The following is a 57,671-nucleotide window of genomic DNA, read 5'->3' as shown; positions in this document are numbered from 1 at the left end:
ACTGTCTCAACCGCCTCGAACTGAGAATTTGCGACCTCGAAGTCAATCCTCTGGCTTTGTTAGCCATCACTGCCTTACTAGAAGCTCGCATCTGGCAGATGATGGAAGACCCCAGCTTAGACCCCTTAGAACTCAGCACCTTGCCGGCGGCCACCCGCAACCAAGACTTAGTTGCTCTCACAGACGCCAACGAAATTGCTGCATCCCGGCAAAGTTTGGATGCCGAACTTACCCACTGGCAAGACGGCAGAACTATTCTGGCACGAGATTGGATTGAGGAAATTTACCGCGAAGTGTGGCCTATAGCCAAAAAACGTGGTTTTAGTTGCTTTCTCTCGCCACTCAAAAAGATTCTCCGGGAAGGCAACACGGCCCAGCAGTGGTTGAAGCTACACGAGGGCGGTTCGGACACCCGCAGTATTATTCTGCAAGGGATTCAGGGGATGGCTCACCAAGAATGGGAGCTAGAAGACAACTTGTGCGCCCAGTTAGTTGCCTGAAGTCCCCGCCGTTATTATAGGGGGGGCTTTCACTAGCCCCCTGGCTATGCGTACTCAGCAAATACAAATAGCCCGAACCTCCTGAGAAAAAGTTGCAGAGCGACTATCAAAAACAAATCAGAATATTTAATCAATGGAGCTCGACAAAGGTTATAAATAAAAGCTATAAGGTATATCTACCTTTGGGTAGTTTTATAAATTTCCCAATACCTGTATTTTTCGCTTTTAATTAGCTTCATGCCCCAACTTGTCTTGATTCACCCGCAAATCCCCCCGAATACTGGCAATATCGCCCGCACTTGCGCTGCCACAGACACCGAACTGCATTTAGTGGGCCCGCTGGGGTTTGAAATTAGCGATCGCTACCTGAAACGGGCAGGCTTAGATTACTGGCCTTACGTCAACCTCCACTGCCACGAAGACTTAGCGGCTTTTGGGGCCTATCGGGAGCAGCGCGGGGGACGAACGATCGGATTCAGCACTGGCGGGCGATGCAATTACGCGCAATTCCAATTTCAGCCCAGCGACTGGCTGATGTTTGGCTCGGAAACTGTAGGCATTCCCCAATTCGTCTTAGATGCCTGCGACGCCACAGTTTTTATTCCTATGAGCCAGCCTGGAGTCAGGAGTTTGAACCTCTCCGTCAGCGCCGCTGTAGGTTTATTTGAGGCTAAACGACAGTTGGGCGAGCTGGGATAAATCATTATCAACACATAAATATATAGATATTTAATAGCTGCCGGAGGTTGCCAAATCTCATTTTTAATATAAGAAATTTGTATCAAAGGGGTGAAAATCTAGATAGCCGAAATTAATATATTTTATTCATTCAAAAACAGATTGTTATCCGCAACACCAAATTACTCGCAAGATGATTCAGCAACAAAAACAAAGGATTTTAGCGATTTAGGGCGTCAGCGAGCACCAGCTTGGGTCTGAACACTATATCTAGTAAATATACGGTTGTAGGCTGTCCGGAAATTAGCATAAAGTCAGATAATAGGTAAGAGTTCAGAGCCTTACCGGAACGAAGATTTTATATATTCGTTCCAGCTATTGCGGTGTAAGGCTTGTGGGATTAATTGGAGCAGGTTTGACCGAGAATTTTAAAATTTATGACGGTTTGAGCTTGTCTAAATTTAAAAAGCAAGGTAATCTGGCCTAAGCATGATAGCTTTCAACAATCAGAATATTTTTGCTTGTTGATTTAAATTCAGCGTCATGCGATCCCCTTGAGTGTTTCCAAGGACAGTTAGCGCTTCTCAGTAGGAGGTCGTTTTTTTGAAACGAACATATCCCCAAATCAAGCCTGTTCAGGCTAGTGAAATCGACAGAGACGGTTCTGCGGAACCGTCCAAACAGACAACGCTCAGCACAGGCAGAGTTCGCTCTCTCGCCACGATCGGGCTGGCAATATCGGTAGGTGCTTCTGGCATCCTGCTACCAAGAAATGGAGACAGCGCTCGCGCGTCTGAACTCGCACCGACATCTGAATCCACCGCTGAAGTACAGCCATTCTCGGCCAACGGGCCCGCTACCTCCGCACAAGTTGACGGTTCCACGGCCCAACAGCCCGGATCACCTTCTGACCCAGTGACGGTTAATGTGCAGCAGGGGCAAAGCCTGTGGGAGCTGTCTCGGGATTATGAAGTTGAACCGTTGGCACTAGCAACTGCCAACGACATCAAACCCGATACCCAACTCCAAGTTGGTCAAGAACTGACAATTCCTATGGCTCCGGGAGCCGCGCCACAACAGAACGCCGCCGATACCGCTGTGGCTTCGCGAGAGCGCGCAGCGGCGGTCAATCCCGAAGAAAAGTTAAATTTGGCTGGCTCCGAGCCGTTGGATAGTGCTGGCCTGACAGCGCAGCCATCAACTGCAGCGACCCCGCTGGTCACGACGGTACCGGAACAAAGTTCGATCGACATCCCGAACGCAGACGGGGCGATCGACAGTTTGAAAAAACAGGAAAACCGCACCACAGAAGCTGGTCGGGCCCTGTTAGGGTATGAAGGGGGAGCAAATTTATCTACACCTGCGGCATCTTTGCCGGAGTCAGCACCGACGCTGACATCCCCCGGCTCTGCAACTGGGACAACTATCCCAGACCTTGGTGCCACACCTGTAATTTCTAATGCCGGGGTCGGTCAAGCAGCCTCGCCCGATCGAGCATTCGAGTCAATTGAACAGTCTTTGGCAACACCCAGTTTGCCCCCGGCTGTGGTAGTCCCCCCTGCGGGAAGTACCGCCGCGCCGGCTGAGGTTCTCTACAGCGTGCGTCCGGGAGATACGGTAGATGCGATCGCCAAAGGTCACGGCGTATCGCCCAACGATCTGATCTCCGTCAACAAGCTCGGCAACCCCAACTTGCTGAATGTCAATCAACGGCTAAAAATTCCCCAAGTTGGGTTGAAAAATCCAGGGGTGCAGGCGGCAGCCTCTTATTCTGCCTCCAACTCTACATCTGTCTGGGCGGCGAGTTCGGTTCCCGCATCTTTGAACCCCAGCTCGTCTACCTCGGAAATAGCCGGTGCTGGCGTTGCAGCACCCGCGCCCACAGTGCCTGTTGTCTCTCCCCTGGAGAACGTGGAAGGTCTGAACAATATTTCAGCGCCCATGGTTCCCCAAATTAACAGCATTCCGCTGACTCAAGTTTCTCAAACCATTAGCGATCCACGGAAGCTGGATCTTCAAGGCGAATCAACATTTACAGGTGCAGTTGACACCAGTGCCCTGCCGGGGCCAGCCAGTGCAACTGCTACGGGAGCATACCCGCAGCAGATCAGCTTCGTGGCAAATACTAGCGCTCAGGGTTCAAATGCCGCTCCAACTAGCGCTTTACCTGAGTCGAATTCGGAGGCTCTCCCCACCCCAGAAGCTCTCAACCCTTATTCTGAACGCTTGAGGGCAGAAGTGGTCAGGCTGCGAGAGGAATATCGTGCCTCGCGCAATTCGATCGGGGCCAATGCGGTGTCCCTGACTCCAACTGACGGGCCCTCGGTCAACCCGTCTGAGGATAGGCCAAGTGTCAATCCATATCTCTACACCCCCGACTATACGGAGGCGGTGCAGAATGAAATCAGCAGACCGCCATCGAGAGCCTGGTCTGAGCAGGTTCAGAAGCAGCAGCAAGAGCGTTTAGACCCCGCTCGCGCGGCGGAACTACAACCGATCAACCTGACGCCGACCTCTGCTCAGCAGGGGCCTGTGGTAGCCACTGCTCCTTTGGGAGCCGACGGTTACGATCCCCTAAGCAACCCGTCTTTGGGACGCATGGTTTCTCCGGAACTGCCTCCGCTTTCTAACCCTGATACTTATCTGCCTAACGGCAAAAAACAGTCGGCTAACGGGTTTATTTGGCCGTCTAAGGGCGTTCTTACTTCTGGCTACGGCTGGCGGTGGGGACGGATGCACAAAGGAATTGATATAGCAGGGCCGATCGGCACGCCAGTTGTGGCAGCATCAGACGGGGTGGTTACCTATGCTGAGTGGAACGATGGTGGCTACGGCAATCTGGTGGAAATCACCCATGCAGACGGCACTGAGACTATCTATGCCCACAACAGCCGAATTTTGGTGCAAAAGGGTCAGAAAGTCGCTCAAGGCGAACAAATTTCCGAAATGGGCAGCACGGGCTTCAGTACCGGGCCGCACTTGCACTTTGAAATTCATCCCGCCGGACAGGGTGCTATCAATCCTATGGCTTTTCTGCCGCCAGACGATGCGTCCAGCGCTTCTCGGTAACAACTGGTCGGAAGTTATGGGTTTTGAATGATTACCAAAACTCATAACTTTTACTGGAAGTCATTAGAAAGAGTGTTGTTTAAAAACAAGACATAGCTAGCCCTACCGTGCTACGATAGTAAATCGTGAAGTAGATTTGGCTCAGTGGCGCAGTGGTTAGCGCAGGGGACTCATAAGCCCAAGGTCGCAGGTTCAAATCCCGCCTGAGCCATTATTTAATCAAAAAAGCTGCGCTCTCAAATTTGAGAGCGTCTTTTTTTGATTGGTCGAGAAGATACTTGTAGTCGTTATGAGTATGATATATTTGTAACAGTTCGTAAAAAAGGAAACAAAATTTATGACCAGTGAATGCCTCCGGGTTGGTCAAGCTGCACCCGATTTCGCAGCTACAGCCGTAGTGGATCAGGAATTCAAGACAGTTAAACTGTCAGACTATAAAGGCAAAAAGTATGTAGTCCTGTTCTTCTACCCCTTGGACTTCACCTTTGTGTGCCCGACTGAGATTACAGCATTTAGCGATCGCTTCGAGGACTTCAAGAAAATCGATACCGAAATCCTCGGCGTATCCGTTGACAGCGAATTCTCTCACCTCGCTTGGATACAAACAGACCGCAAATTAGGCGGTGTCGGCGACCTCAACTATCCTTTAGTTGCTGACCTCAAAAAAACAATTAGTTCAGACTACAACGTCCTCGACCCAGAAGCAGGCGTTGCCCTCAGAGGTCTGTTCATCATCGACAAAGAAGGCATCATCCAACACTCTACTATCAACAATCTTGCCTTCGGCCGCAACGTGGATGAAACTCTCCGTACTCTGCAAGCTATCCAACACGTCCAGTCTCACCCCGATGAAGTTTGTCCCGCTGGCTGGCAGCCCGGTGACAAAACCATGACTCCCGATCCTGTCAAGTCTAAGGTATTCTTTGCTGCGGTTTAAGCAGATTATATTTGTAGGGACACGGCAGTGTCGTGCCCCTACCCGCAGGGGCATTCATTGAACCCGATTTTTAATTAGCAATTAGCACTTACCCAATTAGGAAATATGCTGACTTCTACTAATTTTAGCGGCTTGTTAAATCAGCGGTTTTTCCAAAATTTATTGCCTGTTCCGGCGACTAATGTTCTGAACCTGGGGCTGATGACGCCAGATTTTGAATTGCCGGATATTAATAATGGCAAATTGGTGCGGCTGTCGAATTATCGCGGGGATAAGCCGGTAATTCTGGCTTTTACGCGGATTTTTACGGAAAAGCAATATTGCCCTTTCTGTTTTCCTCACATTAAAGCTTTGAATGAAAACTGGGAAAAATTTGCGGATCGCAATATAGAATTATTGATGGTTGCCAGTACCGACGATCGCCAAAGCCAAATTGTGGTTAGAGATTTAGGCTTGAAAATGCCTCTGCTTTCTGATCCAGGCTGTCAAGTTTTTCGGGCTTATCAAGTCGGTCAGGCTTTAGGTGCTCCTTTGCCGGCTCAGTTTGTTTTGGGTGCAGATGGAAAACTCCTCTTCAAACATTTGTTTTCTTTCATAGACCACAATGCTAGTGTAGACACTTTGCTGCAATATGTCGATCGGTAAGGAAACCGCTGCTGTGTCCTAATTGGGAGTTTTTCACCGCTGATGTACGCTGGTTTAGGCCCATCAGCGGGATTTTTTCCTCGGTTGACACTGGCTGCGACAGATCTTTAGTTATAAATACTTATTGTGCCAATTGCGATGGCGGAATGTTGCCATCTTCGATCAACATTAATCTAGGCTATAGCTTGAAGGTACTTAGTACAAGTTTAAGCCGATGTCGTCTCCCAAAGATCGATCGAGCAAAATTGAATTGAGCGTCCTAGCGTCGCATCCTGAGTTGTTGACAGGTTTAGATGCGTGGCTGCGGCTGGGTTTGCTTTCGCCTGCGGAGGTGGAGCAATTGTGCCGGCAGTATTTAGTCTGCCCGCTTCCCGATCGCGCTGTAGACCTTTCTGAAATTGACGGCCCGCGAACTCCTATTAACGAGCCAAAAATACCTGCCTTATCAACGCCTCAAGCCTTACCTAGCAGCAGAGAAAGCGTTGCTAGGCCCACAGAAACTACTCAAACCCCTAATTCTATCGCTCAAATTTTGCACTCATTAATGGCAGAAATTAGCGTGGTCTGGCTGTTGTTTTTAGGAGTGTTCATGGTAGTTGTCTCCTCTGGAGTCTTAGCGGCCAGTCAGTGGGAAAGATTTCCGGCCGCCGGACAATATGGAGTTTTGTTAGCTTATACTTTAACTTTTTGGGCGATTAGCAGTTGGGCAAACAGACAGCATAATTTGCACTTGACTGCTAAAACTTTGCAAGAAGTGACGCTGTTGCTAGTGCCGATCAATTTTTGGGCAATGGATACTTTTGGATTGTGGCGGTATCCTTGGGATTGGGCGGTAGCAATCGCAGCGGCACTTATTTTGACTTGGATAACTGCCCGGATTATAAAAGATCAATATCAAAGCTTTTCAGGAAAAAACATCACTCGCTCGATCGCCCTAAATCACTTGGGATTGAGTTTTTTGCACTGGGGGTGGGCATTGGCCGGCTTTTCCGTGGGTGCCGTTTATGTAGGTACAGTGGGAACTGCTGCTGCTAGAGTTTATCAAGTTCAGCAACAACGATTGCAATCTCTCCAACGTGGGGGAAATACTGAAACATTCCCCGCTGCTTTCAGTTTGAGCAGAGATTTTCTGACTTACAAAAAAGCCGCTTTAGTAGCTTATTCGTTAGGAATTTTACTGAGTCGGGCGATATTTGTCAAGGATGTAAATATCGCTGAAATGGGTTTAGCTTTGGGAATTTGTGGCGTGCTTTTAGCATGGCTGGATTGGCAGCAGCCCCTCGCATCTGGGACTATTACAAACAATATATCCAACCAGCCAAATCCCAGCTATTTTTTTAAATGGCAATTAGCGGGAATGGGTTTGTTGGGTTTGGGATACCTGGTTTGTTTTCGCGATATTCCGCTACAGGCGATCGCACTTAGCGGATTGGCTGTTTGGTTTTTTTATAACCGTTTAGTGCGGTTTTGGCAAAAGTTTGATTTGCTAATGCTTGAGGCGGTGGGACTTCAGAGTATTTGGCTGTTTGGGCGAGTGCTTCCTTTAGGGATTAAAACACAATTTGTTGCATTTTTAACTCAGCTTACAAACTCTCAGAACACTCCTTGGGCTTTTTGGGGTGTTCTGCTGTTGCCTTATTTAATTTTAATGGTAAGTGTGGCGCAGTGGCTCTACCGCAAGCGAAAGTTTCAACTTGCCCGTTTTGGCGAAAACCTTGCTCTCGGTTTGGGGATTGTTTTAACTGTTATTAGTTTAGTCAATCCGTTTTGGCGATCGCTCAATTTATTGGTATCTACTTTAATTTTAGGTTGGATCACTTGGAAATACGTAATTCCCGATAATTCCCGGCGAGTTTCGAGGCCGGCTTCTGCGGCTGAACAACAGGGAAATCCGGCAATTTTGGTTCCCATAACTCACATTATGGGTTTAGGCGCGATCGCTTCGGCAATAGACTTATTTTTTCCAAACCAGCCACCCAATATTTGGTCGGCCATATTATTGATTTTTATGGCGGCTGAGTGGGTATTTTTTGTCTGGATAAAAGCGGCTAATTTCCGCGAAAATTCTGCCTTTTTTCGCTGGCATCCTGCATGGTTCCAAAGTTCCTGGTATCTGGGCTTAGTATTAGCAGGATTCAGCTTTATATTGTTGCAAAATTATTTAATTGCGGGTACTGCCACTCATCGCCCTCAGTGGAGTTTGGTCTGGCTGGCGACTCCTTTGGCTTTGACTGCTGTTGCTAAATATACTGAGGTTCCTCACAAACGAGTTGCCAGTACCTTTAGTGCGCTATCCTTAATATTCGCACAATTTCTAATTTTTACTTTTCCGGGATATCGGTTAATTGGTTTTGGCTTGGCAGCCGGATTAATGTTGGTCAATACTTACTACTTAGTAGAGCTACCAGCGGCTGTGATTGGAGTGGGGTTTGGCTTGAGTTTGGTAGCGGCGGCGATCGAGCAATTAGGTTTTGTGTCGGGTTGGGATTGGGCAATTGCTGGGGCGATCGCTCTTTTGTCTCTGTGGTTGCTTCGCAGCATAATAGTTCGTTTTTCCAGGGGTTTACCTGAGCCTTCTCAATTAGGTGAAATTTACGAGCGAGCTTTAGATGGGTGGGCAATTTTACTGGCAAGCTTGCTGTTAACAACTATTACTTTTTATTCCTATGGACTCTACGCCGCCAGTAGCTTGAGTTTCCAGCCTTCTGCTGAAGCTTTGGCTGCGATTTTGGTGATAATGGCTGCGATTATTTTCCGAAGTTTACGCCAACTTTCCCCTCTGGCAATTTATGCCTGGGCTTGGAGTTTGGAGTTGTTGACAGCAGTGGGTTTGAGTTTTGTCGATCGCACTACGATTAATTTGGCAGTTGCTAATATCGCTCTCGGATTGTTTACTCAATTATTGGGTGATTTGTGGCGCCGGCGCCACCCCGATCCAACAATTTTACCTAGCATTCATTTTATACCTTTGGTTTACGGGGTATTGGGTTTAATTTTCCGATCGCACACTTTTGCGAATTGGACTGGTTTAACTGTGTTGGGTGCGTCTTTAATTGCGATCGGCATTGGTAGGCGGGAGCAAGAATTCAAACCTCTGGTTTATTTAGGATTAATTGGCGTGTCGGTTGCTGCTTACGAATCGCTACTCTATCAACTTTTTCAAACACCAGGAGGAGTTTTTGGCGACGGCTTAATTGTCCTAGCAACTCTCGGCACAACTTTAACCTATATCTATCGCATTTTATCTCCTTGGCTCAGCAATTATTTACATTTAACCAATGCTGAACTAAAGATATTTACTCACCTGCACTGGGTTTTGAGCAGTGGGCTGCTGATTTGGGCTTCTGCCCATGATATTAAATCCGGCTTAAGTTTAGGATTAGTGACTGGTGCTTTATTAGTTCAATATGCTTTCTTGCAAGGGCGAAATAATCTCGATCGCCAATGGGCAGAAATTTGGATTTACTTGGGTTGGCTAGAAGCCTTTGGCATCCGGCTTTACTGGATCAATACACCTTTAGTTAAGTATATTTCCGGGCCACTGGGGCCTTGGAAAGTTGCCCTCGCTTCTCTATTTGCTTATTTAATTTACATTTTGCCTTGGGACAACTGGGGTTGGTCAAAAAAACCTTGGCAGGTAATTGCTTCGCTGATTCCAATAGTTACTATTTTGGAAAGTCCGGCTAAGTTTTATCCGATTAGCTTGCTGATAGCTCCTACCTTCTATTTTTTCCTGGCTTGGGACAGGGAGGAAGTCCGTTTTAGCTATGTGAGTGTGGCGATAATTGACTGGATAATGCTGCGGTGGTTGTGGCAAATAGGATTGACTCAGCCAGAGTTTTATGTTACTCCTTTAGGACTTTCTTTACTTTACATTACTCAGTTCGATCGCACTCTGAAATTACCAGCAGAAAAACCGCTGCGCCACAATCTGCGGATGCTCGCAACGGCGCTGATTTGCGGGATACCTCTTTTTACTCAGCAAAGCCACGGTTTAGTTGCGGGAGCTTTTAGTTTAGTGGCTATTGCAGCGGGTTTGGCACTGCGAATTCGGGCATTTTTGTTTGTGGGAACGGCTGTATTTTTAATCAATGTTTTCTATCAGTTGGTGGTTCTTATCTTCGATTATCCGCTGATAAAATGGGCGATTGGTTTGGCTTTTGGGATTGTGTTTATCTGGATTGCTGCTACTTTTGAAACTCGGCGCGATCGCATTTCTGCTTTGGTACAGCATTGGGTTGTGCAATTGCAATCATGGGATTAGATTCATCGATAACTGGCTTTTTTTTACTGGTATTTTTAAATTAAAAACCCGGTTTCTCCGAGAAACCTGGTTTTTAATTAACAGTATTTATCCGTTTGTCGATCGCATTAATGGCTTAATGCGAATTCGGGCAATTTTGGCTCAGATGGACCATCGGGCAACACCTTAACCTGACCGTTTTCATCCACATCTACGATCGCCTTTTGGCCGTCTTTCAGCTTCCCGGAGAGCATTTCCTCAGCCAGTACATCTTCCAACAACCGCATGATTGCACGGCGCAAAGGTCGAGCACCGTAGCTGGGATTGTAGCCTTCTGTAACTAAAAGTTCCTTGAACCGTTCCGTCACCGACAAAGTAATACCCTGTTCGGTTAAGCGGCTGAAGACTTGCTGCAACATAATGTCCGCAATCTGCTTGACTTCTTCCCTGTTCAACTGGCGGAAGACGATAATCTCATCCAAGCGGTTGATAAATTCGGGACGGAAAAACTGTTTGAGTTCTTCGTTTACCAAGCTGCGAACGCGGTTGTACTGACCGTCTGCGGCACTTTCAGCAAACTCGAAACCGAGACCGCCACCACCTTTTTCAATCACTCGCGAACCGATGTTTGAGGTCATGATCAGCAGCGTATTCTTAAAGTCAACTGTCCGACCTTTAGCGTCAGTTAAGCGGCCATCTTCCAAGATTTGCAGCATCATGTTGAAGACATCCGGGTGAGCTTTTTCGATTTCGTCGAACAAAATCACCGTGTAAGGACGGCGCCGGACTGCTTCTGTTAGTTGACCGCCTTCATCGTAGCCCACGTAACCGGGAGGCGAACCGATGAGTTTGGAAACCGTGTGACGTTCCATGAATTCGGACATATCTAACCGAATCATGGCTTCTTCGGAACCGAAGAAATAAGTTGCCAGGGCTTTTGTAAGTTCGGTTTTGCCGACGCCTGTGGGGCCGGAAAAGATGAAACTGGCGATCGGGCGATTCGGATTTTTCAAGCCTACCCGCGCGCGGCGGATAGCCCGAGAAACTGCGGTGACAGCTTCTTCTTGACCGATCAAGCGCTGGTGCAAAGTATCTTCCATATGCAACAGCAATTCCGATTCGGATTCTGTCAGCTTGCTGACTGGTACTCCCGTCCAATTAGCCACGATGTGGGCGATGTCTTCTTCGGTGACGATGGGAGAAGTTTTGAGTTGGCTTTTGTTGATCGTAGCTTCGGCGATTTCGGCTTCAATTTCTAATTCGCGATCGCGCAATTTTCCAGCTTTGTCGAAGTCTTGCTCGCGCACTGCTGCATCTTTTTCTTTTGTTACTGCCGGCAGTTGCTTTTTGAGCTCTTTAACTTCGGGCGGGGTTTGTGAATTCATCACGCGGACGCGGGAACCTGCTTCGTCAATTAAGTCGATCGCCTTGTCTGGCAAAAACCGATCGTTAATGTATCTGTCTGACAGTGTGGCCGCTGCTTCTAAAGCTGCGTCGGAAATTGTCAGTCTGTGATGCTGTTCGTAAGCCGATCGCAACCCGTACAATATTTCTATTGTTTCAGCCACGCTCGGTTCACCGACTTTGATCGGTTGGAAGCGGCGTTCTAAGGCAGCGTCGCGCTCGATGTGCTTACGATATTCGTCCAAGGTAGTGGCGCCGACACACTGTAATTCGCCTCTAGCAAGGGCTGGTTTGAGCATATTGGATGCGTCCATGCTGCCTTGAATTGCGCCTGCACCGACTAAGGTGTGAATTTCATCAATTACCAGAATGATGTTGCCGGCAGCGCGAATTTCGGCCATGATTTTCGTGAGCCGTTCTTCAAATTCGCCTCGGAACTTTGTACCTGCAATCAGCGAACCCATATCGAGGCTGATTACTTGTTTGTCTTCTAAAATTTCCGGGACGTTTCTATTAACAATCCGCTGGGCTAGGCCTTCGGCGAGGGCTGTTTTGCCTACTCCCGGTTCGCCTACTAAAACAGGATTGTTCTTCGTGCGACGCCCGAGCACTTGGATCACGCGCTCGATTTCATTTTCGCGGCCCACTACGGGGTCGAGTTTGCCTGCTGCGGCTAACTTGGTCAGGTTTGTGCCGAATTCTTCTAAAGTCGGGGTTTTGCGATCGCCGCTATCTCCCCTGCCTCCGGGTACGGCCGCGACTTCTCCCACGGCACGAATTACCTGCGTGCGGACTCTCTGGCGATCGATCCCCAAGTTTTGCAGCACCTTCGCCGCCACCCCTTCATCATCCTGAATCAGCCCCAGCAAGATGTGCTCGGTGCCGATGTAATTGTGGCCTAACTGCCGCGCTTCGTTCAGCGCCGTCTCAAAAATGCGCTTGACGCGGGGCGTAAAAGGAATTTCCGGCGGGAGGAACCCGGAACCTCTACCGATGATATTTTCGATTTCATTGCGCGCCTCTTTCAAGTTGAGGCCCATATCCAGTAATACTTTTGCAGCGATGCCAGTGCCTTCGCCGACGAGCCCCAGAAGAATTTGCTCGGTGCCTACAAAATTGTGACCGAGGCGCCGCGCTTCCTCTTGGGCTAGCATGATTGCTTTAATGGCTTGTTCTGTAAAGCGTTCAAACATATTTTTTCTATCCTACTGTCTGGGCGAGGGCTGTATCGCTGCTGGTGAGGAGCGATTTGGAACACTACACAAATTATAGATGTAAATTTTTGTGTATTTCCTTCTCTAACAATGTATCTTGCTAAGGGAGGAGGGACAGTGGGGAGACCCGAATAGTAGGGGTGTGGTTGCCGTCCGCTGTCGATCGGATATTAATTGAGAATAATAGTAGCAAAATGGCTTGATTCCATGAATACTATCATTTTATCTCTAACTAGATTCTTCTACGAGTAAATAAAGCTGGATTTTTTTTGTACCTAAGTACGTGGTTTAATTAAGCATATAAAAGTTTTCCTGTCAAGACTTTTGACGGTTGAGGATGCTCGTGCTGTCAGCAAACAGCCAACACTCAACAGCGAACAGCGACTCGAATCAGATATATTTTCAACTCTGAGGAGAACTCCATGCAATTTCTATCGCAATACCAAATCCACTCCACTCTCCACGAAGGTATCGAAACGATTATTTATCGAGGAAAAATCCCCACCCACCAGGATACAACCATACTCAAAATCCTGAAAGCGGAATATCCCACCCTCGATGCAATTACCCGGATCAAGCACGAGTATCGCATTCGGAAACATTTAGACCATCCGGGCCTAGTTAAAGTCATTAGCCTAGAAACCTTTGACAACCGTCTCGGCTTGCTTTTAGAAGACTTTGAGGGCGAATCTCTCGATCGACTGATGTCGAGACAAAAGCTCGAAGTCATAACCTGTTTGAGGTTTGGCATCCAACTCATAAAAGCCTTAGAATATCTGCACGTTGAAAAAATAATTCACAAAGATATTAAGCCTAGCAATATCATCATCAACCGCGAAACAGGAATTATTAAACTGACAGATTTCGGGATTGCTTCACGATTGTCCAAAGAAAATCCCCAAATTAATAATATTAACTCGATAGTCGGTACTTTTGCTTATATGTCTCCGGAACAAACCGGGAGAATGAACCGCACCCTCGACTACCGCACCGACTTTTATTCTTTCGGGATTACCTTATATGAAATGCTGACAGGTCAGTTACCATTTATGAGTAACGACCCCTTAGAAATAGTTTACAGTCACATAGCCTCTCAAGCAGTTTTAGCCCATCAAATTAATTCATACATTCCACCAGCTATCTCACAAATTGTGAGGAAATTGATGGCAAAAAATGCCGAAGACAGATATCAAACAGCAGGCGGATTGTTAGCCGATTTAGAAATTTGTTTAGATCAGTTAGAAAATACAGGCAAGATAGCCGATTTTACGCCTGGAAATTTAGATATATTGAGTCAGTTGTTGATTCCTCAAAAATTGTACGGTCGCGAAACACAAGTCAGTGAACTACTGGCAGCATTTGAACGTGTAGCTAATCCTTGCGACGAAAATTCTTTCCCTTCCCAAATTGAACTGATCTTAGTGTCGGGTTATGCAGGTATAGGCAAATCGGCCGTAGTTAGCGAAATTCAAAAACCCATCACCAGACAGCGGGGCTATTTTATTTCTGGTAAATTTGATCAGTTCAAACGGAATATACCTTACGCATCTTTAATTCAAGCTTTTCAATCTTTGATCCAGCAGTTACTTGCAGAAAATAACGAAAAATTACAAAATTGGCAACATCAACTTTTAGCCGCCCTAGGCGATTCCGGGCAAGTAATTATTGACGTAATTCCAGAACTAGAATTGGTAATTGGCAAACAGCCTGCCGTTGCGGAACTTGCCCCCACAGAAGCACAAAACCGCTTTAACAGGCTATTTAAAGAATTTATCCACGTATTCGCGCAAAAAGATCATCCATTAGTCATATTTATCGATGACTTGCAGTGGTCAGATTCAGCGACCTTGAAATTAATGGAATTGCTGGCGACCGACCCAGATAGCAAATATTTACTATTAATTGGAGCCTATCGAGACCATGAAGTTAGCTCTACACATCCTTTAATGCAAACAGTAGATTACCTTCAAAAAAGGGGAATTATTCTCAACAAATTTGTGCTGGAACCTCTTTCTTTAGCCCAGGTAACAGAGTTAATTTCTGAGACATTGAATGACTCAGAAAGAATTCACCCCTTAGCGGAGTTAATTTGGAATAAAACTGGTGGTAATCCTTTTTTTGTGACGCAATTGCTCAACACTCTTTATCAAGAAAAACTTTTGAAATTTGACTTTACCCGGCTGCTCTCTACCGGAATAAAAGGGCAGTGGCAGTGGAATATTGAGGAGATTCAAGCTATTGGTATTACAGATAAGAGTGTAGTTGAACTGGTAGCCCGTCGGATTCAAAAACTGCCAGAGATTACACGAGAAATTTTGAAATTAGCCGCTTGTGTTGGGGACAAATTCACTTTAGATGTTCTCTCTACTGTCAACGCAAAATCTCCATCAGTCACTGCGAGTGAGCTCTGGGATGCTTTGCAAGCGGGGTTAATACTTCCCTTGAATGAGAGTTACCTCATTCCTTTATTTTTAGATGGAGAATCAGCCGTTAATTCAACTTTCGATTCTTCGCGAATCAGCTATAAATTTTTGCACGATCGCGTTCAGCAAGCTGCATATTCGCTGATTCCTGATGAGGAAAAGAAAGCTACTCATCTTAGCATCGGTAAATTGCTACTTGAAAATAAGCCAGCCGATAAAGTAGAAGAGAGAATTTTTGATATTATTAACCAGTTGAATGTAGGAATTGATTGTCTCACCCGGCAATCAGAAAAAGATGAATTAGCTGGATTAAATTTAATGGCTGGGCATAAGGCAAAAGCAGCTAACGCTTATGAACCCGCTGTTAAGTATTTGAATGTGGGAATTTCTTTATTAGCACCTGATAGCTGGGTTCGCAACTATAACATGACGCTGCGGCTGTATGTAGAGACACTGGAAGCGGAATATTTAAACACTAACTTTGAGCAAGCAGAAGTTTTGGCAGAAGTGGTTTTGCGATCGGCGAAACACCAGCTTGACATAGTGAAAGTATATCAGCTAAAGATCATATTTTATCAGGCTCAAGGCCTGATGCTAAAAGCTGTTGAAACAGGTCTAGAAGTGCTGCAAATGCTGGGAGTAAACCTATTAGATAACAAAACCATTGCAGTGCCAAAATTGCCGCGACTTGAGGAATTAGAAAACCTGCCAGTTATGACAGATCCTTATCAACTGGCAACTATGGAAATCCTGACAGCCCTCTATCCTCCTGCTTACATTGCCAAACCAGAAATTGTGTCCTCCCTCGTCTTGACTATGGTCAATCTTTGTATTGATCGCGGTCATTCAGCATTAGCTAGTTTTCCCTATACTCTTTATGGAATGATATTATGCGGCGTCGAAGGCGACACCGAAGCTGGCTACTACGCTGGGCTAATCGCTTTAAAGCTGCTACAACAATTTAATGCTAGCCAACAGAAAGCTAAGGTTTATGTAATGTTTAATGGTCATATAAGAATATGGAAAGAGTCTACTAAGAATACACTTGCTTCCTTTCTAGAAGGAAGAAATTTTGGTGTGGAAAGTGGTGACTTAGAATGGGCTATTTATAATTCTAAGCACTACATTACCAATTTATTTTTGGTGGGAGAACCGCTAGAATATGTCCAAGAAAAACAAAGCATTTATATGGAATTTTTGGTAAAAAATAAACACGAATTTGCCATAGGTTATGCTAAAATTTGGCAAGTAATTGCTTCAAGCTTAAGAAGCAAAACAGCAGAGCAAGTACGATTAGTTAGCGCCAGGTTGGATGAACCTGCTGTGATGTCGCGTTGGCAGAAAGAAAATAATCGAATGTCGCTGTTTGCAGCTTATGTTGCTAAATTGATGCTGCTTTATTTACTTAAAGATTATGCTCCGGCTGTTGCCAGCGGTAAATTAGCGGCAGAATACGCAGATGGGGCGATCGGCTTAATCACTGTTGGGGTACACAATTTCTATTATTCGCTGGCCCTCCTCGCTCACTATCCTGACAGTGACAATCAAGAAGCATACCTAGCTATTGTTAACTCTAATCAGCAAATTATGAAAAAATGGGCCTATCATGCACCCATGAATTATCAGCACAAGTACGACTTAGTTGAAGCTGAGAAAGCTCGACTTTCCAGCGAGAAACTTGCAGCAATGAATTATTATGACTTAGCTATTAAAGGAGCGGCTGCTAACGGTTACATCCAAGAAGAAGCATTAGCTTATGAATTAGCTGGAGAGTTTTATCAATCTTTGGATAAAGAGATAATTGCTCGAACTTATCTGACACAAGCTTATTATGCCTATATCGGCTGGGGAGCTATAGCAAAAGTTAAACACTTAGAATCCCGTTATCATTATTTAGTCGATCGCAATCAAGGAGCCATATCTAAAAATGTTGATCTCACCACTGCCACAACTACTATCAACAATAGTTTGGTGCTGGATTTGTCCACAGTTGTCAAAGCATCTCAAGCTGTTTCGAGCGAAATAATTCTGAGCCGCTTGCTAGAGAAACTCGTACAGCTTGTCAAGGAAAACGCAGGTGCTGAAAAAGTATTATTTCTGGCCAAGACAGGTAATCAATTATTCATAGAAGCGGCGATGACAGGTGACTGTAAGAATGTAACTGTGTTGCAATCTGTGCCAATTGCCGAATCCGATCTGCTGCCAATTTCCTTGATTAACTATGTAGAAAGAACCAAAAAATACTTGGTTTTAGATGATGCTACCCGAGCCGAGCAATTCCAATTTGACCCTTATATTGCGGTCAATCAACCCCTATCTATCCTGGTATTGCCAATTATCCATCAAGGCAACCTTACGGGAATTATTTATTTAGAAAATAATTTAACAAAAAGTGCTTTTACTAGCGACAGGGTAGAAATTTTGGGATTCCTGTCTGCACAAGCAGCTATTTCTCTAGAAAATGCCCGTTTTTATACTATTCTGGAAACGCGAGTAGCGCAAAGAACTGAAAAATTGCAAACTGCACTGGAAGAACTCCGGCACACTCAATTGCAGCTAATCCAAAGTGAAAAAATGTCTAGTTTAGGAGAAGTGGTAGGGGGAATTGCTCACGAAATTAATAACCCAATTAATTTTATTTATGGAAATTTACATTACACCAATGAATACGCTCAAAATTTATTAGATTTAATACGTTTATACCAAAATAAATACCCAAATTACGAGTCCGAAATAGTAAATAAAAGTGAGGAAATAGATTTAGATTTTTTGATGAATGATTTCACTAAAATGATTGATTCCATGAGAGTGGGTGCTGCGAGAGTTCGCGATATTGTGCTTTCTCTGCGAAACTTTGCTCGACTAGATGAATCTGATAGAAAATGGGTTAATATCCACGAAGGTATCGATAGCACTTTGATGATTTTGGATCACAAATTAATTGATATTCAAGTGATTAAGGAGTACGACAATTTGCCTTTAGTGAACTGCTATCCGGGAGAAATTAATCAGGTATTTATGAATGTACTGACTAATGCGATTGATGCTTTTTGTCGCGAAAGAGGGAGTGAAGTTGACTCGAAACAGACTCCGACAATTCAGATTTGCACTGAAGTCGCGGAAGGAAATCAAGTAGCGATTCGCATTGTTGATAATGGTGTGGGGATGAATTCGGAGGTGCTGGGTAAAATATTCGATCCGTTTTTTACTACTAAACCCGTAGGTAAGGGGACTGGTTTGGGATTGTCTATCAGTTATCAAATTGTGGTAGAACAGCATGGAGGAAAGTTAATTTGCAAGTCGGAACCTGGAGAGGGAAGCGAGTTTACTCTACTGCTGCCGTCTTGATGAATTAAAGCCATCGTGAAAGCAACTGTTCCATTACTTTCACAAAGCCGATCGCAATTTGGATCAACGGCCAACCCACAAAACAAATTAACACTGCCCAGCGAGTTTGAATATCCAAACCTTGGCGAACGGCCACAATTACAGCTAGCAAACTCCACACAGCTAATATCCGCTCTATTCCTTGTCCCAGCAAAGGAATTAACGTTAAAAAATTCAGCACTTGTGGGGCGTAGGCAAAGCCGATCGGAACCAGCAACTCCCTATAAGTTACGTGCCCCGGCTTCAGCCACTCCCCGATTTTAAAGATAGTGAAAGTCCAAAAATAATAACCCCCTGCGACTGCCAAACCCTCTATCCAAAGTGCTAAAAATAACACTGATAGCTCAGTTCGATTGATTAACAAAATGACGGCGCTGCCCAACACGCGGGACAGCGCTGCTAAAATTACAATTGTTAAAGCTATTCGCTTAGTTCTGCCAGTGTAGGGAGTTTTTTCGTAAAAATTGCCGTTCAAAGAAAGTGCGTTCCAAAGCGTTGCCCCCAAACCTGCAATTGAATCTTCTCCCTTCACGTTGAACTCCTGCTCCTCAAGATAGTTGACAACTTTTACAAAATAAGCTCTAATACAGCAGAATCACCGAAATATTTCTAGGTAATTAGGTAATTAATTGGCATTCTACCAGATTTTATTAAATGCTAAGATTGATTTTACGGATACTTGCATGGCTGCGCGGGGGAAGTTTAAATTTGTTGCTCATCGCAGGTGTAATCCTGATAATTTGGGGCATTCTTTCGCCGGTGGGTACTGTTATATGGTGGCTGAATCAAAGTGCCGAAACTTTGGGTTTCAAGAAAAATCCGCCGGAGATATTGCCCTCTAACAAGGGCAACCTAGAAGCGCGCAAGTCTTCGCAGCTCAATTGTTATATCATCTTTTTACCGGGAGTTGGCGATTTTTCGGGGGATGAATTAACCCCTGGCGAAGAGTTTTTTCTCAAGCGTTTAGTTAAAAGTCACCCGCAGTGCGTAGCAGTGGGCGATGTTTTTCCTTATTCAGCGTCTAACAAAAGTTTAGGAGGAGAGCGGTGGCTAGCTCCTTTTTGGCGATTTGCAGAACAGGCCAAAAGCGGGCCGATTGCGGGGGATATATTCATCAAAATTCGCAATCTCTGGAGGTTTGCAATTTCTCTAGATTATCGCTACGGCTTTGCATACAATCAGGGAATTGCTAATGCAATTATCGATCGCATGAATGCTCAATCTCCCATTTCAGTTAATCCTCAAAAACCTTTGAAAGTTATTTTAATTGGCACTAGCGGCGGCGCACAAGTTGCTTTGGGTGCTACTCGTTATCTTAAAGAATGGCTGAAGGGAGAAATTACGGTTGTTTCGGTTGGGGGCGTGTTTTCCGGAGAAAAGGGTTTTGCAGAGGCCGATCGCATTTTCCACTTTCGCGGCACTCGCGATTCAATTGAGGATATTGGCGGCATAGTTTTTCCGAGTCGCTGGTACTGGTACGCGACTTCTCCTTTCAATCAAGCTCGTTTGCAAGGCCGCTATGCAGAAGCTTTGAGCGGCCCTCACAAGCACGACGGCGATGATGGATATTTTGGGGAAAATCGGGCGGCGGACGGTAAAAAGTATGTAGATATAACCCTGGACAAGATTAATCAATTGCCTGTTTGGTCTAAGGGCGCGCGGGATTGATGAGTTCTTGCATATTCGATGCTTGTACAATTCTAATTTAGTTAGAAGGAAAAAATGAGTTTTAATTTATTCATAAAGAGAGGAGTGGCGTTCATCATTAAAAACTAACTTTATTAGAGTCAACAATAAAACTCTTCGGGGCAGTTGCTTAGACCAAGGTTAGGAATATACAATTTAAATACATAACCGCTTAGTCATTACTCATTAGTTATTAATTGTGTCATTGTTGGTTTTGCATCGCTTGAAGCTTGGCATTGTTGCCTTCCAGTCTCTACCTCCAATTCCCGATGCCCGATGCCCAATTCCCAATTCCCAATTCCCTATTATCAATGTCTAGACCAACATTATATATTGCCATCACGAATCACGGATTCGGCCACGCTGTCCGAGTCTCCTCCGTAGCGGCCAAAATTCAAGAATTAAATCCAGATATTTTACTAATTATCACAACAACAGCACCTCGCTGGCTGCTAGAATGTTACATTGGTGGCGACTTTATCCACCGTCCCCGCGCTTTTGATGTGGGTGTCGTGCAAGCTGACAGTTTGAATATGGATAAAGACGCGACGCTGGAAAAATTGCGGGAAATTCGGAAAAAGCAAAATTCCCTAATTGCCAGCGAAGTTAATTTTATCAAGCAAAATCGGGTGGGTTTGGTGCTGGCAGATATTCCTCCTTTGGCAACGCGAATGGCGACATCGGCTGGGGTTCCTTGCTGGATGATGAGCAATTTTGGGTGGGATTTTATCTATCGCGAGTGGGGCGGGGAATTTGTAGAAATGGCAGATTGGATTGGGGAATGTTTCGGAATGTGCGATCGCCTTTTTCGTCTTCCTTTACACGAACCGATGCCAGCTTTCCCAAATATTCAAGATGTTGGCTTAACTGGCGGCAACCCTCGCTACAGTAACGATAAAGTTCGGGAAGTATTCGGCATCGAAACACCGCTGGAAAAAACGGTATTGCTGACTTTTGGGGGATTGGGTTTAGACGAAATTCCTTATCAAAATTTAGAGCAATTTAGCGACTGGCAATTTATTACTTTTGATGCGGGAGCTCCCGATTTGCCGAATTTGATTTATGTCAAAAATCAGGAGTTTGCACAATCTTTCCCGATTTTACCGCGTCCGGTTGATATTATTCCTGTCTGCGGGCGCTTAGTTTCTAAACCGGGATACAGCACTTTTGCGGAAGCTTTGCGCTTGGAAATACCTATTGTTTCTATAATGAGAGAAGGTTTCGCGGAATCTGGGGTGTTGCTGGAAGGGATTCAAAATTATGCGGAACATCAAATCTTGACAGAAACGGAGTTTTTTGAGGGGGATTGGGAGTTTTTGCGAAAACCGCTGCATCCGCCCCGTTTGTCGGGTAAATTGGATAAAAATGGTACGGAGGCGATCGCCCAAGCTGTTGTAGACTACTTTTCATAAGTGCGATTAGAAATCGAGCTTACACAAACAAAGTCTACCTCCGGCGACAGAAGACTTTTGCATCAGTTTCATCCAAAATCTAAAATCTAAAATCGAATGAATCACTATCAACAGATACTCAAGATTCAAACTACAGGGAAATCTTTGGGCAAAATCACTCCTAAGATAGAAGAGGTGGTGGCGAATTCAGGTATAAAAACGGGACTTTGTAGTTTATTTTTGCGCCATACTTCTGCTAGTTTGGTGATTCAAGAAAATGCTGACCCGGATGTACTTAAGGATTTGGCTAACTTTTTAGCTAAACTGGTACCGGAGGGCGATCGCTACATTCACGATGCGGAAGGCCCAGACGATATGCCGGCACACATTCGCACTGCGCTGACTCATACTTCTGAACAAATCCCGATCGATCGAGGCAGGTTGCTGTTAGGAACTTGGCAGGGAATTTACCTGTGGGAACACCGCCAGCGGGGTCACATTCGCGAATTAGTTGTTCACGTCAGCGGCACTTGATCGGAATTTGTACCTCGCTGATTTTAGTTGCTTCCGGCGTCATCGGGGAGTTGTAAAAAAAGCGGCGCGGCGGGCCCACTATTTCGTATTCAGGATGTTCTTGAAGCCAATCTTTGAGTTTCTGGAGGTTATTTTCGTAGCTTTCCCAACTGTAGGCCCCACCCACGCCGATGCTGACAACCATCATCGGAGAAGTATCTGTGACTTCTACAGCGGAGTTAACGCTGCTGGGGGCGATATTTGGTTCGGGATAGAGGAACGAAACTTCTGCTTGGGGAACTCCATCGATTTCCCCGGAAGTTGCAGTGTAGCGCGCTTCTACTGGCGTTGTCATCGCAATTTGGTTGTTGCTGATGTGTTGAAATAAGGGATTGAACGCGATGCCAGTTGCTTGTCGCAAATCGCCAGCGTGGGTGTAGGTGACAGCGCGGTACTGAGGATATTGCTTAACTTCTATGACCCCAATCTGTGCGGGTTCAGGGAATCCAGTAGGTAATACCATTTGAGATTTAAAAGTTTAGATTTTACATTAAAGAATGGGGAAGACTGACTCCGCAAGGGTTTGGAACTTGCTTGCAGTTGCATGGTTTTTGGCAACTGGTATAAATAAGCTGAGATTGTTTGCAGACAATCGTTCAGGTGGCACAATTAGTTTAGCAGTTATTTAAGGCGGTGCTAACTGTCGATCGCCTAGAATGAGTTTAGAGATTATTAATTAACCTCGTAATAATACGGACGGCACTGAGTAAGCAGAGAAACATTAATGTAGTTGTGCTTGAAAAATTAGCGTTTTTCAGGCGTTTGCTATTTGTCTCGGAAAATATTCGGCTGTTGGGCCGATCGAGCTGTGCGTTCTCAGTTATTGCCGCGCTTCTAGCGTTCAGTAACGCCTGTCAATTATACTGCTTTCAGGGAATGATGTATGAAAAAGATTCTAGTGATTGAGGACGATCAAGTAATTCGGGAGAATATTCTCAAACTCCTCAAAGCTGAAGGTTTCGACGTGACGGGTGCAGAAAATGGAGCGCAAGGTTTAAATGCGGCGGTGTCAAATGTTCCCGACGTGATTATTTGCGACGTGATGATGCCAGAACTTGACGGGTATGGGGTGCTGATGGCCTTGCGATCGAATCCTGTTACTGCTACAGTACCTTTTGTTTTTCTGACCGGTAAAGCCGATCGCTCTGAAATGCGGCAAGGTATGGAATTGGGAGCCGATGATTACCTGACTAAACCTTTTAGTAAAGCTGAACTTGTGGGCGCGATATCGAGCCGCTTGAAAAAACAAGAAGCTGTCGCCGAACAGTACCATACTTTGCGCTCGCAAAGCAGCGAATTTATCCAAGATACGGCCCATAAATTACAGCAAATAAAAACAAATTTGTGCCACGCATTGGAACGAGAAGAATTCCAAGTTTACTATCAGCCGCAAGTCAATGTCCACACAGGTAAAATTATAAGTGCAGAAGCTTTAGTGCGCTGGCTGCATCCACAAAAAGGGCTGATTTCGCCCGCAGAATTTATTCCGGTGGCCGAAGAAACTGGCTTCATTGTACCGTTAGGCGAGTGGGTTTTGCAGACAGCTTGCAAGCAAATGCAAGTTTGGCAAAATGCTGGTTTTTCGCTCCGAATAGCTGTGAATCTGTCGCCACGCCAATTTCACCAACCGGATCTCAGCAGCAGAGTTGCCCAAATTTTAGCAGAAACTGGTTTGGAACCGAACAGTTTGGAATTAGAGCTGACAGAAAGTTTGATGGTGGAGGATGCCGAAAGTGCGATCGCAACTTTGCAACACTTGAAAAATTTGGGAGTTTGTATATCTCTTGACGATTTCGGCACTGGGTATTCTTCTTTAAGCTATCTAACGCAATACCCATTCGATACTTTAAAAATAGACCGCTGTTTTATCAGCAACATCACCGATGGTTGCACCAATGCAGCGATTGTGAAAGCTATTATTGAAATGGCGCACAGTCTCTGTCTTGAGGTAATTGCCGAAGGAGTTGAGACGGAAGCAGAAAAAGATTTTCTCTGGCGCTACGAGTGCGATACAATGCAAGGATATTTGTTCAGTCCTCCTTTGACAGCAGCGGATTTTGAACACTTGTTGATCGAAGGCAAATAGAAGATTTGTTAAGTCAATATTTGTCCTCTAATTAAGTTCGTTCGGGGTGGAACATGGTTTTAGAATCCAGCAGTAACGTTGACTCAATTAAATCAACCAATAAAAAAAATAAGGAATTTTACCTAGCTGTTCAACTAGCTATAGTGATAGTGTTTCTCGCTATTTTGTCCAAATTTTTTATCATAGTCAACGCTGGAGAACGGGGCGTCCTGATGCAATTTGGTAAAGTTCAAGAACAGGTACTCGGAGAAGGAATTCACGCAATATTCCCCACTGTTTATACTGTAAAAAAGTTGAGCGTCAGGGTACAAAAACAGGAAAGTTCCGCTGAAGCTTCCTCAAAAGATTTGCAAGATGTTTTTACAGATGTAGCGCTCAACTGGCATATTATCCCAGAACAAGCAAATGCTATTTTTCAACAAATAGGTGACGAAAAAGAAGTCGTTGCTCGCATTATAGATCCGGCGGTTGAAGAAGTATTAAAAGCAGTTATGGCAAAATACACGGCTGAAGAAATTATTACTAAACGGGGAGAAGTTAAAGCCGCAGTTGATGATTCTTTGACCTTGAGGCTGGTTACGTATCACATTGCCGTTGACGATATTTCTTTAGTACACGTTCACTTTTCGGAGCGGTTTAGCGAGGCAGTGGAGGCGAAACAAATTGCCGAACAGGAGGCAAAAAGAGGGGAGTTTTTAGCGCTGAAGGCAGTAAAACAGGCCGAGGCTAATGTGAATTTAGCCAAGGGAGAAGCCGAAGTGCAAAGGTTGCTGCGGGACAATTTGACTCCGGAACTTTTGGAAAGGCAGGCTATAGAAAAATGGGATGGGAAATTGCCGCTGATTGTTGGTGATGGGGGTAAAAATTTATTGGATTTGAGGAAATTGGTTGAGAGATAATTATAATCCAATACGGTTCAGATAAGACCGATCCCCCCTAGCCCCCCTTAAAAAGGGGGGGACAAGAAGTTGCTCAAAGTCCCCCTTGTTAAGGGGGATGCGAGGGGGATCTCCGGGGAATTAACAGTGTTAACTGAACCGTATTGAATTATAATCCGGGACGCACGGGTGGGCAGAAACCGGGTTTTTTAGGAAAATACACGGCGTTTAGCTTTTGATGTCGGTAAAAAACCCGGTTTCTTGAGTATTGGTGCGTAAGTCCTGAATTACCAATTACCCGCACCTTGACTTAATATCTCTTCAAAAGCTTTAGTAATTCTAGTTTGAAAACGCTGTCGGTGCTTCAGTTTCAAAACTGGTTTAATTATTTCAAGACATACATTAGAATTTAGTTGGCTATCTATAACTTTAATCGATCGCAGTGTAGATAGCTGCAACTCTTTTTTTACCATCAATTCAGGAATAGCCGCTGCACCTGTGCCGCTTTCCACCACTGCTTTTACCATTTCACTACTGTTCAAAACTAAAGTTACATTCAATTCATGGGGATTAATGCCCCAACTTTGCAAAGCTTGTTCCAACATTTGCTGAACTCCTGAACCAGCTTCTCGCATCACCCAATCAGTTTTCGCAATTTCCGTTAAACTCACCTCTGCACGTTCAAACCAAGGGTGAGATTTGCCAACTACAATCAGTAAGCGTTCGCTGCCTATAACTTCTTCCTCTAAAGTGTTCTTAAGTGAAGCTTTAATATCTCCCGTTACTAAACCCAAATCAAATGTTCCCGTCGCCGTACCCGCACAAATTTCTTCGGCATTTGCCAAAGTACAATTCACGGAAATACCAGGATATTGTTGTTTGAACTTGCTAATTTTATCAGGCAACCAATAATTGCCAATGGTCAGACTGCAACCCAATTTTAAATCGCCTCGCTGTAAGTCGTTCAACTCCCGCAAACCTCTCTCAGTCAAAGCAACTTGGTCGAGAATTTTCTGCGTTTCAACTTGCAGCAACTTCCCGGCTTCCGTGATTTCGATGTGGCGGCCAATGCGGTGAAATAGTTTTACTCCATATTGCGCCTCTAAGCTTTGGATTGCCGCACTAACAGCGGGTTGAGTAATGTAAAGTTCCTCGGCCGCGCGGCTGAAGTGCAGGTGTTCCGCGACAGCTAGAAAAACTCGCAGTTGGTCAAGTGTCATTCCGGCCATGCTGAATACCCTTTTACTAAATATAGTGATTTTTTGACATTAAAATCTCTGGTGGCTAAGCTTTGACCTGAACTTTTCGATCGAGTCTCTGGTACAGGTTGGAATTACCCAAAAAGCACGGTTGGCAGCCGCTATTTAAAGTTTCCTTTTAACGTCAAGGGTTTGAGCTGGTGGCGACAGATAGGTTTGGTACTCCAACAGTTCTTTTGTGGCGGCACTGCATCACTTGTATTTATTAATTCGATAAAAAACAACATTTGATTCTACCTCACAAGGGGATTACAGTTATATTCAAGCTTCAAAAGCAGGGCCCAATGCTGAAGCAGCACCGACAAGTTTAAGCCGATCGCCAAAAGTCGATCGACAAAAAGAGAGAAGATAAATGACCAAGAAAACGCCAAAAAATCAGAGTGCACACGGCTTAAAGCCGGACTGCCTCTCCTTCGGGGAGGTTTTAGCTCAATCCTTTGCCGTCATTGCACCTACAACTATACCCGCATCTAATATAGGGTTAATTGTCGCTCTTTCGGGTAACGGGGCTTGGCTGAGCTTTCTCATCGGCTTGATCGGCCTAGTATTTGTCAGTATCAATATCAACCAATTTGCGAGTCGATCGGCTTCTGCAGGTTCTCTTTATTCTTATATTGTTAAAGGACTTGGCCCGACTGCCGGCGTAATTTGCGGCTGGAGTTTGGTACTCGCTTATCTATTTACTGCGATGGCCGTTTTGTGTGGTTTTGCCAATTTTACGGGTATTTTCATCGGTCATTTAGGCATCCATCCGTCACCGATTACCCTGTTATCGATCGGGGCTGGCGTTGCTTGGTATGCAGGTTATAAAGATATCCAGCTTTCAGCTATGGCGATGCTGTGGTTGGAGGGAGCATCAGTGGCGGCGATCGCACTTTTAGGAATGATCGTCTGGGCGCACAAAGGTTTTGCCTTAGATATGTCCCAACTGACTTTGGAAGGCGTAACTCCGGGGAACATAGCGACGGGACTTGTCTTAGTAATGTTTGGTTTCTCTGGTTTTGAAAGTGCTACATCTCTGGGCGACGAAGCGAAAAAACCCTTAAAAAATATCCCCAGGGCTGTCATGGGTAGTGCTGTCATGGCAGGCTTATTCTTCATTTTGATGACCTATATTGAGGTTTTGGGTTTTAGCGGTACGGGAGTTTCTATTACTAATACTGAAGAACCTCTTAGTTTTCTGGCGCAACAAGTGGGCATGGGTTGGCTGGGAGAGTTAGTGGCTTGCGGCGCTTTATTTAGCTTTTTTGCTTGCGTGCTCGGCAGCATCAATCCAGCGGCGAGAGTGTTTTTTATGATGGCGCGCCACGGTTTGTTTCACTCTTCATTAGGTGTAGCGCATTCATCTAATAAAACTCCCCACGTTGCAGTAACGATGTGTACATTTCTGACATTCTTGGTGCCGGCTGTGATGTCTATGTTTAACATCAAACTGTTCGATTGTATGGGTTATTTGGGGGCAATTTGCAGCTACGGATTTTTAACCGTGTACGTCTTAATTTCGATCGCAGCCCCGGTTTACCTGCACAAAATTGGTAAGTTGCGTGTGCGAGATGTCGCGTTTTCGGCTGTGGCGATCGCATTTATGATGATTCCGATTGCGGGCAGCGTGGGCATTCCCGGCAGCACTATGTTCCCACCTCCCGAAGCTCCTTACGATGCCTTTCCTTACTTGTTCTTGATGTACTTGGTGGCTACTTGCGGATGGTTTTTCTGGCAACGGCTGCGTTCTCCTGGACTGGCGGGATCGATGCAGCAGGGTATTGACGCAATTCATGCCAAGTTCGAGGAAGAAAATGCAATTTATGGTGGTGTTCGATTGAAAGCAGTATCGATCGACAATCAAGGCTTTGATTAGTAGTTGTAGGGCCGGCCACACCCCGCCATTGGTGTCAACAAACAGGTTAAACGATAAGTATACCGTCTGACGATGAGCAACCTCGATCCCCCCTAGCCCCCCTTAAAAAGGGGGGAACCGGAAGCACTCTTAAAGTCCCCCTTTTTAAGGGGGATTTAGGGGGATCGAGACTCGGCTACCATCCAGAGTTAGACACGGTTTTAGTCTTAAGTAGACACTAATGCAATGATCACCAAAATATTTGTAACTAAGGAGACACAGAAATGAATGAATTACTAACAGCAATTTCTACGGCAATGACGGCTTTTACGGCTACGAATCTAGACGACATTCTGATTCTGCTGCTGTTTTTCTCGCAGGTGAATGCAGTATTTCGGCACAGGCATATCGTCTTCGGTCAGTATCTGGGTTTTACTGCACTGGTTTTTGTTAGCCTTCCCGGCTTTTTTGGCGGCTTGATCTTTCCGCCAGATTGGATTGGAATGCTGGGTTTTCTGCCAATTGCGATCGGGCTTAGCCGCTTGCTGAATCCAGAAACTGACGATTCGGAAGTTGAAGCAGAATTAGAGCAATCTGAGAAATGTTTTTTTAGCAGTTTTCTGTCTCCTCAAACTTACAGCGTAGCAGCGGTGACGGTGGCAAATGGGGGCGACAATATCGGGATATATGTGCCAATTTTTGCTAGCAATACTTTAGAAAGTTTGGCGGTGGTTCTCACTGTATTCTTCGGGATGGTGGGCGTTTGGTGCTACGCTGCTTATCGGTTAATTCAGATGCGGGCGATCGCGGATACTTTGACTCGCTACGGCAATCAGCTTGTGCCTTTTGTTTTGATCGGATTGGGAATGGCGATTCTGGCTAAAAGTGGCACTCTGGCAAGCCCAACTTTAAGTATAATATCTTTAGTTGGTTGCTGTTTCTGTTTGATAACTATGAGCAGAAGTAACGCCAGCGAAACAGAAGTTTAGAAACAATTGTAGGGACAGCACATGAATTGGATTGCAGCAGCGATTATTGCCGGGATTACATCTTTTGCCGCAACCAATATAGACGATATGGTGCTTTCGATGCTGTTCTTCGCCCAAGTCAATGATACTTTCCGCCCCCGGCATATCTTTGTCGGTAAGTACCTCGGATTTGCTGCACTCATCGCTGCTAGTTTGCCCGGTTTTTTTGGCGGTTTAATTGTGCCGCAAGCTTGGATTGGCTTGCTGGGTTTGGTTCCGATTGCGATCGGCATCAGTCACTTAGTCAAGAGAGATAATGAGGAAAATGACGTACAAGCCGTATCGGGCGAATTTAAGGGTCAATCTACCTCATCTCCTGTGTCAAAGTTAGCAAATCTTTTCAATCCCCAAACTTTGAATGTGGCTGCGGTAACAGTGGCCAACGGGGGTGACAATATAGGCATTTATTTGCCGCTGTTTGCTAGCAGCGATTTGCCGAGCTTGGTGGTGATTTTGGCGGTTTTCTCGGTGATGGTAGGTGTTTGGTCTTATGTCGCTTACCGATTAACTCGCCAAAGGGCGATCGCCCATATTTTGACTCGCTATACCAAGGCTGTTGTCCCTTTCGTTTTGATTGGCTTGGGAATATTCATCCTGATTGACAGCGGTAGTTATCGGCTGCTCCCGCCATTTCCCTCTAATTTAAAATTAGCCACACTTCTGCTACTTCCATCCCTCTATAGGTAGATAATTTGCCATTATTCATAAGTCCTAACTCATCACTTTTACCTTAACAATTGTTTTCTGAAAAAGTTGTCTAAAGCGCTTGCAAGATATCAACAAATATGTTAAGTTAATAATGAAGTAATTGACCAAGCTAAAAGCAGCTTCAAACTAATTTAGCCTCTAGTTTTTACGAACCTTAAAACCATTTTTTGAGCGAGCAAATTGCCCGACTTAGGCAACAATGTACCTGTGGTCTGAATAAATTATGTAGTGGTGAATCAAACGGAGCTAAAAATTTCAGGATTAATCCCTAAAATATCGCCCGAACACTTCCCCACTACCCCAGGCCGATCGACTTTGACAATAGGTCTAATCCTAAAAAACCATATTTTTCGATTCGGTCAAATTTGGTTTCTCATGCAAACCAGTTAAAGAGAGTTCGTTTTTGCCTAAGTCCTAAAATAGCAAGCAAACAGAAAGTTGGAAAAAACCGGACAATCTCGAAAAGGAGAAAAATTGTGAAAATCTTCAAATTTGTTTTAGTGCTCTTGGTAATGGCCGCCAATTTAGTATTCGTTCCGCCCTCCTGGGCCGACGCTCCAAAAACGCCGAAATATGCGAGCAATCCCGACTACATAGAGGTGACTCAAGCTCTGAACACTCTCAAGACAGCGAAAGACGCACCCGATGTCGCCCAGAATTATACCGCTGAGGAACTCCAGAAAAAAATCTCTCAATTGGAGTTTCAAAAATACACTCTAGAAACGGGAAAACCTTGGGGTCAGTGCCGCAACGAGACCGGAAAAACCCTGGCTGTCTACGGCCCGAAACGCAAAAAAGCAGCTTCCTCTTCTTACGAGAATGCCCTTTATTTTCTAGCTGACGGCCAAACAACTGAACATAAATGGGATTGCGATGGAATTTATCTACCCAGCGATATCAAAGCAACCGATTTAAGAACGACCGATCAACCTTCAGAAGAATTGACTGGCGGTCTAGCTGTTAAGATAGTTGACGGAACTCAAGTTATAGCCAGAGCTAATCCCGATACGGGGGCTGTAGAATTCAACGTTCCTAGTGCTAAAGTTTTCCAGCCGGGGGATGCTAATTGGTTTGTTCCTGACGTGACTCAGGCGTACATAGATACGCAAGTTCCCAACGCACCTACTGAGGAAAATGATTAGGTTTGGTGAGGTTGTAATGCGATCGGCTGTGTAAAGCCCGTTGCAACACAAGAACCCGCCGGGGATCGCTCCCCCGGCGGATAATCGTCCCAGCGAAAATATATCGGTTTCCCTTCTTAATTTGGCGTTAAAATTAAAAGGTTTATCTATGCTATTAAATTGGAAATCCCCGAAAGTAAATACAGAAAAGATTAAGCGACCAAATCCGTCGCGGGTGCGGGATCACTTGGCAAACGAGCGCACTTATTTAGCATGGATGCGGACCGCAATATCGCTGATGGGCTTTGGCGTAGTTATCGTGCGCCTTCGCGCCTTCCATCCCCCTCTGCTGCCAACTCCCGGCAATGGTTGGAAGTTGGGTTTGCTTTTTTCAATAGTGGGTTTGCTGACGGTGCTCTTATCAACTAAGCACTACTTCGGTGTTCGCCACGATATTGATTACGATACTTATGAACCTACGGATCGCTGGGTAATTCTTTTCAGCCTCGCGATCGCCATCCTAGGGGCTGGGGTAATTTATTATATGTTCACCATTCCTTCTAGCTTAGAAGGTTTGATGGCACCAGAATAATGGCGCTGGTTTTATATTAATCTTAAAGAGTTCGATCGCGTGCAATTATCGTTCCAACCGATGCAAGTAGATGATGAGAAACCAAAGCAGCAAAATCTGTCGCGGGCGATCGATCGATCGGCAAATGAGCGAACCTTCTTAGCATGGATGCGGGCTGCGATCGCCCTCATGGGTTTTGGCGTCGTCATCATCCGACTTCGCGTCGTGCAAATACCCGTACATTACCGCCAGGCGATGGGGTGGAAGTTGGGTTTAATCTTCTCTCTAATAGGTTGGGCGACAGTCTTAATCTCAACTGTGCATTACTTCACCGTTCGCCACCACATTGACTGCGATACCTACAATCCCCCAGACGCCATGGTTTTATTTTTCAGTTTCGCTGTGGTCTTATTGGGAATTGGAGTAATTTATTCGATTTTGGCAGCCGGCCTGGGCCCAAGTAGTTTTGTAATACCCGATTGATTGTCAACAGGAGTTAACCATGAACAGCGATACAGTTGCCACGATCGCTTCCATTATCATCTTAGCTGCTGCTATCTGGGCAGCATTCGTAGTGCTGGAGACTGTCGCGAAAATAGTCCCTAAATTGCTGGGCGTCACAGTCGCGATCGGGCTTTTACTCGTTTACCTGCAATTTTACTGGGGCATCGATACAGCATATCTTTGGCAAACTGTCAAGCATTTGCCGGAAGCTTTCAATTTCTCGCTCGCAGCCTAAAATACCACTAGCCAGCATTCTCCACAACCTCTCCCGGAGCCATAGTTTTGTACCACAAACACAGTATATTTAGCCGAGTCCATAAAATACGGTAACTAGATTGACTTACTAGACATAAGTGATTTGTGCTGTTAAACTACGGTAAGTCGATCGAGTAATGAGCTATTAACGTGGAAAACGCTAAAAAAGTCATTGAAGAGTACCAGCTTGCAGGACAACTGACCCAACAGTTGCCACAAGCTAAGGGCTTGAAGGAAGTCTGGTTTAAAAAGATCAGAGGCGGCTTGCTTCTGGCAATTGGATATTTGCTATCACCGCTGTGTTGGTGGAACGACATATTTTTCAATCTGCCAATTGCCTACGCCTTTGGGTATATCTTTAGTTGGCTTTCCCCAGATTTACTGTTTCCTTGCACAATTGTCGGCTACTGGCTTTCCAATATTGCGGGAATTCTGTTGATGCAGCTAGGAACTTTAGATGTTTTCACAGACAAACCCAAGGAAAAAAACCTCAAAAAAGAGTTATTGACGGGTTTAGTTTCCTCAACCGCCTTCACTGTGGTCATTGTGGTATTGATTCATTTTAATGTTCTCGATACTCCCGATTTCTTTGCCGGCAAGCAGTCGGTTAACCTCAGCTCTACTTTACCTATGACGCTCGTCACTTCAAGGTAGAAGGCCGAATATAAACCCCATAAATGAATCCAGGGTTTTTCATCAGTTACACAGGTACATATAAGAAAATCAGGGAGCTTTTACACTACAATTTTTGTAGTTTGGTTGATTTGCATTTACTTACTTTTACCAAGATTTTTGTAGCTTAAGACGCGGTAAATCTCAAGCGTTGAAAAGCAAAATTCCTGGCAACGCATATTGAAATGCAAGCGATATTTAGCCTGTGTAGCTGTGTTGTTGTAGTCGCCAAAGTTATCTATTTGTTGGTTGGCAGCGCTTAAATACACAGTTTTTGGGCATAACCGTGAACTACTTATTACTATCGTTTCTCAGCTTTTTCGTGGGCATTATCGTTGGTTTGACCGGAGTGGGCGGAGCGTCGCTCATCACCCCAATGTTAATTTTTGTTTTCCAGGTTCCGGCATCAATTGCTATTAGTTCGGATGTCGTAGCTGCCACACTGATGAAAGTTGTTGGTGGCTTCAAACACTGGCAGCAAAAGACCCTCGACTTGCAAATAGTTAAGTGGCTGGCTTTGGGCAGCGTGCCCGGTTCGCTGACTGGCGTGTGGATTTTACACTGCATCAAATCCAGCGGAAGTCACGACTTAGACAGCATATTGCTGCGCTGTCTTGGAGTAGGGATCGCACTAATTGTCGCTTTATCGCTGACCCAATTAGTGGCCAAAACATTTTTCCCGAGTTTTAAATTGCCTTCGCCCGCTAAATGGGACTTAAATACTAATTATGGCCGTATTTGTACTGTGAGTGCGGCAGCAATTTTAGGCTGCATAGTGGGAATCACTAGCGTGTCTTCCGGTTCGATGTTTGCACTGTTGCTGATTGCTTTTTTCCGCCTGGATACTTCTAAATTGGTGGGTACAGATATTTCGCAGGCGGCAATTTTGTTGATGTTTACATCTCTAGGACACCTCAGCCTCGGAACAGTAGACTGGAGTTTAGTTTTGCCAATTTGGTTGGGTTCGGTGCCGGGAGTTTTGGTAGGTGCTAAATTCTGCCAAATTATGCCTCAACGCCCGCTTAAGTTTGTGATTTACGGAATGTTGGCGATGGCTAGTTGGAAGTTGTATCAAGTCTGAAAGCTAGGGAGAGTACCCAGCCCATTGGTATCAACAATCCCATAAAAACCTTTGTATATCTTGTTTATAGCCAAGTCTAGATCCCCCTAAATCCCCCTTAAGAAGGGGGACTTTGAGAAGAATCTTGTCCCCCCCTTATTAAGGGGGACTTTGAGAAGAATCTTGTCCCCCCCTTATTAAGGGGGGTTAGGGGGGATCTAGACTTCGATATAACAAGAAAGACGGTCGGTTTGACGTTAAGTTGTCACCAATGCCCTACTACTTATTAATAATTGCTGACTAATGATTCGAGTTCGCGGATCGTCGGCAATTCTAAATCTTTGAACAAGGCTGTACTGAGGTAACGTTCGCCATAAGAAGGCTGGACAAAAACTATCAATTTTCCAGCATTTTCGGGACGCTTGCCGACTTGAATTGCAGCACACAAAGCGGCGCCGGCAGAAATTCCTGACAACAATCCTTCTTCTCTGGCAAGCCGACGGCTGTAGGCGATCGCATCTGCGTCGCTAACTGCGATAACCTCATCAATTAACTCTGGTTTCAACACTTCTGGGATGAATCCTGCGCCAATCCCTTGAATTTTGTGAGCACCAGATTTTCCTCCAGAAAGCACAGGGCTGGTGGCGGGTTCAACTGCAATTACCCTAAAACTCGACTTTCGCGGTTTAATTACTTCAGCAACTCCCGTAATCGTACCGCCGGTGCCAACTCCAGCCACTAAAAAATCTACTTTACCTTCTGTATCTTCCCAAATTTCCTCGGCCGTTGTTTCCCGGTGAATTTTTGGATTAGCGGGGTTGCGAAACTGTTGCAGCATGAAAGCATTGGGGGTTTCTTCTACAATTTCTTCCGCACGGGCGATCGCGCTTAACATCCCTTCATGTCCGGGCGTTAATTCCAACCGAGCTCCGTAAGCTTTCAGCATCGATCGGCGTTCCGTACTCATCGTATCCGGCATCGTTAAAATCAGACTGTACCCTTTCGCCGCCGCGATCATTGCCAAAGCAATTCCAGTATTTCCTGAAGTCGGTTCAACTAAAATAGTTTTCCCAGGTTGAATTAACCCCGCATCTTCTGCCGCCTGAATCATGCTCGCCCCGATTCGATCTTTCACCGAAGCAGCCGGATTCATCCCTTCCAATTTGGCCACAATTTGAGCAACTACTCCTTCCGATTGGGGAATTTTGTTGAGCTGAACTAAAGGAGTTCTGCCAATTATTCCTGTAACATCTTTAGCAATTCTCATGGCTTAATTTCTCTCCCTTTAAATGTAGTACATGGGATGTGCTTGTTTGCGAACATCCCGCTGTTCGCACAAATCTTGTAATGTGTATTTGCCCAAAACAGCCCAAGATGCCTGTTGAGCTTCCTGCCAGATTTCTAGCACCGCAGTTTTTTCTATTGTTACAGATTCCGAAACTTTTTGGGTCGGGCCGCTGCCGTCGCCTTCGAGTGTCGAAAACACCTCTAGCAAAGTAATCTGCCAAGGCTCTTTCGCCAGCAAATAACCGCCTTTAGCACCCCGCAGACTCTGGACAATACTTGCACGCCGCAGCACGGCAAGAATTTGGTCTAAATAGCGTTCCGGTATCTCTTGAGAAGCAGTAAGTTCGCTTACTGTTAGGGGCGAATCCTTCGGGTGGTGGCTCGCCAGTTCCAAGAGCGCTAACAGGGCATATTGTACTCTAGAAGATAGTTCCACATTCCCCACTGGCGATCGAGTTTAAATTGTACATTATATCATAGTACACAATTCCGGTAGGTGTACAGGTGTTAGTATATTTTTATTACAAAAACGGTTGGAGAAATCCCGTGAGCAACGTAAATGTAGGTTTAAGCTGTCGGCATTGTCGGTATTACGAGCAGCACGGGCACAGGGGCGGAAACTGCCTGATGCTCGGCGTGGGGGTACAGGGTGGGTGGAAAGCTTGCTCCTTCTTGGTTCCGCCCTTTGTACCGTCTTGGGAATACCCAGAAGCGGGTAGAGCCCTAAAGTCTCAAATATTGCAGGGAGCGAGTATTTTAGAGGCCATACCGCCCCCTTAAAGTAACTGCTAAGTAGGTAGGCGGATATATCCTGTCTCATCGTTAAGTTTATTCATACTCGCCTACTTAGCAGCAGTCAACAAATGCGAGATATCGCATCTGTTGGCAGTGAGAAGAAAGAAATCAGGAGAAAGAAAAAAGCAAGGGCGACGATCGCACTTGCTTTTGAACTTATTGACGAGTCGATGAGAAAATTTAATTAACGCACATTCGATACAAATTATCTGTTGCCCAGACCATTCTGAATTTGATCGAAGATTGCACCGTCACCAAAGAACTTGCTTTGCGCCCCCTTCCAGCCACCCATATCAGTGACTGTAAACAGTTTACCAATTCTGGGAAACTGACTGTTAAATTGTCCGGCTACCGTGGAGTTAACAGGCCGAAAACCCACTTTAGCAAATTCTCGCTGAGCTTCCGGCGTGTAAAGATATTTCACAAAAGCTTCCGCCACCTTAGTAGTTCCGTGTTTGGCTGCGTATTTATCAACTACAGCCACGGGGTTGTCAATGGAAATATTCACTTGGGGGATGATGAAAGGTTCAGCTTCGCCCTTCTGTTTCGCCAACAAAACTTCATTTTCATAGTTGATCAGCACATCCCCTTGGTTTTGTTTGTAGAAGGTATCAGATGCTTCGCGGGCATCTTTGGGAAGCACTGGCACGTTTTTATAAACCTGGCTGACAAAGGTGCGGGCTGCTTGTTCGTTTCCTCCGTTTCGAGTTATCGAACCCCACAAAGCTAAGAAGTTCCAGCGCGCGACACCAGAGGTTTTGGGATTAGCAGTAATTACTTTGATACCGGGTTTGGCTAAATCGGCCCAGCCTTGTATTTTTTTGGGATTTCCGGCCCGCGCTACTAATGCTACGACTGATTTGCTCACAATCCCGCTATTTGGCACTTCTCGTTCCCAACCCTGTTTAATTAAACCGGCTTCTTGGATGCGATCGGTATCATAAGCTAAGGCTAAGTGTACGACATCGGCTTCCAAACCGCTAATCACAGCACGGGCTTGAGAACCTGAACCGCCGTAGCTTTGGCTGATAGTGACATTCTGGTTGTTTTCTCGTTTCCACTTCGCTACAAAGTCGGGAACAATCTTTTCGTAGGCGGATTTGGTAACAGAAAAGGAAACTAAGGTGAGTTCGACATCTTTTGGTTTTGGCTGGCTGATTGCAGGCTGAGGGATTAACCAGCTCAAGCCTAAACCTACTGCAAAAAAGAAAGTAACAACTTTAAACAGCGACGATTTCAGGAATTTTGCTGACTTCCGAGAAAAACCTGCCGAACCAGTCTTTTTTTGCGAGAACCAAAAAAATCTACTTTTTAGACGTTCATACCACATTAAGGAGAGTTCCTGTTGTTGTTTTAGTTTCAGGTGAATTGAGCGCAAAACTTAATGTAATGCGCTGGCAAGCAGTGCAAATGCAATCCAATTATATTTGCCACGAACATCTATAACATTTCGCTAGGGCAGTAATTTTTGCTAATGGCAACAGTGGCACTATTGAGAGACTTTTTTGCCCGCTGTTGGGCCTCACACTCAAGGAGCGATCGCAAACTCTCTCTACTTAATTTAACAGAATACACGATTAAATACTTAATGTCTATAGGTTAACCGTAGTTTTTTGTGGAGCTTAATTTTGGAGTCGCAGGATCGATCGCAGTTTAATTTCCGTAACACTACCCACTTCATCAGCAGCAATCCACAGCCCACCGTGCAAACTGATGGAAGCAATGCCACTAAAAAAAAGCGCCGACATTGCAGCCAAAAGCTAGCAGCGCTCCATAGCCCATCACCAATACCTCACAAACTCCATCCATATAATTTTTTGTGAAACATGAGACAATATCTGGAATTGAAAAGGTTAACAGTTAACTGTTAACGGTTAATTTCCTTTTATATTTCGTAGTGCCACACCTCGGAAGGTTGTAGAATAATCCGGTGGAGCGGCAGACGATCGATCAAGCCTTGCTGCTCAAAATTACCGAGGGTACGAGTGACAGTTACGCGACTTGTACCGATAATTTCTGCAATGTCCTGATGCGTTAAAATCATATCGATTAAATGTCCTTGCTCTACCTCAGAACCAAACCTCTTAGCCAGCCAGGTTAATAATTGATAGAGCATAAAATCAACTCTTTTGTAACCTCGCATTACCATAAATTCTTCAGCCTGCTGAATGTGATTGAGCAAAATATCTCTATTTAGCCAGCGATCGCCACATAGTAAAATTGCTTCGACTTTAGTGAGGCATTCAATTTGAAAAGGATCGCATTTCGATATCGGTTTGCCGATCGTATCACCAGGCCCCCACAATCCCAAGGTGATAATTGTGCCATCTTCAAGCCACGTTACAGTTCGCACTACTCCAGTTTCAATTCGCCACAGAGCATTGCTTCTGTTTGGCAAGTGCGAGCGACGAGAAAATATATGTCTGCTCGTTTCATCAAAAGTTTTAGTGGAAAGAGAAGCAATAGTCATAGCCAGTTACTGAATAAATCAAAGTTATTTCGTACATTGCGGCACGATAGTGTTGCGGGCAAAAATCTATATAAATTAAAGCTTTACTAGATTCCTGCGCCGTCTAAAAACTGTGTGATAAATAAATCCGAAGACAAGAATAATTCATGTTTTTCGACATCTGCTTGCTCTGAGTGAGTTGTTTTGAGCGGAGATAATTGAGATTTTAAAAAATCAACCTGCTCTTCTAAATCCTTAATTCTATCGAACAAAGCTCGAATCGCTTGAGCTTCCAAATCCGGTATGCCTTGAGAATTTTGAGCATCTTCTACCTGCTTTTTCCGAGAGATAATGCGGCCGGGAATTCCCACAACTGTGCAATCGCTAGGGACATCTCGCAGCACTACCGAACCCGCACCAATCCGAACATCATTGCCAATTTGAATATTGCCTAAAACCTTAGCACCGGCTCCTACCACTACATTTTCTCCCAGCGTGGGATGCCGTTTTCCTATTTCTTTACCCGTGCCGCCAATGGTCGCTCCTTGATAAATGACAGCATAATCTCCAACGATCGCAGTTTCGCCAATTACCACCCCCATGCCGTGGTCGATAAACACGCCCCTACCAATTTTCGCTCCGGGGTGGATCTCAATACCTGTTAAAAAGCGGCTCAGTTGGGAAATAAAACGCGGTACAAACGGGAGGCCAGCGGAATAAAGCCAGTGTGCTATCCGGTGCAAAAAAAGTGCTTGCAGTCCGGGATAGCAAAATAATACTTCCAGCCAGTTGCGCGCCGCCGGGTCACGTTCGTAAATAATTTGCAAGTCACTGAACATATTTAGCCTCGCCGTGTTTGGGTTATACAGTATCGGCAGTGCCAACGGTTTAAGCTGCATAAAGCAGTATTGATTGTGGCATTATTACCTATAATACTATAATCCGACCGAATTACAGTAGTTAGTGAGAAAAAAATTTTCCTTCCCCAGCCCTTTCTAAGCTGCCTCGGATATTTTCCGCGAAACAAACGGTACAGCTTGTCTGACTTCTTGTCGCAGCGGAATCTCGATCGAGAATTCCGTCCCCAATCCCGGTGTCGAATCGCAGCGCAGCGTACCTTTGTGCTTTTCTACGATAATTTTATAACTGATTGACAGTCCCAAGCCTGTCCCTTTTCCTACTGGTTTCGTAGTAAAGAACGGGTCAAACAGCAGTTTTTTGACATTTTCCGCCATACCGGGGCCGTTGTCAGATATCTGCACAATTATTTTGTCAGGACTTGAATATTCTGTGGTTATGGCGATCGCCATCGGATTGGCTTTCGCTGCTTTGGGCCCGCGATCGAGATTGTAACTCTCAAGGGCGTCGATCGCATTAGCCAGAATATTCATAAACACCTGATTTAATTGTCCGGCATAGCACTCTACTAAAGGTAAATGGCTGTAGTTTTTAACAATCTCGATCGCCGGGCGATCGGCGGTAGCTTTCAGGCGACTTTGCAGAATTAGCAGAGTGCTGTCAATGCCTTCATGGATGTTGACAGGTTTCATTTCGCTTTCATCTAAACGAGAAAAATTCCGCAAAGATTTGACTATTTCAACAATACGCTCGGCTCCTATTTTCATAGAGGACAGCAGTTGCGGCAAATCTTTGCTGAGAAAGTCCAAGTCAATATTTTTTAAATACTCTGAAATTTCCGAGGGAGGGGATAAATAGTTTTTTTGGTAAAGTTTTACCAACTCGAACAGATCCCTAGTATATTCGCTGGCGTGGTGAATGTTGCCGTAAATAAAACTAATAGGATTGTTAACTTCGTGGGCTACACCAGCAACTAATAAACCCAAACTAGACATTTTTTCCTGCTGAATCAGTTGAGATTGAGTTTGTTGCAACTCTTGCAAAGTTTGCTCTAACTGTTGAGATTTAGCCGTGCGCTCTGCTGCGATTTTTTCAATTTTTTCTGTATAAGTTAACAAGCTCATTAGATAAAGTGTCGCCACCAAAGTTAAGATTGTCCCCAAAATTAAAACAGTCAAAGAACGCCAAAATTTTAGAGGAGTAATATACTCTGGCGTTAGCCGTAATTGCAGCAACCACCTGCGATTTTCAATATTGAGAATGCGGGTGCAACTGCTGCCGTCCGGGCAGTAAGCTCTTTCCCCCATAGCGAGTTTATTTTTGATATTTTCGTCGGTAATTATCCTTTTGGTCTTCGCTTCGTAAAAAGCCAGAAATTTATCTGATTCAGGAGCCATAGCATCTTGAAGATACACGTTAACAAAGTTAAGTTTAGTTTCCTGCAACGCCGATTTTACCAGAGCATCAATGAGTAAGACTCCGAGAGTAAAACCTTTGAGATTTTGTGGTTCCTGAGTAGTCAAATTTGTCGGCAATGCTGCGGTATTGCCAGCCGAAATTTGACTAAAAATTGGCATAAAGACGAAGATGCTGGCTTGATTGTGCGATAAATTTTTTTGGCGGTCAGTCGCAGTAATTTCTTGTCTTTTTGCGCCTTTTTCTAACGCGAGCCGATTGGCAGTCAAATCTAAACCTAAATCTATTTCCTCTGTCAGGAATTGCGGAGAGTCAGAAACACGGGGCAGCCAAGCGATCGCCTTCAGGCTCGGATGGCGGTAGAGAGCCGAACCAACAAATGTCTTAATTTCGGGTTTGTTAACGCCGTCAACTACGCTATAAAATGCTCCTGCTGCCCGAATTATTTCTAAATTGCCGCTAACATCTCTCTGAATGTCTGTAGCTATTTTGTCCAGCCGGTCTTGCAGTTCGGCTTGCATGGATTTGTATTCCCAATTGTACGCGACTGAAGAGGCGATCGCAGACAGTCCCAATCCTGCACAAAGTGTTAATCCTGCCTGGATGTAACGGCGATAAGCAAATAAAGTGCTAGTTGCTAAATTCCAGAATTTGTTAGCATTCATATTCTTCGCTGACCTTTTTTTATGGTTCCCACTCAAAATTTCAGAAGGAAGCTTTTTCCCCTTCCCAGGCAGAGAGCCTGGGAATGAATTTCAGGAGGCTTGGCCTCCGATTTAGAGCCACGAGACAGCATTACCAGGCTCGTGCCTGGTAACGATGTGGCAGCAGTGTTTTGTAGAAGCTCCCCGATAGTATTTTGAGTAAGATGCAGCCGCTGATTTAAATTGAATAAGCAGGGAAAGTCATCGCGTGTTTGGGCTTGACGTAAACCTGCTGATCTCGTGTTAACTGTAGAGAATCGAAGCGCTCGCGACTCACGTAAGCTGTTACTATCTGCTGCGATTCTAACACTAACTCGGTTTGTATTTCCCGCCCTAAATGAATGATGCGACTGACTTTTGCTAATGAAAAACCATACTCCGGCTTAGTTTTAATTTCCACGTCGTGGGGGCGCAAAAACACTACGTCCGAATGAGCTGCTCCATTATTGCGAGCGGTTGTGGCGTTGCTGGCGAACAAACCCGCAGCATTCGACAGCACATTGACCGGCCCAATAAAACTCATCACAAAAGCTGATGCTGGTTTGTCGTAAATTTCCGCAGGAGTGCCAACTTGTTCGACTCTACCTTTGTTCATCACCACAATTTCATCGGCTACTTCCATAGCTTCTTCTTGGTCGTGAGTCACAAAAACTGTGGTGATGTTAACTTCTTTGTGAAGGTTGTGCAGCCACGATCGCAATTCTTTGCGGACTTTAGCATCTAATGCTCCAAAAGGTTCGTCTAGCAGCAGCACTTTCGGTTGAACTGCTAGAGCTCTGGCCAAAGCCACCCGCTGCCGCTGGCCGCCGGAAAGTTGCGAAGGATAGCGATCGCCCAAACCTGTCAACTGCACTAAATCCAAAAGTTCATTAACCCGCCTGCTAATAGAGTCTTTAGGAACTTTGCGAATTTCCATCGCAAAAGCAATATTTTTCCGAATACTCATGTGTTTGAATAAAGCGTAGTGCTGAAACACAAAACCGATATGCCGTTCCTGCACCGACTGATGAGTAGCATCTTCACCGATCAGGTAAATCTGACCGCTGTCCGGCGGTTCTAGCCCCGCGATCATCCTCAGCAGAGTCGATTTCCCGGAACCGGAAGGCCCCAACAGCGCGACTAAAGATCCCTTTTTAATTTCCAAATTCACGTTGTCAATTGCGTGGAAGGAGCCGAAGTGTTTCGATACGTTCTGAACTGTAATACTCATGAGTCTATTTACCTATTTTTGGAGTGAAAAAACCTAACTCCGCTTATCTGACCGGGTTACAGTAGTATATCCTGAAAATAATATTTATTTTGCAACCCGTGTAACTTTTTGTATTGGATCTCGATGCCCTCCTGATGGGGACTAGGCTTGAAAGTTGACGCTGGCGGGTCGTCCGAGTTAACCCGCGAGGGTTTCGAGATGTGGCTGTATATGCGATAAATGCGATAAATGCGATAAATGCGATAAATGCGATAAATGCGATAAATGCGATAAATGTGATAAATGCGATCGTCAGTCAATTAGGGAAAAATTAAATGTCCCCGCCCGCAGTATGCAGGTTAAATGCCCAACAGCTTAGCAGCAATGGCTGTTTTGGGGCAGTCTGCTGGCGTGACGATTTCCCGACTCTTGACAATTGGCGAGTCCCGGCAATATTGCAGATTTCACGTAGGAATTGCTCAATCTGAGGTGCGATCGCACACAATTTAGATAACAATAGTTAATTCAGAAGCCCGCCAGCTTCACTTTTGAGAAACTGACACAATAGTAAATTCTAACCAGAACACCACTATGGGAAAACCAACAGGCTTTATCGAATTCTTGCGCGAATTGCCCTCCGAACTCTCACCAGTCGAGAGAGTCCACAACTGGGACGAATTTCACCTGCCAATGGATGAGGACAAACTTCGCACCCAAGGCGCGCGCTGCATGGATTGCGGCATTCCGTTTTGCCACACGGGCACAATTATCAGCGGCATGGCAAGCGGCTGCCCGATTAACAACCTCATCCCCGAATGGAACGACCTAGTATATCGCGGACTCTGGAAAGAAGCCCTAGACAGACTCCACAAAACGAACAACTTCCCCGAATTCACAGGCCGCGTCTGTCCCGCCCCCTGCGAAGGCGCTTGCGTGCTCGGCATCAACAACCCGCCGGTGACGATTAAAAACATCGAAGCTGCAATTATCGATAAAGGCTGGGATGAAGGCTGGATTACCGCCGAACCGCCAGCCAAACGCACCGGCAAAAAAATCGCCGTCATCGGTTCCGGGCCCGCAGGTTTGTCCGCCGCCGCGCAACTCAACAAAGCCGGTCATTGGGTAACAGTATACGAAAGAGCCGATCGACCAGGCGGCCTGCTAATGTATGGCATCCCCAACATGAAGCTAGACAAAGAACAAGTCGTAATGCGCCGCCTGAAAGTCCTCGAAGACGAAGGCGTGACATTCGTCTGCAACACCGAAGTCGGCAAAGACTTACCAGCCGAACAACTGCTAAAAGAATACGACTCAGTTGTGCTCTGTACCGGCGCCACCAAACCCCGCGACTTGGGCATCCCCGGCCGGGAATTAAAAGGCATCCACTTCGCAATGGACTTCCTGACTGCCAACACCAAAGCAGTTTTAGACAAGAGCACCAACGATAACTTCATCTCCGCCGAAGGCAAAGATATCGTGATCATCGGCGGTGGCGACACCGGCACCGACTGCGTGGGCACCTCCATCCGTCACGGCTGCAAAAGCCTGGTACAGCTAGAAATCCTGCCCAAACCGCCCTCGGAACGCGCGGCCAACAATCCCTGGCCCGAATGGCCAAAAGTCTACCGTCTCGACTACGGCCAAGAAGAAGCAGCAGCCAAATTCGGCGACGACCCCCGTGGCTATCTCACCACGGCGACAAAGTTCGAGGGCGACGAAAACGGCAATGTCAAAGCTGTGCACACCGTTGAGGTGGAGTGGGCGAAAAACGACAAAGGGCAGTTCATTCCGAACCACATCCCGGGCACGGAAAAAGTGTTGCCCGCACAGCTTGTGTTGCTAGCGATGGGCTTCCTCGGCCCGGAACAGCCCTTGCTGGATGCGCTGGGATTGGAACGCGACGCCCGCAGCAACGTGAAAGCCGAGCACGAAAAATATACAACCAGCATTCCGGGAGTTTTCGCGGCTGGGGACTGTCGCCGGGGACAAAGTTTGGTGGTTTGGGCGATTAATGAAGGCCGCGGCGTGGCCCGGGAGTGCGACCTTTATCTGATGGGGAGCACTGATTTGCCGTAAGACTCCCAACCAATAACCCTGATTAACCTGATGTTCGAGCTCATTCAAAAAATGTAGATGCCGATTTACCTTTGGGCGGGAGCGGGTTTATTATATTGTTGGTTTCAGGCATCGATAGTTGGTGAAACCCACCCCGACGATGGCCTGTAGGGGCGGGTTTTACCAACAATATTTGAAGCTGACAAACAATCTATAAAAACCCGCCCCACCCAACGAATAACCCAGATTTACCTGATGTTTGAGAGCATCCCAAAAATGTAGGGGGCGGGTTTATTATATTGTTGGTTTATGACAGAGATGGTTGGTGAAACGCCCCTACACATTGGTACATTTGTATTTCTCGTTGGGGGGGGCGGGTTTATTATATTGTTGGTTTATGGCAGAGATGGTTGGTGAAACCCGCCCCTACGAATCGATTGACATAATATTAGAGGACGATCGACTGTATATAAGATTTGCCATTCCATTCGATCGCCAGCCGACTAGATTCATTAATTTTGACGGAATTATGAGGATACAATTCATCTTTTCCCCACCACAAAGGATTATTAACAATATATTCACGAATGGCAACTAATGATTCTTCATTGCGGATGATATGTTCGTAATAACCCCGCTGCCACACCGATATGCCTGTCAAATATCGCATTTGGTTAATTCGCCGCGCCGAAGATGTCTTTAAACCCCGCACAATTTCCGACAAAGGATGGATTTTTGATTTTATCTGCCCAAATTTATCTACTTCTGTAGAATTTATTTCTGGGCTGCCTGTCAAAACAATAATTCCATGAACGTGATTTGGCATCACAATAAAATTGTCTAATGCTACGTTTTGGTAACGTTTGGGAAGAATGCTCCAATTGAATAAAACAGTTTTCCCATAGGGACTCAATTGCACTTTATCATTAATAACTTCGCCGAATAAACATTCGCGCTGCCAACTGCAAATAGTGATAAAATACGCACCGGGAGTCCTATAATCATATCCTGGCAGGCGAATTGAGCGGCGGTGGTGTTTGTTGGGATCGTATTTCATAATTTTGTTTCCATAAAACAGTTGTTCGTTGGGTGGGGGCGGGTTTATTAGATTGTTGGTTTCAGGCATAGATAGTTGGTGAAACCCGCCCCGAGGATAGCCTGTAGGGGCGGGTTTTACCAACAATATTTGAGGCTCACAAACAATCTACAAAAACCCGCCCCCACCCTACCAATAACCCTCAACCAAAATTCAACGGATCGACATCAATAGTTAAACTAACAGAACGCGGCGTACGATCGCGCAATCCGATCAAATCCGACAAATCCACCGACTCATCCAAAGGCAACTTCAGCAAAATTTGCCACCGATAGCGATTTGCCACCCGCATAATCGCCGCAGGTGCAGGCCCCAACAACTCACATCCCGGTACAGACAATCGCTCAATATACTCCTGACAAACAGACGCTAATTGTACCGCAGTCACCGCAACTTCCGCCGCATCTACACTGCTCAACCGCAACAAAATCAGCCGCCCGGAAGGTGGATAATTCAGCGCTGCTCTTTCTGCTAATTCTGTTTCCACAAAACCTGCATATTCGTGCCGCCTAACTGCTTGAATAACCCGGTGTTCGGGAGTGTAAGTTTGAATAATTACCCGCCCCGGATCATCACCTCGACCCGCACGGCCCGCGACTTGAGTTAATGTTTGAAAAGCTCGTTCGCTTGCCCGATAATCTGATAAGTTTAGCAACCCGTCAGCAGACACAACTCCCACCAAGGTAACTCCAGCTAAATCTAACCCTTTCGTCAGCATTTGCGTACCCAACAAAATGTCAGCTTCCCCATTGGCAAATTGCGTTAACAATCTGCGGTGGTCGCCCTTATTTCTAGTCGTATCACTGTCAAATCTAATTGCCCGCAATTCGGGAAATAATCTCGTTAATTCCTGTTCGACTCGCTGAGTGCCGCTACCAAAGTTTTTGAAGTAAGGAGAACTGCATTCTGGGCAGTTTTGGGGGTGTCGTTCCGTGTGATTGCAGTAGTGACAGCGCAATATTTCTGCTGTCCCTTCGCCGACGTGGTGATAAGACAGGGAAACATCGCAGTTCGGGCATTCCATCACATAGCCGCAACTCCGACAAGAGACAAAGGTACTGTGCCCTCTTCTGTGAATAAATAGAATACCTTGCTGTTGTCTTGCTTGTAATTGTTCCAGCGCGTTTTGCAGGGAAGCACTGAAAATTGAGCGGTTTCCTTGCCGCAATTCTTGGCGCATATCCACTATTTCCACAGGCGGCATCGGGCGGGAATAAATGCGATCGGGCAATGATAAATAATGGATAGTTGGTAACGAGTAATAATCTCGGCGCGTCCCCACCAAAGTCTCTAAAGCTGGGGTTGCGGAACCTAAAATTAAGGGACAATTTTCTAATTCGGCGCGCCATTTGGCAACGGTGCGGGCGTGGTAGCAGGGGGCGGGTTGGTCTTGTTTGAAGCTGCTGTCGTGTTCTTCATCGAGGATAATTAAGCCGAGGTGAGGTAAAGGTGCGAAAATGGCCGATCGCGTGCCGATGACTATTTGCGGGGTTCCAGTCAGCATCTGACGCCATGTATCGTAACGTTCTCCGTCGGATAGGGCGCTGTGGTATACGCAAATTTGCTCGCCAAAACGGGCTCGGAATCGATCGGTAAGTTGCGGTGTGAGGCCGATTTCGGGAACGAGTACGAGGGCGGATTTGCCGCTGGCTAAGATGGGGGCGATCGCCTGCAAATACACTTCGGTTTTCCCGGAACCTGTAACGCCGTGCAGCAGCACTTGACGAAATCCCGAAAAAGAGTTAATAAACGCTAAAGCTTCAGCTTGAAAATTAGTTAAATTTTTCGGTGCATCCGGCAATTGAGCAATTCCGCGATCGCCCCTGAGCACTTCCCTTTGATCGATAACAACGCTACCTTTTTGCTCCAAAGCTTTTACAACGGAAGAACTCGCACTGCAAATTCTCAACAAATCATTCAGCCACATTTCACCGCCGCCACGTCGCAAAACTTCCAATACTTCTTGTTGCCGCTTGGTTAAATCTGTGACAAATGCACTAGCAATTAATGTCACTGCAGGTTTGAGTTGTGGTTTGGGAGGATTGGGTGGTTCTAAATAACTTTCTACCCAACCGCGTTTCAATAAATCTTTCAATCCCCGATAACTTCCCTTAACTTGGCGCTGGAGGTATTGCCAAGTGTAATCGCCGTTTTTTTGAGCTTGCAGCAATTGCAAAATTTGACTCGCGGCGGGATTGAGAAATGTTTCGGCATTCGGAGAAATTGCGTCCTTAATTAAGCGAATTCGGCGCACGGAACGGCTTAACAAACCGGGCGGCAGCGAGGCTCTAATTACTTGAATTAATGGTGTGCAATAATAGGTGGCAGTGCGATCGAGTAATTCCCAGTAAGTCGCTGGGAAAAAGCCCGTACTGACAACATCTTCGACATCTTTTACCCGCGCCGGATCTAAGTCTGGCGGCAGTTGAGAAATGAACCGAATGGCGATCGCCCCTACCTGTTGACTGCCAAAGGGTACACTCAAGATATCCCCTGGTTGCACGGTAAGTTCCGCAGGTAAACGATAGGTAAATAACTTGTTTTCCTCCCCTGGGGAGTCCCCCGCAACCCTGAAAGGAGAGTCCACCAATACCTCGATCCACTCTGCCCGCACGGTGGGGCGCTGTGGCGGTTCGCTGCTGCCGTAGGATGCCCCGGCCTCTGCCGCTGTAGGGGTTGACAAACCAAAAGTGACAGTAGACATAGGGTTGCACATCAAACTAGGAGGAGCCGCGGTCAAAGGGAGTTTTCATTATCCCTCAGTTTAGCTCGATCGATCGATCTTAGCGACCGGAATTGGCGATCGGAATCTCGATCACGAATTCAGTCCCTTCTCCAATTGCGGATATGCACTCCAACCTCCCGCCATGTTTGTCCACAACAATCTGATAGCTAATTGACAATCCCAAACCCGTCCCGTGACCAACTTGTTTGGTGGTGAAAAACGGATCGAAAATTTTCCCTTTTACAGCTTCATTCATTCCCAGACCATTATCTTTGATGCTAATTCTTGCCCAATTTTCAGAAACAAGAGAAGTATTAATTACAATATGACTGGGCTTGGCTTCTATCTCCCCTACAGAGCACTTGTTTTCTCGCTCTCGCAGCACATCAATAGCATTATTAATGATGTTCATAAATACCTGATTTAATTGCCCCGCATAACATTCTATTTTCGGTAAACTTCCATAGTTTTTAACAACCCTTATTGCCGGATTCCCTGGTTTTTCTTTAGTTAAGTGCTGCACAATTAACAAGGTGCTGTCAATTCCTTCGTGAATGTTAACTGGTTTCTTTTCGGCTTCATCTACCCGCGCAAAGTTTCGTAAAGTCAGCACAATTTCGCGGATGCGCTCGGAGCCAACTTTCATTGACGAAAGAGTTTTCAACAAATCTTCGCGCAGAAAGTCGAGGTCAATTTTTTCCAGAAAAGCTTCAATATCTGCATCTGTTTCGGGATACCGATCCTGGTACATTGCGAGCAATTTTAAAATATCGGCAGCGTAGTCATTGACATAAGTAATATTGCCGTAGATGAAGTTCACGGGATTGTTGATTTCGTGGGCGATACCAGCGACCAAAATTCCCAAAGCCGACATTTTTTCGGCTTCGATCAATTTGAGCTGCATTGTTTGCTGGTTTTCTAGAGCTTTTTCTAGTGTAGATATTTTGGCTTTTAAAATCTTTTCGGCATCTATAAATTCCTCAGTGACTGTCTGTAGCAAAGAGTCTTTTTTTTGATGAAGGGCTTGTAATTGGCTGCGTTCGGTTTCCGACTTTTCGAGTTTTTCTCGCAGGATTCGATTTTCTTTTTCCAGCTTTTTGATTCTGTTTTCCCAGTTTGTGGGTTCCATGTGCTATTATTTTTAACCTAAAAATAGTGTTATAACAGTTTTATTAGTAAATTTATTTGCACCCTTTATCTACTTAGAATGTCCTCGCACATTGCCTCTGCATTTTTGTCCTAATAATTAACCACATACTTTATTTTGCTCGATCTAAAAATTTTATCTAAAATACATTCAAAATGTCAATATTTTAATAAAAAATAGGGTTAAAACCGCTCGCCACTTTTATTTCCCGCACTCGCATTTGTCGGGTTCTCATGCGATTGTTGATAAATCAGTAGGGCGATCGCAAACTGATCAAGGCGGGCCCAGCGCGAAAAATTTCCCGATTTAGACCACATTTTTACCAAACCGACCGCCGATGCCAAGCGAAAATATAAAATGTGAGTGCGATCGCCCGATCGCCCACAAGCAATCTCAACTAACAAGGCAATACCTCTATCCCAGAACGCAATCACACTATACCATTCCTCCCAAATCTCACTGCAATGTGTCGATCGTACTCACACACCCGCACCATTTTGTGCTAATAACTACTACTTGTGACAACATCGGCACAGCAGTTTATATTTGGAGAGTAATTGATGTCAGGTAGCGAAGTTCGTGCAGATTTTTGGATGAGCGAGTACATTACCCCTTGGGATATTTACGTTCACGGCGTCATCGCGGTGCTCGCTTACAAGAAAACAGCCTATCAAGAAATGTACGTAGTTCAGACCGGTACCTACGGCAAAGGCTTAGTGTTGGACGGCAAATGGCAATCTTGTACAGGCGACGAGTTTCTGTACCACGAACCCCTGGTACACCCAGCCATGATTTGTCACGGTTCACCCAAAAAAGTTCTCGTTCTCGGCGGCGGAGAAGGAGCTACAATTAGAGAAGTGCTGCGCTGGAAAACAGTTGAAAAAGTCGTGATGATCGACATTGACGGCGAAGTAGTAGAAGCTTGCCGCGAACACCTGCCAGAAATGCACCAAAATGCCTTTGACGACCCCCGCTGCGAAGTAGTAATCGGCGATGCTTTGGACTATTTAGATAAAACTGACAAGGATTGGGATATTGTCATTTCTGACTTATCCGATCCCATTGAAGAAGGCCCATCTTTCCAGTTGTTTACCAAGGAGTATTTTGAGAAAGTTCGCAGCGTAATGTCACCTAACGGATATTTCGTAGTGCAAGCCGGACCAGTTTCTCCGGCAGAAATGAAAATGCACGCGCGCATTGTAAATACCCTGAAATCTGTTTTCTCCAACGTTCAATCCTGCACTAGCTTTATTTCTACTTACGGAGCTCCTTGGGGTTTTGCGATAGCTTCTAATCAAGAAATAAATACGCGACCCGAACCCGAAGTTACTGACAAATTACTCGCCGAGAAAACAACTGGCGGGTTGCGGATGTTCGACGGAATTACACTGTTGGGGTTGATGCAAGTTCCCGGTCACTTACGACAGGTAATCGCCACTGAAACCGAAGTTTACACTATGGCAGCACCGCCTAAGTTTTTCGGGAAAGGCTCTGTCAGTCAGTGAAGTTAAATTGAAAGAGAAAAATCCTTTGGAGTAACTGAGATGGACAATTTAATTCGCATAGTCGCTGCAATTTTTCTTCCCCCGCTGGGCGTATTTTTGACTGTCGGCATCGGTACTGATTTTTGGATAAACCTGCTTCTCACGTTTTTGGGCTTTATTCCAGGCATCATTCACGCTGTTTGGGTGATTGCTAAGCACGATCGAGCTTAACTTGAAAGCAAATCCAGTTTTGGGATAATAAATAGGCAAGAGAAAATAAGTTTTCTTTTGCCTGTTTTCATTAATTAATCTGGATTAAATCTGCGTTCCTCTGCAGTTAAAAATAAAAAAATCTAATTCTTATGACAATTAGATTGCACCTCAATTTCTTCACAAACCAATTCAGCAATTTTTTTCGCCGCCCCTGATTCTCCTCGAACCGCACGCAAACGATCGCCCATTTGTGCTAATTTTTCAGGATCGCTCAAATAGTCGATCGCCAATTGAGCCACAGCATCGGGTTCCAGCTTCCCAATTAACTCCGGCACAATCTTTTCCTGTGCCCAAATATTCGGCCAAGCATAAAGCTTTCCCTTCCCCAATCGCCAGATTAGCCAATTAATCACCGTCGCAAAAGCTGAACCGACTAACGGCAAATTTGCCAGCAATCCCGGCAATCCGTCCCAAGCTTTCATCGCATCCAATTGCTGCGTCGGAATCAAAACAATCATCGGTACGGCTAAGGAACCCAATTCGGCAGTATTCGCTCCCACAGTAGTTAAACACAGGCTGCATTCTGATAGCAAATCGTAAGCGGGCGTCTGCGTCCAAAGTTCTACTTGCAAGTTATTTGCTGTCTGCAAAAACGGCGTTTCTGTTAAATGAAGTTCGGCGCTGGCGTTTTCAAATAAATGCAGGCAAGGATTTTGTTCCGGGTCGGCAAAACGTGCTAGAGTTTGCACATCTATGGTAGGAGCAACGGGAATTACAAAGCGAGTTTGAGGACGGACGCGGTGGATGGATTGGGCGATCGACAAACATAACGGTACACCTAAAGCTAATTTGGCGGCTTTAGAACCGGGCAACAATCCAATTAATTCTATTTTCGGTAGGGGCGGTGTCCCCGTGTTCACCCCGCCCGATTTCCCGTTCCCTACTTCGGCGATCAAATCTCCGACAACTGTAAATTTATTAGCATATTTTTGTGGAATATTAGCAAAAACTTCAGGTTTCATCGCCGCAAATTTATCAATCCAGCGATACCACCGCGCGTCCCATTCAGCATAAATAACCGTGCGATATTTGAGCCTTTTGCCAATAACAACCGTAAAAAATTGATCGCCGCCTAAAAATAAAACAACTCCTGTTTCGTGCCAATCCCAATTTTCAGCAGTTTTGCCCGACAATAAGAATGGAAAAAAATGCTCCGGTGCTTGCACTCTGTCAACTTCTGGGTAGGAAGATGCGATTTGCGCTTCTTTCCCGGTGGCGTGCGGACAGGGGGAAAGCACCACAGAGATTCGCGCTTGAGTGCCCGCGTTTCCCAATTGCTCGCGCAAAGCTTGCACGGCGGGACGAACCCAAGTTGCTAATTCTCCGGGGCCGTTGGAGAGGATTAAAATATCTACTGCCATAGGATTTAAGATTTGAGAGGATGCAACGGAGATTTTATGACAGATTTGATTAATGCCGTCAAGACGGGTGATGTTGCGGCTGTAGAAAGTGCGATCGAACAGCGTGCAGATATCAATGCTAAAGATGAGGAAGGCACGACTGCTTTGACGAGTGCGGCTGAGGCTGGCAATTCGGCGATCGTCAAAAAATTGCTGGCGGCTGGTGCGGATGTCAACAGTCACGACAATGACGGGTGGACGCCGTTAATGAGTGCCGCTGCTGCCGGACATAGCGAGATTGTACAGCTTTTGCTGGAGGCGGGGGCGGATGTGAATGCTAAAACTAATTTTGGTTTGACGGCTTTGATGAGTGCAGCAGGTAGCGGGCGCACTCAAGTTGTCGAATTTTTAATCGATAAAGGAGCTGATATCAAAGCTAAGGATAATAATACTTGGACTGCGTTAATTTGGGCGTCTTCCGAAGGCCACAAAGATGCGGTTGAGGTTTTGAAGCTAGCGCGCGATCGGCATTAAACACTTAGAAGCCGGGTTTATTCGAGAAACCCGGTTTCTGGAGGGTACAATTAATTATCCCACCGAAAGCAGCAATCAGGCAAATCGCGAATAGCTGCGATATTTCTATCCAAGTAAAAGTTTCCCAGAAGAAGATTGTGGTAATAAATTCAAGTTGAGACTTCCCCCACCTTCAATAACTGCGATCGTGTCAAAGCTACTAATTCCCGAACTTCCATCTGGACGCAAGACGAACAAGCCGTTCGTTTCGATAGCTAAATCTCAATTGTTGTTGATGGGAAATATCAAGAATTGATCTAAAGAAGGTTGGATATCGTTTGATGCTAGCTGAATGCTATCCTGACCTTGGGTAAAGTTCCGAATTGTAGCAAAACCCGGCCCGATATATAACTTTATTGGGGAACTGTATCCCTTAGCACCAGGACTTTGCATAACGTCTCCGAGTACCAATTTATCCCGGCCGCTACCGCCAATGAGAGTATCGAATTCATTACTACCATGTTAAGCGAGAAAGAGATAACCGAGGTTCCGGTTATTTAAGGAATAGGTAGAAAGTGCCGTCTCCCTGTGGCTGAATTGTAGACGTCGATAAATTTTTTCCCTCAATAATACCAATTGTTTCATATCTTGGGCTGAGGATTATGAGATCGTTAGCATCCCCCATTGTTGTGTAGATATCGGGACTTCCTGCCAACTGGATCTTGTCATTGTCTTTATCAAAGTTCCGAATTGTAACTATACCGGTGAAATCCGCATAGAGTGTACGGGATGTGGGATTACCGGAGGTAGCAGGAACTCCGAGTACGAATGTATCCTTCCCAGGGCCGCCGATCAGGACATCAGATTCATTACTTCCAAAGCTTTCATACTGCCGATTGCCTTGGGGATCGATACCTACTTCTACTCCTATCAGTTCGGTATTCCCCACACCAACGCCAGTGAGCACATCATTGCCAGAACTTCCGACAAAAGTTGCGGATCGGTTAGGCTCGTTTTTGCCGAAATTGAAGTAGTGTTCGCGACCACTTTTCAACGCTCCAGATTCGACAAAAGGCACGATGTCGGGATTTTTTTGTAAGTATTCTGTTTCAAAAAATGAAGTCCCAAACTGACCGTCTTTGAGGCCGAATTCAATGAAATGCTGGTAGCCATTTTTAAAAGTTCCATTCTGAATAAATGGTCGCAAGTCTCGGTTAGTTGCTACATAAAACGCTTCGTCATACTCAGGCGATACGCGAGTGCGACCTTCTTCGTAACCGTATTGGATAAAGTGGTCTAGGCCCGTCGCAAAAGGTGCATTTGGGTTGTTGGGGGTGCGGACTAAGGCAGCGATGTCTGGATTGCCAGCGAGGTAAGTAGCTTCGTCAAAATACCGCGATACTTTGGTTAAGCCGCCTGCTTCACCAAATTTTTGAAAGTGTTCTAATCCCGATTTGATGACTCCTGCATCAATGGCTGGTTTGACCCAAGGATATTGAGCAAGGTAGTATTTTTCGTCAAAAATTGCGTAATTAGCCATGTTTTATGCCTGCGATTTTAATGAGCTGTTTACGCACTGTATCACTTATCTGGAACTGACACAATACCCGAGCGGGTGATTTTACCCAACAGTCAAATTTCACTTAAGCTCTATGCTTTCTAGCCGAGGAAAGTGAGGCCGACTGGAGGACTAAATGGATTTATCATCTCAATCGGTTGCAGAGTTAGATTTGAACCGCCCTGAATTCTCGTAAGTGTATCTCCCGATTTTTGAATTAATAAGTCCGCCCCTGATGGAAATATACTCAGTTCATTAAATTTTTCCACCAACTGAATAAAATCTTTTCCTTTTTCAAAATTGACAATTCTGGCCTCCCCACTGCCGGTATAGAAATCTACCCGGCTGATAAAATTACGTCGGTTGTTGGGAACAGCATCTCCGAGCACGAAGTAATCAATGCCAGAAGTGCCAATCAATGTATCGAATTCCCTGGTAGTCAGGAAAGGCTCTCTCGTGATGTCATCCAATTTCAAAGCGTCATACTTATTCTTATTAATGCCAAAAGGTGGATTTGGGCCAGCGAAAGCTACTTGCAGTCCGATAATTTGATTTTTTCCCGCTGTAAATCCTGTGACGATATCATTACCGTTAGTTCCTGTAAAAAATCCGTATCGATTTGACTCAAATTGCCCAAATTTTAGATAGTGTTCTCGACCTGTTTTTAAACTTCCAGCCTCTACAACTGCCGCCACATCTGGGTTATCTCCCAAGTAACGTGGTTCAAAAAAACTTGTCCCGTACCTACCTTCTGTTTTTCCGAATTGGATAAAGTGTTGAAAGCCGGATTTAAAAATTCCGTTCTGCACGAAGGGAGTTATTTCCGGGTGGCGCTTTAAATAAAAAACTTCGTCGTAGTCAGGCGATACTCGCGTGCGGCCTTCTTCGTAACCAAACTGGATAAAGTGGTCTAAACCTGAAGCAAAGGGTCGGTTTTGGTTGTTGGCGGTGCGAACAAAGGGTGCAATATCTTGATTTTGAGCTAAATATGTATCTTCGTCAAAATATCGCGATACTTTAGTTAAGCCGGCGGCTTGACCGAATTTTTCAAAGTGTTCTCTTCCAGATATGATGATGCCTGCATCAATCGCTGGTTTCAACCACGGATATTGCGAAAGGTAGTATTGTTCGTCAAAAATTGCGTAACTAGCCATGTTTTCCTCCTGCGGCTTTAATGAGGTATTTATGCCATTTATTAATAAGCGCGAACTGAGACAATTACCTGAGCCGGTGATTTTACCCAACAGTCCTATCTCACTTAAGCTCTATGGTTTCTAGCCCAGGAAAGTGAGACAGACTGGAGGATTAAAGGAATTTTTCATCCCAATTTGTTGCAGATTTAGATTGGCTATGCTATGAATTATGGCAATTGTATCTCCCGATTCTTGAATTCATAAGTCTCCCCCTGAGAGACAAAGGCAAACCCTTAATAGCTTCGCTATTCTACCAGAATACAGCGCTAATAACACTATTATTTAATAATAGTAGGTACTGGTATATACTGGTAGATTTAAACTGAGATTTCCGCCACCTTCAATAACAGCTATCGTGTCAGAGGGAGTGGTTTCGGCAACTCCATTGTTAACGACGAGAAACCCCTTCTTTTGAATAGCTAAATCTCTATTATTGTTGATGGGAAATACCAATAATTGATCTGAGGAAATCCCTATATCGAGCGTATCCTGACCTTGCGTAAAGTTCCGAATTGTAGCAAAACCCGGCCCGATGTACGACAGGTCCGTGTACATCGTCTGTCTACCACTCCCTATACTGGCAGATCTACGGGTCAACACGAATGTATCGCGGTAGCTACCGCCAGTTAGAGTATCGAATTCATTGCTGCCGTCACTTGGATAATATCGCCTGGGGTAGGGAAAGCCATTAATTTTTGTAGCATAACCTACTTCAAATCCTATTAATTCGGTATTCCCCACCCCTACACCAGTGAGGATGTCATTGCCGGAAGTTCCGACAAAAGTAGCAGACCTGTTTGGCTCATTTTTTCCGAAATTGAAGTAGTGTTCGCGACCAGTTTTCAAGGCTCCAGATTCGACAAGCTGCCGAACATCGGGGTTTCTTTCTAAGTATTCTATTTCAAAAAATGAAGTCCCAAACTGCTCCTCTTTGAGGCCGAATTCAATGAAATGCTGGTAGCCGTTTTTAAACGTTCCATTCTGAATAAATGGCAGAAAACCTCGGTTATTTGCTACATAAAACGCTTCGTCATACTCAGGCGATACTTGGCTGCGACCCTCTTCGTAACCGTATTGGATAAAGTGGTCTAGTCCGGTCGCAAAAGGCGCGTTAGGGTTGTTGGGGGTGCGGACAAAGGGTTTAAGGTCTGGATTTCTCTCAAGGTAAGTATCTTCATCAAAATACCGCGATATTTTTGTGAGGCCGGCGGCTTGACCAAATTTTTCAAAGTGTTCTCTTCCTGATTTGATGATGCCTGCATCAATGGCTGGTTTCAGCCACGGATATTGCGAAAGGTAGTATTGTTCGTCGAAGATATCGTAATTCATTGTTGCTCCTTTAATAACTGTAGTTTAGACTAACTAAAGATGAGAACGGTGGTTCAAGAAAAACTAGAGCCACCGTTAAGGAGAGAATGAGGGTGAAAAATAAAAACCTATTCACTCCTTAAATGAACAGT

General features: G+C 45.3%; 48 protein-coding genes and 1 tRNA gene (1 of these 49 running past the window's edge). 28 read left to right on the top strand and 21 right to left on the bottom strand.

Going from position 1 to position 57,671, the window contains the following annotated elements; genetic code table 11:
* From gshA to QT996_RS08985, 7 genes are all read left to right on the top strand, one after another.
* Window positions 1–500: the final stretch of a glutamate--cysteine ligase gene (gene gshA / locus QT996_RS09015; RefSeq protein ID WP_333045973.1), read on the top strand. The gene continues 652 nt to the left of window position 1, outside the view; the window shows 500 of its 1,152 coding nt (coding positions 653–1,152); its start codon lies off the left edge, out of view; the stop codon is at window positions 498–500.
* 237 nt (window positions 501–737) lie between these two features.
* Window positions 738–1,199: a tRNA (cytidine(34)-2'-O)-methyltransferase gene (locus QT996_RS09010; protein WP_333045972.1), complete on the top strand. Its 462-nt coding sequence runs from the start codon at window positions 738–740 to the stop codon at window positions 1,197–1,199.
* A 582-nt stretch (window positions 1,200–1,781) separates the two neighbouring features.
* On the top strand, window positions 1,782–4,247 hold the full coding sequence (locus QT996_RS09005; RefSeq protein ID WP_333045970.1) for a peptidoglycan DD-metalloendopeptidase family protein: 2,466 nt from the start codon (window positions 1,782–1,784) through the stop codon (window positions 4,245–4,247).
* Window positions 4,248–4,385: 138 nt separating this feature from the next.
* Window positions 4,386–4,458, top strand: a tRNA-Met gene (locus QT996_RS09000).
* 126 nt (window positions 4,459–4,584) lie between these two features.
* Window positions 4,585–5,184, top strand: coding sequence for a peroxiredoxin (locus QT996_RS08995; protein WP_006631731.1), 600 nt, complete (start codon window positions 4,585–4,587; stop codon window positions 5,182–5,184).
* Window positions 5,185–5,289: 105 nt separating this feature from the next.
* Complete coding sequence (locus QT996_RS08990) at window positions 5,290–5,829, top strand: redoxin domain-containing protein (protein WP_333045968.1); 540 nt, start codon at window positions 5,290–5,292, stop codon at window positions 5,827–5,829.
* Window positions 5,830–6,043: 214 nt separating this feature from the next.
* The gene (locus QT996_RS08985; RefSeq protein ID WP_333045967.1) at window positions 6,044–10,093 is read left to right on the top strand and encodes a hypothetical protein; all 4,050 of its coding nucleotides are present in this window, start codon (window positions 6,044–6,046) and stop codon (window positions 10,091–10,093) included.
* Window positions 10,094–10,200: 107 nt separating this feature from the next.
* Here the strand turns inward: QT996_RS08985 and QT996_RS08980 are convergent, their stop codons facing one another.
* Window positions 10,201–12,669 carry an ATP-dependent Clp protease ATP-binding subunit gene (locus QT996_RS08980; RefSeq protein WP_333045966.1) on the bottom strand — a complete coding sequence of 823 codons (2,469 nt, stop codon included), beginning with the start codon at window positions 12,667–12,669 and terminating at the stop codon, window positions 10,201–10,203.
* Window positions 12,670–13,112: 443 nt separating this feature from the next.
* Between QT996_RS08980 and QT996_RS08975 the strand changes: the two genes are divergently transcribed.
* A complete protein-coding gene (locus tag QT996_RS08975; protein WP_333045965.1) occupies window positions 13,113–18,461 on the top strand; it encodes an AAA family ATPase in 5,349 nt (1,782 codons plus the stop codon).
* Window positions 18,462–18,465: 4 nt separating this feature from the next.
* Here the strand turns inward: QT996_RS08975 and QT996_RS08970 are convergent, their stop codons facing one another.
* The gene (locus tag QT996_RS08970) at window positions 18,466–19,032 is read right to left on the bottom strand and encodes a hypothetical protein (protein WP_333045964.1); all 567 of its coding nucleotides are present in this window, start codon (window positions 19,030–19,032) and stop codon (window positions 18,466–18,468) included.
* A 122-nt stretch (window positions 19,033–19,154) separates the two neighbouring features.
* Between QT996_RS08970 and QT996_RS08965 the strand changes: the two genes are divergently transcribed.
* The 3 genes from QT996_RS08965 (at window position 19,155) to QT996_RS08955 (ending at window position 22,111) form a co-directional block, all read left to right on the top strand.
* Window positions 19,155–20,168 carry a hypothetical protein gene (locus QT996_RS08965; protein ID WP_333045963.1) on the top strand — a complete coding sequence of 338 codons (1,014 nt, stop codon included), beginning with the start codon at window positions 19,155–19,157 and terminating at the stop codon, window positions 20,166–20,168.
* A 329-nt stretch (window positions 20,169–20,497) separates the two neighbouring features.
* Window positions 20,498–21,598, top strand: a complete 1,101-nt coding sequence (locus QT996_RS08960; RefSeq protein ID WP_333045962.1) for a glycosyl transferase — start codon at window positions 20,498–20,500, stop codon at window positions 21,596–21,598.
* Window positions 21,599–21,694: 96 nt separating this feature from the next.
* Window positions 21,695–22,111, top strand: a complete 417-nt coding sequence (locus tag QT996_RS08955; protein WP_333045960.1) for a secondary thiamine-phosphate synthase enzyme YjbQ — start codon at window positions 21,695–21,697, stop codon at window positions 22,109–22,111.
* Here QT996_RS08955 and QT996_RS08950 read toward each other — a convergent pair.
* Window positions 22,098–22,613: a heme-binding protein gene (locus QT996_RS08950; protein ID WP_333045959.1), complete on the bottom strand. Its 516-nt coding sequence runs from the start codon at window positions 22,611–22,613 to the stop codon at window positions 22,098–22,100. The genes QT996_RS08955 and QT996_RS08950 overlap by 14 nt on opposite strands.
* Before the next feature lie 420 nt (window positions 22,614–23,033).
* Here QT996_RS08950 and QT996_RS08945 point away from each other — a divergent pair, with 420 nt between their 5' ends.
* Both QT996_RS08945 and QT996_RS08940 read left to right on the top strand, forming a co-directional pair.
* Complete coding sequence (locus tag QT996_RS08945; protein ID WP_333045958.1) at window positions 23,034–24,236, top strand: EAL domain-containing response regulator; 1,203 nt, start codon at window positions 23,034–23,036, stop codon at window positions 24,234–24,236.
* A 53-nt stretch (window positions 24,237–24,289) separates the two neighbouring features.
* Window positions 24,290–25,135 carry a prohibitin family protein gene (locus QT996_RS08940; protein ID WP_333045956.1) on the top strand — a complete coding sequence of 282 codons (846 nt, stop codon included), beginning with the start codon at window positions 24,290–24,292 and terminating at the stop codon, window positions 25,133–25,135.
* Between the two features lie 266 nt (window positions 25,136–25,401).
* Here QT996_RS08940 and QT996_RS08935 read toward each other — a convergent pair whose 3' ends face one another.
* Window positions 25,402–26,334 carry a LysR family transcriptional regulator gene (locus QT996_RS08935; protein ID WP_333045954.1) on the bottom strand — a complete coding sequence of 311 codons (933 nt, stop codon included), beginning with the start codon at window positions 26,332–26,334 and terminating at the stop codon, window positions 25,402–25,404.
* A 391-nt stretch (window positions 26,335–26,725) separates the two neighbouring features.
* Between QT996_RS08935 and QT996_RS08930 the strand changes: the two genes are divergently transcribed.
* The 9 genes from QT996_RS08930 to QT996_RS08890 all read left to right on the top strand — a co-directional run bounded on the left by QT996_RS08930 (window position 26,726) and on the right by QT996_RS08890 (window position 34,150).
* Window positions 26,726–28,231, top strand: coding sequence for an APC family permease (locus QT996_RS08930; protein ID WP_333045952.1), 1,506 nt, complete (start codon window positions 26,726–26,728; stop codon window positions 28,229–28,231).
* Window positions 28,232–28,494: 263 nt separating this feature from the next.
* A complete protein-coding gene (locus tag QT996_RS08925) occupies window positions 28,495–29,199 on the top strand; it encodes a cadmium resistance transporter (RefSeq protein ID WP_333045950.1) in 705 nt (234 codons plus the stop codon).
* A 21-nt stretch (window positions 29,200–29,220) separates the two neighbouring features.
* Window positions 29,221–29,925 carry a cadmium resistance transporter gene (locus QT996_RS08920; protein WP_333045948.1) on the top strand — a complete coding sequence of 235 codons (705 nt, stop codon included), beginning with the start codon at window positions 29,221–29,223 and terminating at the stop codon, window positions 29,923–29,925.
* Between the two features lie 497 nt (window positions 29,926–30,422).
* Complete coding sequence (locus tag QT996_RS08915) at window positions 30,423–31,088, top strand: hypothetical protein (protein WP_333045946.1); 666 nt, start codon at window positions 30,423–30,425, stop codon at window positions 31,086–31,088.
* Between the two features lie 148 nt (window positions 31,089–31,236).
* Window positions 31,237–31,659, top strand: coding sequence for a DUF202 domain-containing protein (locus QT996_RS08910; RefSeq protein ID WP_333045945.1), 423 nt, complete (start codon window positions 31,237–31,239; stop codon window positions 31,657–31,659).
* Between the two features lie 39 nt (window positions 31,660–31,698).
* A complete protein-coding gene (locus QT996_RS08905) occupies window positions 31,699–32,121 on the top strand; it encodes a DUF202 domain-containing protein (protein WP_333045943.1) in 423 nt (140 codons plus the stop codon).
* Between the two features lie 19 nt (window positions 32,122–32,140).
* Window positions 32,141–32,377, top strand: a complete 237-nt coding sequence (locus QT996_RS08900; RefSeq protein ID WP_333045941.1) for a hypothetical protein — start codon at window positions 32,141–32,143, stop codon at window positions 32,375–32,377.
* A gap of 170 nt (window positions 32,378–32,547) precedes the next feature.
* Window positions 32,548–33,051, top strand: a complete 504-nt coding sequence (locus QT996_RS08895) for a hypothetical protein (protein WP_333045939.1) — start codon at window positions 32,548–32,550, stop codon at window positions 33,049–33,051.
* Between the two features lie 304 nt (window positions 33,052–33,355).
* Complete coding sequence (locus QT996_RS08890) at window positions 33,356–34,150, top strand: sulfite exporter TauE/SafE family protein (protein ID WP_333045938.1); 795 nt, start codon at window positions 33,356–33,358, stop codon at window positions 34,148–34,150.
* A gap of 265 nt (window positions 34,151–34,415) precedes the next feature.
* On the opposite strand, the gene cysK is transcribed toward QT996_RS08890, so the two are convergent.
* Entirely contained in the window at window positions 34,416–35,396 is a 981-nt protein-coding gene (gene cysK / locus QT996_RS08885; protein ID WP_333045936.1) for a cysteine synthase A, read from the bottom strand.
* A gap of 18 nt (window positions 35,397–35,414) precedes the next feature.
* Window positions 35,415–35,852, bottom strand: coding sequence for an Rrf2 family transcriptional regulator (locus tag QT996_RS08880; protein WP_333045935.1), 438 nt, complete (start codon window positions 35,850–35,852; stop codon window positions 35,415–35,417).
* Window positions 35,853–35,962: 110 nt separating this feature from the next.
* Between QT996_RS08880 and QT996_RS08875 the strand changes: the two genes are divergently transcribed.
* Window positions 35,963–36,196 (top strand): hypothetical protein, encoded by a 234-nt coding sequence (locus QT996_RS08875; protein WP_333045934.1) that lies wholly within the window; start codon window positions 35,963–35,965, stop codon window positions 36,194–36,196.
* 220 nt (window positions 36,197–36,416) lie between these two features.
* Here the strand turns inward: QT996_RS08875 and QT996_RS08870 are convergent, their stop codons facing one another.
* The 6 genes from QT996_RS08870 to QT996_RS08845 all read right to left on the bottom strand — a co-directional run bounded on the left by QT996_RS08870 (window position 36,417) and on the right by QT996_RS08845 (window position 42,848).
* Window positions 36,417–37,397 (bottom strand): sulfate ABC transporter substrate-binding protein, encoded by a 981-nt coding sequence (locus QT996_RS08870; protein ID WP_333045933.1) that lies wholly within the window; start codon window positions 37,395–37,397, stop codon window positions 36,417–36,419.
* A gap of 436 nt (window positions 37,398–37,833) precedes the next feature.
* Entirely contained in the window at window positions 37,834–37,959 is a 126-nt protein-coding gene (locus QT996_RS08865) for a hypothetical protein (RefSeq protein ID WP_333045931.1), read from the bottom strand.
* Window positions 37,960–38,096: 137 nt separating this feature from the next.
* On the bottom strand, window positions 38,097–38,681 hold the full coding sequence (locus QT996_RS08860; protein WP_333045929.1) for a Crp/Fnr family transcriptional regulator: 585 nt from the start codon (window positions 38,679–38,681) through the stop codon (window positions 38,097–38,099).
* 86 nt (window positions 38,682–38,767) lie between these two features.
* Window positions 38,768–39,499 (bottom strand): serine O-acetyltransferase, encoded by a 732-nt coding sequence (cysE, locus tag QT996_RS08855; protein WP_445304557.1) that lies wholly within the window; start codon window positions 39,497–39,499, stop codon window positions 38,768–38,770.
* Between the two features lie 156 nt (window positions 39,500–39,655).
* The gene (locus tag QT996_RS08850; protein WP_333045925.1) at window positions 39,656–41,599 is read right to left on the bottom strand and encodes an ATP-binding protein; all 1,944 of its coding nucleotides are present in this window, start codon (window positions 41,597–41,599) and stop codon (window positions 39,656–39,658) included.
* A 217-nt stretch (window positions 41,600–41,816) separates the two neighbouring features.
* Window positions 41,817–42,848 carry a sulfate ABC transporter ATP-binding protein gene (locus tag QT996_RS08845; protein WP_333045924.1) on the bottom strand — a complete coding sequence of 344 codons (1,032 nt, stop codon included), beginning with the start codon at window positions 42,846–42,848 and terminating at the stop codon, window positions 41,817–41,819.
* A gap of 342 nt (window positions 42,849–43,190) precedes the next feature.
* Here QT996_RS08845 and QT996_RS08840 point away from each other — a divergent pair, with 342 nt between their 5' ends.
* On the top strand, window positions 43,191–43,337 hold the full coding sequence (locus tag QT996_RS08840) for a hypothetical protein (RefSeq protein WP_333045923.1): 147 nt from the start codon (window positions 43,191–43,193) through the stop codon (window positions 43,335–43,337).
* 81 nt (window positions 43,338–43,418) lie between these two features.
* Window positions 43,419–44,903 carry a glutamate synthase small subunit gene (gene gltD / locus QT996_RS08835; RefSeq protein WP_333045922.1) on the top strand — a complete coding sequence of 495 codons (1,485 nt, stop codon included), beginning with the start codon at window positions 43,419–43,421 and terminating at the stop codon, window positions 44,901–44,903.
* A gap of 427 nt (window positions 44,904–45,330) precedes the next feature.
* On the opposite strand, the gene QT996_RS08830 is transcribed toward gltD, so the two are convergent.
* The 4 genes from QT996_RS08830 to QT996_RS08815 all read right to left on the bottom strand — a co-directional run bounded on the left by QT996_RS08830 (window position 45,331) and on the right by QT996_RS08815 (window position 50,284).
* Window positions 45,331–45,939, bottom strand: a complete 609-nt coding sequence (locus QT996_RS08830; RefSeq protein ID WP_333045921.1) for a transposase — start codon at window positions 45,937–45,939, stop codon at window positions 45,331–45,333.
* A gap of 181 nt (window positions 45,940–46,120) precedes the next feature.
* Window positions 46,121–48,682 (bottom strand): primosomal protein N', encoded by a 2,562-nt coding sequence (gene priA, locus QT996_RS08825; protein ID WP_333045919.1) that lies wholly within the window; start codon window positions 48,680–48,682, stop codon window positions 46,121–46,123.
* A gap of 79 nt (window positions 48,683–48,761) precedes the next feature.
* Window positions 48,762–49,832 (bottom strand): ATP-binding protein, encoded by a 1,071-nt coding sequence (locus tag QT996_RS08820; RefSeq protein WP_333045916.1) that lies wholly within the window; start codon window positions 49,830–49,832, stop codon window positions 48,762–48,764.
* A gap of 200 nt (window positions 49,833–50,032) precedes the next feature.
* Window positions 50,033–50,284: a hypothetical protein gene (locus QT996_RS08815; RefSeq protein WP_333045914.1), complete on the bottom strand. Its 252-nt coding sequence runs from the start codon at window positions 50,282–50,284 to the stop codon at window positions 50,033–50,035.
* 126 nt (window positions 50,285–50,410) lie between these two features.
* Here QT996_RS08815 and QT996_RS08810 point away from each other — a divergent pair, with 126 nt between their 5' ends.
* Together QT996_RS08810 and QT996_RS08805 are read left to right on the top strand one after the other, a co-directional pair.
* Window positions 50,411–51,355: a fused MFS/spermidine synthase gene (locus QT996_RS08810; RefSeq protein ID WP_333045912.1), complete on the top strand. Its 945-nt coding sequence runs from the start codon at window positions 50,411–50,413 to the stop codon at window positions 51,353–51,355.
* A gap of 39 nt (window positions 51,356–51,394) precedes the next feature.
* A complete protein-coding gene (locus QT996_RS08805; RefSeq protein ID WP_333045911.1) occupies window positions 51,395–51,565 on the top strand; it encodes a YqaE/Pmp3 family membrane protein in 171 nt (56 codons plus the stop codon).
* 122 nt (window positions 51,566–51,687) lie between these two features.
* Here the strand turns inward: QT996_RS08805 and QT996_RS08800 are convergent, their stop codons facing one another.
* Window positions 51,688–52,968, bottom strand: coding sequence for a lipid-A-disaccharide synthase (locus tag QT996_RS08800; RefSeq protein WP_333045908.1), 1,281 nt, complete (start codon window positions 52,966–52,968; stop codon window positions 51,688–51,690).
* Window positions 52,969–53,004: 36 nt separating this feature from the next.
* On the opposite strand from QT996_RS08800, the gene QT996_RS08795 reads away from it, so the two are divergent.
* The gene (locus QT996_RS08795; RefSeq protein WP_333045906.1) at window positions 53,005–53,481 is read left to right on the top strand and encodes an ankyrin repeat domain-containing protein; all 477 of its coding nucleotides are present in this window, start codon (window positions 53,005–53,007) and stop codon (window positions 53,479–53,481) included.
* A 261-nt stretch (window positions 53,482–53,742) separates the two neighbouring features.
* Here the strand turns inward: QT996_RS08795 and QT996_RS08790 are convergent, their stop codons facing one another.
* The 4 genes from QT996_RS08790 to QT996_RS08775 all read right to left on the bottom strand — a co-directional run bounded on the left by QT996_RS08790 (window position 53,743) and on the right by QT996_RS08775 (window position 57,540).
* Window positions 53,743–53,913 carry a hypothetical protein gene (locus QT996_RS08790; RefSeq protein WP_333045905.1) on the bottom strand — a complete coding sequence of 57 codons (171 nt, stop codon included), beginning with the start codon at window positions 53,911–53,913 and terminating at the stop codon, window positions 53,743–53,745.
* 100 nt (window positions 53,914–54,013) lie between these two features.
* On the bottom strand, window positions 54,014–55,000 hold the full coding sequence (locus QT996_RS08785) for a calcium-binding protein (RefSeq protein WP_333045903.1): 987 nt from the start codon (window positions 54,998–55,000) through the stop codon (window positions 54,014–54,016).
* Between the two features lie 119 nt (window positions 55,001–55,119).
* Window positions 55,120–56,172 (bottom strand): calcium-binding protein, encoded by a 1,053-nt coding sequence (locus tag QT996_RS08780; protein ID WP_333045901.1) that lies wholly within the window; start codon window positions 56,170–56,172, stop codon window positions 55,120–55,122.
* A gap of 321 nt (window positions 56,173–56,493) precedes the next feature.
* Window positions 56,494–57,540: a calcium-binding protein gene (locus tag QT996_RS08775; RefSeq protein WP_333045899.1), complete on the bottom strand. Its 1,047-nt coding sequence runs from the start codon at window positions 57,538–57,540 to the stop codon at window positions 56,494–56,496.
* Window positions 57,541–57,671 lie beyond the last annotated feature (131 nt).

This window comes from Microcoleus sp. S13C4, assembly GCF_036700865.1.
Lineage (GTDB): Bacteria > Cyanobacteriota > Cyanobacteriia > Cyanobacteriales > Microcoleaceae > Microcoleus.
Note: the sequence above shows the minus strand (reverse complement) of the source record. Positions and strands in the feature narration are given on the sequence as shown.

Bases quoted from the DNA above. Each gene is read 5' to 3' on its own strand.
- QT996_RS09010 (WP_333045972.1), top strand. From the start codon at position 738: ATGCCCCAACTTGTCTTGATTCACCCGCAAATCCCCCCGAATACTGGC.
- QT996_RS08995 (WP_006631731.1), top strand. From the start codon at position 4,585: ATGACCAGTGAATGCCTCCGGGTTGGTCAAGCTGCACCCGATTTCGCA.
- QT996_RS08990 (WP_333045968.1), top strand. From the start codon at position 5,290: ATGCTGACTTCTACTAATTTTAGCGGCTTGTTAAATCAGCGGTTTTTC.
- QT996_RS08985 (WP_333045967.1), top strand. From the start codon at position 6,044: ATGTCGTCTCCCAAAGATCGATCGAGCAAAATTGAATTGAGCGTCCTA.
- QT996_RS08980 (WP_333045966.1), bottom strand. From the start codon at position 12,669: ATGTTTGAACGCTTTACAGAACAAGCCATTAAAGCAATCATGCTAGCC.
- QT996_RS08975 (WP_333045965.1), top strand. From the start codon at position 13,113: ATGCAATTTCTATCGCAATACCAAATCCACTCCACTCTCCACGAAGGT.
- QT996_RS08965 (WP_333045963.1), top strand. From the start codon at position 19,155: ATGCTAAGATTGATTTTACGGATACTTGCATGGCTGCGCGGGGGAAGT.
- QT996_RS08960 (WP_333045962.1), top strand. From the start codon at position 20,498: ATGTCTAGACCAACATTATATATTGCCATCACGAATCACGGATTCGGC.
- QT996_RS08955 (WP_333045960.1), top strand. From the start codon at position 21,695: ATGAATCACTATCAACAGATACTCAAGATTCAAACTACAGGGAAATCT.
- QT996_RS08950 (WP_333045959.1), bottom strand. From the start codon at position 22,613: ATGGTATTACCTACTGGATTCCCTGAACCCGCACAGATTGGGGTCATA.
- QT996_RS08945 (WP_333045958.1), top strand. From the start codon at position 23,034: ATGAAAAAGATTCTAGTGATTGAGGACGATCAAGTAATTCGGGAGAAT.
- QT996_RS08940 (WP_333045956.1), top strand. From the start codon at position 24,290: ATGGTTTTAGAATCCAGCAGTAACGTTGACTCAATTAAATCAACCAAT.
- QT996_RS08935 (WP_333045954.1), bottom strand. From the start codon at position 26,334: ATGACACTTGACCAACTGCGAGTTTTTCTAGCTGTCGCGGAACACCTG.
- QT996_RS08930 (WP_333045952.1), top strand. From the start codon at position 26,726: ATGACCAAGAAAACGCCAAAAAATCAGAGTGCACACGGCTTAAAGCCG.
- QT996_RS08925 (WP_333045950.1), top strand. From the start codon at position 28,495: ATGAATGAATTACTAACAGCAATTTCTACGGCAATGACGGCTTTTACG.
- QT996_RS08920 (WP_333045948.1), top strand. From the start codon at position 29,221: ATGAATTGGATTGCAGCAGCGATTATTGCCGGGATTACATCTTTTGCC.
- QT996_RS08910 (WP_333045945.1), top strand. From the start codon at position 31,237: ATGCTATTAAATTGGAAATCCCCGAAAGTAAATACAGAAAAGATTAAG.
- QT996_RS08900 (WP_333045941.1), top strand. From the start codon at position 32,141: ATGAACAGCGATACAGTTGCCACGATCGCTTCCATTATCATCTTAGCT.
- cysK (WP_333045936.1), bottom strand. From the start codon at position 35,396: ATGAGAATTGCTAAAGATGTTACAGGAATAATTGGCAGAACTCCTTTA.
- QT996_RS08865 (WP_333045931.1), bottom strand. From the start codon at position 37,959: ATGTCGGCGCTTTTTTTTAGTGGCATTGCTTCCATCAGTTTGCACGGT.
- QT996_RS08860 (WP_333045929.1), bottom strand. From the start codon at position 38,681: ATGACTATTGCTTCTCTTTCCACTAAAACTTTTGATGAAACGAGCAGA.
- cysE (WP_445304557.1), bottom strand. From the start codon at position 39,499: ATGTTCAGTGACTTGCAAATTATTTACGAACGTGACCCGGCGGCGCGC.
- QT996_RS08850 (WP_333045925.1), bottom strand. From the start codon at position 41,599: ATGAATGCTAACAAATTCTGGAATTTAGCAACTAGCACTTTATTTGCT.
- QT996_RS08845 (WP_333045924.1), bottom strand. From the start codon at position 42,848: ATGAGTATTACAGTTCAGAACGTATCGAAACACTTCGGCTCCTTCCAC.
- QT996_RS08840 (WP_333045923.1), top strand. From the start codon at position 43,191: ATGCCCAACAGCTTAGCAGCAATGGCTGTTTTGGGGCAGTCTGCTGGC.
- gltD (WP_333045922.1), top strand. From the start codon at position 43,419: ATGGGAAAACCAACAGGCTTTATCGAATTCTTGCGCGAATTGCCCTCC.
- QT996_RS08830 (WP_333045921.1), bottom strand. From the start codon at position 45,939: ATGAAATACGATCCCAACAAACACCACCGCCGCTCAATTCGCCTGCCA.
- priA (WP_333045919.1), bottom strand. From the start codon at position 48,682: ATGTCTACTGTCACTTTTGGTTTGTCAACCCCTACAGCGGCAGAGGCC.
- QT996_RS08820 (WP_333045916.1), bottom strand. From the start codon at position 49,832: ATGGAACCCACAAACTGGGAAAACAGAATCAAAAAGCTGGAAAAAGAA.
- QT996_RS08810 (WP_333045912.1), top strand. From the start codon at position 50,411: ATGTCAGGTAGCGAAGTTCGTGCAGATTTTTGGATGAGCGAGTACATT.
- QT996_RS08805 (WP_333045911.1), top strand. From the start codon at position 51,395: ATGGACAATTTAATTCGCATAGTCGCTGCAATTTTTCTTCCCCCGCTG.
- QT996_RS08800 (WP_333045908.1), bottom strand. From the start codon at position 52,968: ATGGCAGTAGATATTTTAATCCTCTCCAACGGCCCCGGAGAATTAGCA.
- QT996_RS08795 (WP_333045906.1), top strand. From the start codon at position 53,005: ATGACAGATTTGATTAATGCCGTCAAGACGGGTGATGTTGCGGCTGTA.
- QT996_RS08790 (WP_333045905.1), bottom strand. From the start codon at position 53,913: ATGCAAAGTCCTGGTGCTAAGGGATACAGTTCCCCAATAAAGTTATAT.
- QT996_RS08785 (WP_333045903.1), bottom strand. From the start codon at position 55,000: ATGGCTAATTACGCAATTTTTGACGAAAAATACTACCTTGCTCAATAT.
- QT996_RS08780 (WP_333045901.1), bottom strand. From the start codon at position 56,172: ATGGCTAGTTACGCAATTTTTGACGAACAATACTACCTTTCGCAATAT.
- QT996_RS08775 (WP_333045899.1), bottom strand. From the start codon at position 57,540: ATGAATTACGATATCTTCGACGAACAATACTACCTTTCGCAATATCCG.